The organism is Pseudomonas mandelii (genome assembly GCF_024138395.1).
Lineage (GTDB): Bacteria > Pseudomonadota > Gammaproteobacteria > Pseudomonadales > Pseudomonadaceae > Aquipseudomonas > Aquipseudomonas mandelii_E.
The window spans coordinates 170164-225333 of the sequence record NZ_JAMYDU010000007.1; the positions used below are offsets into that span (position 1 = coordinate 170164).

The window sequence follows — 55170 nt, forward strand, 5'->3', positions numbered from 1 at the left end:
GGTTTTTCCGAGCGAACGAACTGCTTCTTCTGCCCGACCTGGCCGTCATCGGCGATGGCCCGGGCGGTGATGCGCCAGCGGGTCAGAGAGTCCGGCATTTTGAAGGTAAAGCGGGTTTTGCCATTCGCATCGGTGATCAATTCAGGCTGCCACGCGGCGGTGTCGACGTCTTCGCGACGCGGCCGCTCCAGCACTTTCACGCCACGCTCGCTGCGATTGGCTTTACCCGGCGCGCCAGGGCTGCCCGGCAATGCCACGTCGTAGCTGATGAACGATAAACTGGCGCTGGTGCGCACGTTGTTGCGGCGCGGGTGATAGAAGAATTGATCGATGGTCGGGGCGACTTCCGGTTGCAGCGCGTAGACCATTTCATCGACCACGCTGACCGTCAGGTGCGCCGGAATCGGCTTGCCGGCGAACTGAGTGGTCAGGTCAACCGACACGGTATCGCCGGGCTGATATGCCTCTTTGTCGGTGGTGATTGCCACGTCGATTTGCGGCGCGATCACCTTGATGCCAGCGTTCTGGAAGCTGTATTGGCCACCCTTGGTGTAAAGAACCGAGAACGTCAGGTTCGGCGCGAAGTTGTCCTTCACCAGGATGCGCGCGCGGTATTGGGTGTCGCTGATTTTTTCCATCTTCAGCCAGTCGCTGCCCTTGGACAGCAGCGCGGTGGCCTCGACCTTGTCACGCTCAAGCGACAACAGCGCATCAATGATCGGCTCGGGGAAAGTGATCAATGCGAGGGCTTCTTCGCCGGCCTTGTACTCGGGCTTGTCGAGGACGATTCCCACGGTACCGGGCACGGCTTTGACGCCATCACCAGTGACCGAATGACCGGTCGCGCCAAGTACGCGGCCATGGTCATCCTTCAGTGTCAGGTTGTAAGTGCCCGGGCGGTCGAAGGCCAGAGTGAAGCCTTTATCTTTGGCGCCGAGTTTACCTTCGCCAGTGGTTTGATCTTCGAGTCGCACCCAGCTGTAGCTGCTCGGGTTGACCGCTTTGCTCTGCTCGCTGCCACCTTCGTTGGCATAGCTGAATGCAACCTTGCCGCCCACCGCGCTGAACCGTTGCGGCGCGCTCAAGCGGAAGCTCGCAGCACCGCGGTCGATGAGGATTTCCTTGGTGGTCTTGACCCGATACGCCGCGCCGTCACTGGCGAACACGGTGAGCATGTAGCGGCTCGGTTTCTCGGCGGCGGGCAGATCGAGGCTCGCGTTGCCCTTGGAATCGGTGGTCAGTTCGGCGCTGGTCAACTCCACCGGGAATTGCCCGAGGTATTGCAGTTCGTTATCGACCATCGACAATTGTTGGGCGCGCAAGCTCAGGCTCACCTTGGCATTGGCCACCGGCTTGCCGTCCGGGTACAGCAACACCAGACTGCCCTTCACCGGTTCGCCGGTGCGGTAATCCTGCTTGGCCAGGTTCAGGGAAATCTCGAAGTGCGGCTTGATGTATTCAGCGACACGGAAGGCACTGCTGTAGGCCTGATCCTTGTAGCTGAAACGCAGTTCATAACCGCCCGCCACCGCGTTGTCCGGCAACTGGAAACGGCCCTGGGTACCGGCCTTGGAATCGAGTTTCAGCGCCAGCGATTGCAGCGCAGTGCCAGTGGCGTCGAGTATGGTGACGTTGACGTCGGCAGCGCTCGGTGCCACGGAGTCCCGCGCATTCTTGAACTCGCGACCGACGATTTTCAGCGACACCCAATCCCCTGGCCGATACAGCGGGCGGTCGGTGAAGGCATAGAGTTTGGTGTCGTAGATTTCGCTGTCGTAATAGAAGTTCTCGGAGACGAACACCCCGCCCTCTTCGTCTTCGCCGATCACGAACGAACGCTCCGGGCTCACGTGTTTCAGACGCAGCAAACCGTCGACGTCAGTCGCGCCACTGCTCATCACGCCCAGGCCGTCGGTCCACAGCACATTGACCTTGGGCACCGAACTGCCTTCGTGTTTGCGCGCGGCCCACACCAGCAATTCATCGCCGGCAATCTTGCTCACGGCCACGGTGTTAGAGACGAAAACCATGGTGGTCGCGCGGTATTTGCCGATCAACGCTTCCACCAGATACAGGCCCGGTTTCAGGTTGCCCAACGGGATGTACACGTTGCCCGGCGAGACACTGACGAACTCGCTGGAAGAGCCGGCCAGGTTCACACCCTCAGGCGGCTGGATCGGTTTGGCTTGCCACAGCGGATAACGGAATTGACTGACCACCGGCAGGCCCGGAATCAAGGCGAATTGCGGCTGAGCGTCGTAGGGCGTTGGCGCGGCGATGGCGGTGCCCATCTTCAGCTCCGGCACTTCCTCGGTAACTTGTTTGCGCGACTCGTAGGAAAACGCCCGTTGCATCACCCGACGGGATTTGCGATACCAGTTGTCCCACAGGTACGCGAGAGTGTTCGACAGGCCTTCGCCCTTGAACTGGCCATCGCTGACCACGCGGTGCAGGTTCTTCTGGCGCTTGAGAAAATCCAGCGGCTTGTCGATGCGATACACACGAATGTCCGCGCCGCCGTAAGGCTCCATGCGAAACCGGCGATAGTCACGGCCCGGCGCTTCGAGGCGAACCATCGCCTGTTCGTCGCTGGCGAAACTGCTGTCGGCCAGCAGGAAGAAACTCTCACCGGCCACCGGTGTATAGCCGCTCGGCTCGACAGTGTCTTCGGCATTGACCGTGGTTAAAGGCGCCAGCAGCGCCAGCAGCAGTGGAATTCGAGAGCAAATGCGCAGCATGCGGGCACCGATCATTGGGAGAGGAAGTTCAATCGATAGACGCCGATGAAGTTGGGGTTGGCTGCGTCGGGTATCCATCGGGTGTCCTTCCATGTCATGAGTTGTTGCAGGCTTGCGGAGCGCATGCCGTTGTCGGTGGGGGTGGTGGTGCCGGTGTGATAGGCGATGAAACGGCCCATCCAGATCATCAGGTGCTGGTCGTCGCCCTGATCGAAAAACATCAAGTCGCCGGGCCGGGCCTGGGCCAGATCGCGACCGACCAAGTGACTGTTGAACTGAATCAGTTTGATCGCGTTGACGTAGGGCCCGACCTTGCCGCCGCCCTGCTGCCATTGCTGGGCGAGGCCGCGTTGGGCGTCGCTCAGTTGCAGTTCCGGCGGCAAGTAGCGATTGGACAGGCCATTGCTGCGCAGCCATTTGTCGTCATGGACTTTCAGCGCTTCGTTGGCGGCAAACCGCACCAGCCCGGCGCAGTCCTGCTGATACCAGCGCGGGCTCGGGCCTTGGGTCAGTTGTTCCTGGGCGATGCGCACGAACCAGGCGCGGAATACCTGGGATTGCTGCGGGTCGAGCGCCGGGGCTTCGCTGGCAAAGGTGCGAGTCCCCAGCAACAACGCCAACAGGCCGAGGCCTCGGATGAGTGCGGTCACAGGGCTTTCCACTCCAGCGGCAGCCACTGCCAATGGCCGTCGGGCTCGCTGCCTTTGGGCAAGGTCAGAGCATATTTGCCATAGCCGCCGAGGGTGCGCAGTTTCGGGATCAGGTAGGTTTGCGCGGCGTTGTAAAACACCGGCTCCATGTCTTGCGGCAGGCTGTCGAGGGTTTCCTGCTGCATCAGTTGCGCCATGGAATCCGGGCCGAAATAGATCGGCATCAGCAGGTCTTTCGGCAGCACGTCAGCCAGCGGAGGGAAGCGTTTGTCGAGGGTGCCGAGGGCTTTGTCGACCAGTTTGTCGTCGAGGGAGAACAACAGCGTCGAACCGTGGCGAGCCAGGCTTACGCGCATAAAGGCTTTGCCGGTGATCGCGTCCGGTTGCTCGGCATCCTTGGCCTTATAGGGACCGAAGTTGGAGCTGACCTGGCGCTGCCACTGATGGGTCTGACCTTCCTGTTTTTCGACCACCGGGAACGCCTGATCAGGGACTTTGCCTTCATAGGCACCCACCATCGAGCCGAACAGGTTGCCCAGGTCGCCGTCGAGTTTGGCGCTCTCATCGTCGTTCAAGCTGGCCACCAGCAGCGGCGTGTACAGCCGCGAATCGGCGTACCAGCACAAGCCCGCGGCACCGGCCATCTGTTCGGTCAGGGCTTGGGCCACGGCGTCGTCGGCACCAAGTTTCACCAGCAGCGGTTTCTGTTGCTCGGCGGCCAATGGCAAGGCCACGCAGGCGCTGGCGCCCATCGGCATGGCTTGCCAGATCGGTTTGAAGTCGAAGTCTGGCTGATTTTCCAGTTCGTCCATGGCGAGGAAGCTGTGCCAGCCCTTGTCGTCCATGTCGAAACGCAGGCCGGCGAAGTTCGGGATGAAGCGCTGGTAACCCATGGCGAGAACGCTGGAATTGACCGAGAGGCGCTGTTTTACCTCGGGCGTACGCGGTGGCAGGCCGAAGGCTTCGGGGAACAGTTTGTCGCCGTTGAGCAAGGCGGCGATGGCTTTGGTCGAAACGCTGCCGGTGTCCTCCGAGGCGCCGTTTTCCGGATCGTAGAGCTTGGCCGGATTGGACAGCACCACCAGTTTGTCGCCATGGGAGGCGAACACCAATGACTTGCTGGCGTTGTAGTTGAGCTGATAAAGCGTGACGGCATCGGTGCCGACTTTTACCTCGCTGAGTTTGCTCAGCTGCGTATCACCCAGCGCCACTTTCGCCAGCGGCTCCAGCACCTTGGCCAGCCCGCCGCGATCCATCACCAACAGGAAATCCTTGAGACGCCCATCCGCCCCGCGCCACAGCGCCACATCCGCCGGTTGATCGAAGAGTTGCTCGATCAGGCTGTCCTGCAACTTCAGGTCATGCTCGTAAATGATCCGCCGCAGACTGCCAATCAAGCCGAGACGGTCGGCGTGGGCTTCGTAATAGAAGACGAAATCTTCGGTGAGGGTTTCCTTGAGAAACGGCACCGCCAGCAGATCCTTGGGCAGTTGGCTCAGGGAATGGGTTTCGAGCAAACCGTCCGGCCGGCTCATGCCCAGTTTGTCACTCGCCAGTTGCGCAGGCGGAGCCTTGGGTTTGTTCAGGAACCACCCTAACCCGCCTGCCACCCCGGCCACCAGGCACAGCCCGATCAGCAGCGCCGGCCAACGACGAGGAGTTTTGGCAGCAGGTGCGTCGGCGGCCGGGGAAACAGTCTTATCACTCATGTTCACAAACCCAATTCATCCGTGGTGCGGGATGTTTAATAGTTGAAAGTCTTGACCAGCAGCAGGTCGCCGATCGCCCGCAAAGGCACGATGAAGGTCTCGCGTTTTTCGTCGACGGTATTTTCGTTGAGCACCAGATTGATTTGCGAGGTGATCACCTCGTTCTGGTTGCTGGTCTCATCGAAGTTATAGCCGCCGCTGCCGAAGTTGCCCCAATAGTTCACGTAAACCAGGTAGGTGCCATGCATCGGCGCGGTCATGGTGAACATTTCCGGGCCGGGGCCATCGACCCCGTCCGGGTCCAGCCCGCCGCCATTGCTCATCGCCGGGCGAGCCCAGAATGCATGCTGGCCGTCGGGGGTAATGATGTGCAGATCGAGTTCGGCCTTGGGATCGTCCCAACCCAGCACCACGCGAATTCGCGCCGGCGTGCGCAGGTTGTTGGCTTCATAGAATTGAACGCGCTTGAGCGACTTGCCCTCGGAACTGCGTACTTCGACGCTGTTGGACCCGGCGCCGAACGCATACGGCCGGACAAAACGCCCTTGGTCGTCGGTGTACAAATTCAGGGGATTGCCGTTGACCGCCAGGCTGTGGGGCGGACGAAGCGTGCCGAGAGCCTTGAGCTGGCCTTCGATCATCGTGCGATTGCGCTGCACACCCCGGTCGATGGGCGGCGTGGGATAGGCAACTCGAGGATTTTCACTGCGGTCCAGCAGGCCGTGATAACGCCAGCCGCCCACCGGTTCCGACAACTCAGCCGTGGGCTCGGCCCATGCGACTTGGACGCAGACCAGCGTGATCAGCAGTGAAAGAACACAACGCATGTAACGCCTCCTGCCATGCATAACGAAACCTGACGCCCGATCCTCGGCGCGGTGTTTGATCTGACTGAACCGTAGCAGCTGCCGAGCCTGCGAGGCTGCGTTCGGCTGCGTAGCAGTCGTAAAATCAGAACTTGCAGTCTCTCAGGCCGACCGCATCTGCCGGACTCACGACTGCTTCGCAGCCGAACGCAGCCTCGCAGGCTCGGCAGCTGCTACGTAGAGTGCGTCGCGGCTGAAATTGCTTAACTGACTGGCATTACGCCACAGGCCGGCAATATAACATCGCCAGCAGTCCATTTTGCCGATCTTTTTGTGAACAGGGCGGGGTTTTTCCGATAACCCGATCGTCGCCCCCGTCACCCTCTCACGTATTCCGGGTCTTTAATGGTTGCAGGATTTAAAGCCACCGCAACCTCTGCACACGCATCGGAAGACTGGACATGAAAATCGTCGTCATTGGCGGTACCGGGCTGATCGGCAGACACCTCTGCAAAAACCTGCAAACCCTGGGACATGAAACCCTGGCCGCATCACCCAGCACCGGCGTCAACGCCCTCACCGGCGAAGGATTGCAAGACGCCCTGCAAGGCGCCGACGTGGTGGTCGACGTGGCCAACTCGCCCTCTTTCGAAGACGCCGCCGTGCTCGAATTCTTCGAAACCAGCGGGCGTAACCTGCTTGCCGCCGAGAAAACCGCAGGCATCAAACACCATGTCGCCCTCTCGGTGGTGGGCACCGAGCGCATGCTCGACAGCGGTTACTTCCGGGCGAAAATGGCGCAGGAAACACTCATCAAAAACTCAGGCATCCCTTACACAATCCTGCGGGCCACGCAGTTCTTCGAATTCATCGGAGCCATTTCTTATTCAGGCGTGCAAGAAGGCGACACCGTGCGTTTGACCTCCGCCGAGCTACAACCGATTGCCGCGGTCGATGTCGCGACGGCGCTGGCGAAAGTGGCCGTGCAAGCGCCGAGCAACCAGACCCTGGAAGTGGCCGGCCCTGAGCGCTGGCCGCTGGTGGAATTCGTGCGCCTGTTTTTGCAACACACCAACGACCCGCGCCAGGCCCAAGCGGACGACACCGTCCCCTACTTCGGCGCACCGATCGATGACCACTCGCTCACGCCGGGAGAGCACCCCATCATTGGGCCGACGCGCTTCGAGACCTGGCTCAAGAGCAGCGTTTGACGCTCCATCTATACCAAGCGCTCGATCTTCTGATGCTGCCAGACCATTTTGTAATACAGCGTCTGCAGCATCAGCATGCCCAGATAGGCCACCGGAAACGCCATCCACACCCCTTGCAACCCAAACCGCGCATCCAGCAGATACGCCACCGGCAACTGCACGCCGACCACGCAAACGATCGAAATCGCCACCGGCACCAACACCGTGCCGCTGGCGCGCATGATGCCGCCGACAATCGCCTGAAAGCCAAACACCAACAGACTCCAGAGCATGATGTGCAACAAGTGTTCGGCCATCGCCCGCGTGGAATCATCCGTGAGGAACAACCCCAGCAACCAGTGCGACAGCAGGTAACCCAACACCACCAGGCCACCGGTCAGGCACACGTTGATCAACAGCCCTGTGCGCAAAATCGGCCCCATGCGCTCGATGCGCCCGGCGCCGATGGCCTGCGCACCGAGGATCGACGCCGTGATCGCGATCGACAACGCCGGGAACTGCACGTAATTGACGATCTGCGTCACCGCCCCGTACGCCGCCGTCGCCTGAGAACCGTGCTGGTTCACCAGTGCCAGAATCACCAGTTCCGACAACGACAGCACCACCATCTGCAACCCGGTCGGCAGCCCGATGCGCAACACCTTGCCGAGGATCTCCAGATCCAGCCGCATCGCCGCCAACATCTCCCGATCCGGCGCCAACGGATGCCCCTTGCGAATCAACCGCCACGCCAGCCACCCCATCGCCGACAAGTTACCCGCCAACCCCGCCCACGCCGCACTCTGAATCCCCATCGGCGGCAACCCCAACCACCCGAGAATCAACGCCGGCGTCAGCGCCAGCCCGACACACGTCGACACCACCAGCGCCAACAATGGCGACAGTGTATCGCTCACCCCACGCAGCAATTGCGTGAACAACACAAACACCAACAGCGACGGCAAGATCCACATCATCACCTGCGCATACGCCACCGCATCGTCCAGCACATCCACCGGCGTCCCCAAACCCTGCAACGCCGGCCGGGCAAACACACTGCCCAACACCGCCGCCACCAACCCGATCATCGCCCCCAACAGCAACGTCGAACCAGCAATCGCCTTCACCAAATGCAACTCGCGAGCGCCCCAGGCTTGCCCGATCAACACCCCAGCGCCCGCGCCGAGCCCGATGACCAGGGCGATGAAGAAGAACACCACCGGGAACATGCCCGATACCGCCGCGAGGGCTTGGGTGCCGAGCATTTGGCCGATGTAGATGCTGTTGATGGTGCCGGACATGGATTGGAGGAAGTTGGAGAGGACCATGGGGGCGAGGAATAGGAGGTAGGTTTGCCAGAGGGGGTGTTGGGAGGTGGGGGTTTGCATTGAGGTTCCGTCTCGGATGGGGGCTGGCATTTTGGAAATTCTACGCTACGGAACTGGGAATAACGTGATCCTATTTTGTGGATTTGGGGAGCAGAAGTAATGTCTGCTTTCGGCCAAAAGCGGACATTAAATAATTCACCCAAGGCCTCGGTCAGGTAAGCTCACCTCCAGTCACCATGGAGGGTATTGATGCATTCACTGACCAACGAGCAAGTACTGGCGATCGCCAAAGGAAATGTCATCAACCAGCAATTGCTGACGCTCCTGCCGACGCTGGAAGTCCCTCACTGCATGCTGACAGCGGGATGTCTGTTCCAGACCTTCTGGAATCATCAAGCAGGACAGCCTGCCGAATGGGGAATCAAGGATTACGACATCGCTTATTTCGATGAGGATCTTTCATGGGAAGCCGAGGATCGAGTGATCACACGGGTTCGCCATGCCTGTTCCCATCTCAACGTCCACGTAGAGGTACGCAATCAGGCCCGCGTTCACTTGTGGTACGAATCCAAATTCGGCGTTGCCTATCCTCAAGTGAGAAAGGTAACCGATGGCATAGATCGCTATCTGATCAACTCGACCTGCCTGGGAGTTGATGTCTCCACAGGGGAGTTGTACAGCACACACGGCCTGGACGATCTTCAGAACAACCTGCTCAGACTAAACGAACTGAACCCTCTGCCTAGCTTGTTTAACCAAAAAGCGGCTAGCTATCGGGAGCGCTGGCCATGGTTGACACTAGTCAGCTAAACGTCCGCTGCGGGTCGTTGCAGCCTCTCGCGACAAGCAGCAGTCAGCCAAAAGCGGTCCACTCGGCGTTGCGCCGTTGGGAGTGTAAAATGGTGGCCTCACCCCTCTCAAAGGACTGACCAGTGATTACTTGCCATGTCAGGTATGCCATTGACCCATACCAACTCCCGGCTTTCGAAAGCTATTCCCGCCAGTGGATCGGTGTTGTGACCCGCATGGGCGGCCAGCATCACGGCTACTTTCTACCGGCTGAAGGTGCCAACAACATTGCTTACTGCCTGTTCAGCTTTGCCAACCTCGCTGAGTACGAGCGCTATCGCAAAGAAAGCGAGCTGGACGAGGAGTGCATCAGATTGGTGGCGGAGGCTACCCAGCAAAGATTTATCTTGAGCTATGAACGCACTTTTCTGCGCCCCGTACTGGATTGAGTTAATTAACCTTTCGGACGTTGGTCGGTTGCACCCTTTTCCGCTATGGGTCGATTGCAGCACTTCGCGACAGGCAAGAATCGGCCAAAAGCAGCCAGTTGCGATCGGCTGCAAACGGTCAGCGACTTGCTGCTTGGCCATGGCAGAGTTCAATTACGTGTTGGCGACCTCCGGCCCAGCAAGTTAGAAAACTCAAATAAAATCCACACCCAAAACGTCAAAGAGAGCAGAAAATACGCAACGCTCCCACCAGTTATCAATAATCGATTTCCCGACATCGTCTTAAGCACATGATATGAGTAACGTAAATCGCTACTTGGCAACACTTGAAACAGCGGGACCAACAAAAGCATTAGCATGAACCCGACGCTCAAAACCCTTACGAGATAGCTTTTACTCTCAATAGGTTGTAATGCATACATATGAAGACGAGTCAATGACATCACAATAGCAGCAATCCATGACAAAATAATCGCCATAGAAAAACTAACCATTATTACCAATGGATACCTTGAGCCTTCACTAATGCTCCCAATATCCTTGTAACAAACTAAAATCATCTGCTGGACCAGCAACCACCCGCCCTCAGCCGTATCGGGCACAAGGGCGCTGACCATTACCAGTAAAAGGAGAAGCAACACAATCACCAGTTTTGCCTGCCCTATGCTGAAAACTGGAAAAAAAATACTTTCCCTGCTGCGTCCATAGCCGTCATCGGACATAACCTAACCTCAGTTGATACTTGTGTATTGTGATCGAGATATGCTAATGCGAGTGTAGACCAGAAAATTCCGGTAAATTAGAAACGCTTAGATCAAGGCACTATCGCGCATGTCGGGACGAAGACCTGCCGCTCGCCAAATTGTAGAGCTCATGGATCGCACCATTGCGCGTATCGAGAGTTGGCATCGAAAATAAGAGAGCAAACTTGCAAGAGCGACTCTACGAATGACCGCTTCGGGTCGTTTTCAGCCCTTCCCGACAGGCAGCAACCGGCCAAGAGCGGACATATAGAATGTCATTACCCTCCATCAATCAATGCGACCGACGTCATGCCACAATCCACGAGTAACCTGTTTGCTTATGTCAGGAAAATCAGCGACTTCCGACCAGATGTAACCGCTATCGTGCTTTTCGGTCTAAAGGTAGAAGGTGATGATCCGGTGTATCTGGAGATTCGCTTTCGGGACTACAAAGAACTCCAGATTGAAGGTGACCACTTGATGCTCGGATTGGAGGACGCACTGGAAAGCGCCGAGTTCGAGTACGGTATTTTGTCAAGTGACTGGCGAGCAATGAGCGAGGCGGAAATTCAGCGGATTCCCATTCATTGTCGGTGGAGCGCGCGTTTAGCGAGTTGTCCGCTAAGGGTCGCTTTCTGCCGGTCTCAGTCACCAAGAGTGCTGGTTAAGTCCGATGCAAACGACAGGTCAAGTCGAATAAAAATGGTGGGCAAGCCTGTGCAATATCCAGTTGAGAACAATATGAAAGTTCGAAAAGCCTTACTAACCGATGCAGAATCGGTGTCCAAACTCCTGGGCCAGTTAGGCTACCAAGCCTCGCCAAAGCTAATCCGAGATAAGCTTGAGGCTTTAGAATTTAGCGCTCGCGATACCGTGCTGCTGGCACAAGACGGTAAAAATATTATCGGCGTCATAAGTTTACACGTACTTGAACTGTTTCATCAGCCGGGTAGGCTCGGACGCATTACCTCCCTTGTCATTGAGGATGACTTCCGAGGGCAAGGAGTAGGGGCAATGCTAGTTTCCGCTGCTGACGCGTTTTTTACAGAGCAACTTTGCGTCCGGGCTGAGGTGACTAGCAGTGACCACCGAATACAGGCTTACACTTTTTATCAGCGGCAAGGTTACGCGGTCGACGAGCGTCGGTTTGTCAAACGGTATGATTCTTCCGGGGCATAGTAAGTTTAAATTCGGCGAGCACGTCACCTTGATCAAAATATAAAACTGGTGAGCAGCGTGTATTGCCCGAACGCTTACAGATCAACGACTAGGGGCGGCGTTGGATGGGAGCCGGGCGGCGGCCCTAGACTGGTAGAAACATCATCGCGTGCTCTATCTGCCCGCCCGGATGTCAGCCGCTAGAACCATTGGCTTCGTCGTCTGGTGTCATCCAGTATCCGACCATCACAGGATCTCCGGACTGGCGAGCAGATAAAAGTCGATCACCACATCCTTCAGTACAGAACCCACATCGGTCCCCTCCGCGACAGGCCGCAATCGGCCAGGAGCGGACGTTCGACTGATCAGATTAAGGTGGTTAAGCTGACGTCTTTTCCAGCGACAGGGACGAACGCATGACAGAGATCTATCAGGGAAGCTGCCTTTGCACAGCCATCAGTTATGAGCTCCTGATTACGCCAAAAGCAGTGAGTCATTGCCACTGTAATCAATGCCGCAAAGGGCACGGTGCAGCATTCGCTTCGTATGGTAGCGTGCCGCGTAGCGCACTTCGGATACTTAACGGTGCTAGCCACATCACTACGTATTCTTCTTCAGAATCGGTGCTACGAGAGTTCTGCGCGCAATGTGGTTCGACTTTGTTCTGGTCACGCACTCAAGGCGAATTTTCCGATTGGGTTTCGATAGCACTGGGCACACTCGACACCCCGTTCACACCTCAAAAGCAAAAACACGTTTATGTCGACTCTAAAGTTCATTGGTATACACCATCCAACTCATCGCCTCAGAAAGATTGACCGCAAGGGGGCGGTTGCTGCCGACAGGAAGATAGCGGCCAGAAGCGGACGTGCAGCAATGGACGTAAGAGGCTGCCTAATACGCCTTTAAATTGCCTTCACGTCAAATCACGATCTATGCATTAGCCTCTCAAATTCCTGTCGGCAAAAAGGGCTGACTATTTTCTGGGGAGCAATGCGATCATTTGATCAAAGGACGTTACCGAATATCTCCCCTCAAGCTTTTCTACGGTGGGCATTTTGGAAGGAAACCCAAATCGCACTCTGCCGGGAAGCACTTCATCCATAGATGCGTACCAGGTCAGCAAAGCCTGTTGGAGGCGCACATGTAGCTCGAACTTACTCCGTCGGCGGGTGGTGTCTGCTTTGGCTCGTTCTCGCGCGAGCAGAGGATCTATGCGGCCAACAATGTAACAGTCAGCAAAGCCAATACGTTCTTGTGCGATCGTTTCTCTTGTGGCGTCCAACTCTATTCGCCAATCGTGTTCGCTCGCCTCGCCGATCTGCCAAAGACACCATATGTAGTGGAGCTTGAGGGGGTCACTGTCACACAAAGCCCACGATGAAATGTCTTCCATGGCCAGCGCCGTTTGCCAGCGATCCACGTTTCGCTCTGCCCAAAAAGCTGCTGCTCCAAATGAATCGTTTATCCGATCCGGCTCGTTTTCAAAACGACCGTTTTCAGCAATAACATGTTGCCCTCCATGCTTAGCACACCAGGTGGTTTTCCCGCTGGCACTGATACCCTCGACAACCAAAATCACCGTTTGACTACTCCGTTAGTTGCGCATCCTTGTAGTCTCAAACATCTGGGGCTGGATACTCTTGATCATTTGCACATTATGACTGGCAGGAGCCTTAGGCGGAAATCTACCGTTGCTGACCGGCAGCTAAGGGTCGATTGCAGCCGTTCGCGACAGGCCGTTGGACGGTGCGATGACAAATGAGTAGCTATGTTTGGTCTGATGACGGAATTGATCGGGCACAGTGGGCTTTGCGCCCCTCTCAGCAGTTTACCGACTGGAGTCCATTTAGGCAGGTAGCGTCATGAAAAGTGCGTTGATCTTCATACTCGCGACTCTGATCGCTGGATGCTCGACTTCAGGAACATCGATCAAGATCGGTGAGGATGGGCATTACCCCCCGACAAGCCCGGACTCAATATCTCTACTGCTGGAAGCACCTCAAAAGAAGTATCAGATCATCGCTCTAGTTGAGGGCGTCGCTGCAACCGACGACTACTTCACAAAGGCTCGAACTGAGACCGCTGCCATTGAGGCCATGAAGGAGGAAGCCGCCCGAATCGGGGCCAACGCCATCGTTCTAACTGGAAAGAACTCTGTACCGTACGGCCAGGCTGGCTTTGCAACCACGACCGGTTCAGCAATCGCCGCCGGTAACCATTTAAACGGTTACGCCACTACTATTTCCTCGGGGCTTGGCTGGGAAAAAATCACGTTTTCTGGCACCGCTATCAGGTACATAGATAAAAGTGAGTAACGTCGTGCCTAACAAACGGTTCAAACCGTTCGCTTCTCTCACTGGGACCGCGTACGCGCCCCTTAACCTAAACGTTATGAATATCTGTATAGGGTCGAAAGCAGACACGCGACGCCACGTGTTCCGGATTTCAATGCTTCCGGCCAAAGTAATCACGCCTGCTTTACATACAGATCCTACACCAACCTCGGAAATAGCCCCTATCCCCACTGGAGCGAATAAACCTATAGTCACCCCATCGCCCACGAAGCGACCAGGTTTGGCGACCTGCAGATCGGATCAGTCCCTTTAAATCTGATTCGGAGTTTCACCTATGGATAGATACATGCCCCTCACCGGAATCGACCTGATCCCGGCCTCCCTGCTCATCGACACCCAAGCTCCACTCGACGTCCTGCACGCCATGGCTGACTACCGCATTCGCACGGTCACGCAAGTGCTGGAAAACATCGCCTTCCGCGCCGAGGTCGGTTGCGACACGGTGGTGCTGTCGGACTTTGCCAAACTGCTGGCCATTCCGTTGCGCGATGGCTGTGACTTGATGGACGTGATCGGCCGGCGCTTGCGGGCGCAGGCGGCGGAATAAATGAAAACGGGTGCCTTGCGGGCACCCGTTTTTTGTCGGAGAGCGTGCAGAGGCATAGAATCCATCGCTCACCATGCCCCTCATTTCGCAAGGACAGTGAATGCCTTCCCATAAACGCCTTGGTAGCGTGTGTCATAGCCTCGCTCACCATGCCGCCAGTTCGCTGTCCTATGTCCATCCCCATCTCAGCGTGGCGCTGCGACCGTTGGGCGTCAGGGCTGCGGCGGTTGATCTGACGAAACAAGACCCCTGCCCTCCGGAGCTGAAAAGTCATTTTTATTTGTCCAACGCGCTCAATGCCCTGAGAGCGCGATTCGAGGAAATCCTTGAGCGGGAAGGATTCACACCGTCAGAGCTTCAAGAGGCGACGGTACTGTTTAACTACGATCAGAACGGCCTCGATGACTATTGCTGCGAGTGCCACGCTAGGCTGGTGAGCCTCAATGGCCGACAGTACGTGGCAGCAGTCAATTATCTGGGAAAATCCATCGTTCCGCAGTTTGGGTGACTTCAAAAATGGGACCAAAGACCAAACAGCTGATTTGCGTGCTTGATCAGCTCGCCGTCCGCATACCACGAGTCGAAGGAAATATGGTTTTGGAAGGTCATATGAAGATTGTTAAAGGGGCATTGTTCGTCACGCTGATTGTTGCCTTGGCTATCGGGGCATTTAATTTGATATTCGTGGCAGTGTCTGGCTACTTTGGGCCGTTCTACGAGGGGGATGCGGACCAAAGTCGGAACTTTGCAATTTGGCTTTTGGGTAATGCGGGGGTTGGGTTGCTTTCGGTTGTCATGGGTGTAGTTTTGTATCGGCGATATCTGCACAGGGCCCGTGTTTGAACGACACGATGCCAAGTAGTAGATTTCGTCGTACAACCCGTTTACCTGCCGCATCTGTCGATTATCTCCCAGGCGATACAACGCTTGAACCAGGATGCGATCAGACCGTCGATCACTCGTTCAAGTCTTTCACCAGATAGCTATCTACGATTTGCGAAACGCCCGTCAACGCAGTACGCAGCAACTCCGGTTCAGTGCGATACCGCAACGGCGTGTAGCCATAGGTGTTGGCGCCGTTGAATGCGGTGATCGGCTCGTTGCGCTGCCAGATCAGTTCCTCGCCGCGTTTCATGACACCGCTCACGGCAATCGTCGGATACACCACACTGCTGAAGCCTTGAGTCAGCGCGAATCCCCAGTTCAGGATGGTCAACTCGATCTGCGCATCGGCTGGTTCGTTTTCACCCACGATCTTGAAACGGCCGGTGGCGGTCAATTGCTCCTCGAAACTTTTTTTGACCAACTCGCCCAAATTGATATTCGCCGTTTCCATGTTGTAAAGAATCGCATCAACTGTCGACATCGAAGCCAGGTCGCCTGCCTTCAGACCTATGGCAAATCCGGCCCCTCCCAAAGCAGCTTTGGACAAGTTCGATGCACCAGCTGCCATTCCTACGCCAGCGCCGACTCCTGCGCCCAATGCAGCGCCCCATGCCTGTTCACGTCCCATGTAACTCATTTCCTTGGGTTTCCATACGACCGGGAGAATTTTCACCGTATGGATCTGTGTACGATACTCGGGCTTGAATTTCTGGTTGGCGCATCCGGCAAGGAAAAGAACGGCAAATATCAGGACAGCAATCTTCTTCATAAACAACTCACGACACCAAAGGAATGTGCGGAGTTTGTCGTCACCAGCAGGAAATTCTGAAGAGGAATGAGGAGCGCTGGTCGCGAGTGCTATTGCGGCAGGCAGCAGGCAGCTACCGGCGAACGCCCGCTTTTGGCCGTTCTGATGTGGACACAATCCACCCTAAACCCTTGTTACTGTCGCAATGCGCGCCTTAGGGTTTGCCCCCCCAACGACCCATCTTGACGTCGTTGTTTGCTCGGCGCGCATCACTCTTCGTTTTAGATATGGACAGTTAACTTTTGTCGATACGTTATCTCCGAACGGTATCGTAATCGAACGGTTTGGTTCCATAGAACGAATGGATTTCTGTTGCCCAGGTTTCGTCGGCCATATTAGGCCAATTATCCTTGTCAAAACCTGGTGCATTTTCCAAGCGTTCTTTCTCTACGTTTAATACGAAACGCTTATTTACTGTATCGAGTGTCAATGCATTCCAGGGTACCGCAAACAGTTTTTCTCCCATGGTAAGAAAGCCACCAAAAGATAGAACCGCATAACTCACTCTACCGCTGCGAACATCCAACATGATTTCCTTGATATCTCCCAAGTCTTCTTCATTATGGTTATAAACATCATTTCCAATGAGTGTGTCCGCCCCCATCAGGTCGGGGCCAGGCCCCTGTTCGTCGGAGTCGGCATCTCGCAGGAGGTTGGTTTTGTATATGCCATAGGTATCGCGGTCTTCGTAGTTCATTACTATCTCCTATCAGCAATCGCCAATCAATTAGAAAATGTACCCATTGACTTGATGGCTGTATTAGTGGGAGTCACCCGCTCTCGAAAAGGTTGAATTTTTTTTCTGCATGACGACGAATGGCAAGTGGAAGCAAAAGTAGTTAATCAGCTTTTAATTAGCGCGCTAAGCATGTGTGATGTTTTGTTTTTATTTTGAACAATAATTAGATCGATATCGTAGATTCCTGGATGAAGTGATTTCCCCTTCATGGCAACTACGTCGCCGGCCTGCATATGACTTCATAAATATGAAGATTAAGTTTTGGTTCCCACTACAAACAAACTACTTTTTTTGGTGTGCCTATCCGCCTGAAAAAATACAGAAAAACCTGGTACGCAGTGAATGCCGTAACCAGGTGATATAAAGCGTGTATTGTTCTGATCCGTTTGTCTCTGTTACGAGATAAAAAGCCACCTAAATGAGATCAGAAATTTATATGTCGCAGCAGACAAAATCCGAGGACTTCACACGCTTTCGATCATCAAGCTAAAGTTGATGGAGAAAATAAGGGCTGCCGAGAAGCAGATAAACACCACACCCCCAATTCTATTGACGATCAAAAAGCCCCTGCCAAGAGAAACTTTTTGTCGTGCTGAGGTGGCGATATAGCCATAGGTGAAGTGAATCAAGCACACCAGTGCGCAAAACGTCGACGCCAACAATGTGAATTGAGGAACGAACGGTTGGTCTGCCTTTATGAATTGCGGAAAAAGAGCCATGAAGAAAACGATTGGCTTGGGATTAAGCATCGAAATGAAAAAACCCTGCCTGAATCGGGCTATTACACTGGGGGTGTATTCAGAGTGTGTTATTTCATTGAGGTTATTTTGAAGTTTCGGCTTGGATCGCAGGAGCTTTAATCCAAGGTAGATCAGGTAAGCCGCACCCATTAGTTTAACGACGTTCATCATCCAGGCAGAGCTGGAAATAATCGCTCCTACACTGCTTGCCGCAATGATAGAAATCCCCCCCATGCCGAGGGTCACTCCAAGGATTCCAGGCAAAGCATTCTTCAGTCCATAGGTGAGTGAGTTTGTTAATGTAAGTAACACCCCAGGACCCGGACTGGCGATCGTCAAGCATGATATCGTCACGTAAAAAAGATATTCTTCCACTGTTTATCTCCACGCAAAACAAAAGAAGGGCATAAGCCCTTGTGATTATTCAACTTGTTTTTGAAATTTTTAACGAACGGTACTCTTGACCTTCAAAGAACGGGCTGTCAACAAGAAGTTCGCCATGTTCCTTTGCGACTTCTAAGTGAAAGCGCGTCGGCCCCGAGTATTTGAAATGTTCGCGGGGAATTTCAAGGTCATGAGCGCGACGATAGTCATAGGTACTGGTGTCGCAGAAGAAGCGCATGACAAACGCTGCGCGCGAGCTTACGGGGCCTTCCTCAAGCATGATGCTTCGGTGAATGACATTCTTGTCGAAAATGAGCGCATCACCCACCTCGAATTCGTCCTCGACGGCAAAGTGATCCAGTAGCTTTTTAATCGCTGGGTCATTCAACGGACCATCGCGAAGGTGCACGAACTCATCGATGGTGGTCTCCTCACCTCGTTCAATACGTTCCGATAGGAGTTGGAAAATCGAAGGATCGACGTGTTCATACATGAACGCCCCCGATACGGCGTCTTTTGGCACATACGCCATACCGCCTCGTTGCCCTTTGGGGTCGATATTTACCAAAGGAGCCCAGATTGTGCAGCCATAATCTTCCGCTTGGTGATAGCCGAAACTTTGCGTACCGATATGCCAAGGGAAGCCCTTGTTTTTCATCTTTTCAAGCTCGAAGGAAAGAGCTTGGGCAAAAAACATGGTTTTACCCGTCAACGTTTTCATGACATTTTTGAAGTGATCATCTTGAATAACGCTGGCAATCATCGGATCGCCATCATACATATCAAATGCCAAACGGCTAAAGCCGCTCTGATATTTATCAGTAGGCGTGGAGATACGATCACCAATGGTGGATGTTAAATAGCCGGTTATATCTCTATTGTAAAAACCTTTGAGAAAAAGAAAGCCCTGCCTGCGAAATTTCATCACCTGATCTTCGGTGACTTGAAACCTTTCGTTGATCATTACAACTCCATGTTGACTGATGTGGTACAGGACATTTTCGTGTGCTATTAAATACGACTAATTTTCCATGCCCCAGGCGCCGCGCACTGTAAAGTGCCCGTTATGGGTACGAGATATAAAAAATTAGTAGGAAATTTTATTGCCCGAATTCTACGGTGTCTGAATAGCGGCAATTAGCATATGAGATGTCATTCCTTTCACTGATACAGCTCCCTCAATGAGAAGATCCTCTTCTCATTGAGGGAAAGCCTAATATGCTAAAAACGTTTTGTAAACATTTTCTGACTACAAGATTTACCAGAGACTCGCAAACGCAATCTGCGAATTAGCTAAAACAAGTGTTCACCGCCCCAACGGTTGTGAAAACGAAGTGATAACTGGCGTTCACTCTGAGCGCCGCACGCACGATCAGTGCTTCCCACGCCGTCCCGCCAACCAAGGTCAGGCTTGCCGCCTCAAGATGGCCAGCGAAGGAAGCTTCTTCCAGATAACGCTTTGGGCAGCAACCAGAAGCGAACGCTGCTGGTATCAGGAACTCAACAACTGGCCATTGCCCCGATTCACGCTTACCATACTCGCAACTCGTATTACCGGGGCTGCTGACCCCGCACCACCCGCCAACTGTTGGATCAAGAGTGACAAACCTCCTGTTCGTCTGCAGTCGTAACCAATGGCGCAGTCCCACGGCTGAAGCGATTTGGCACCGCCGCCCCGGATTCCATGCCCGCTCGGCGGGCACAAGCCCGAACGCACGCAAACCCATCGGCCCAGCGGATATTTGCTGGGCCGATGTCATCTTTGTCATGGAACGCAAACACTTGAATCGCCTGCAGGCCCAGTACCCTCGCCTGCTTGAACACAAACGGATTCACTCTTTGGATATTCCCGACGACTTTCACTACATGGATCCCTGAACTGGTGGGCATGCTCGAAAACGCAGTGGAGCCCTATCTCACTACCTAATCTTCGTGCGACAACCTCTGCCATCATTCAAGAACTTACAAGCCGAGTAGAAAACATGAATCGTCGTAAAAAAATAAAGCAGTTATTAAAAGCGCACGCTAAAAAGGCCAGCGCCAAATTGGCACCGCCAAGCAAGTCTAAATACATTAGTAAAGCCGACCGATTGAAACTGGCTGCTGAACCCAGTCACGACTCAATCATTTCCTCTGAGAGCTGATCCAGGTATTTTGAGGCACTCTCGGAATTCACAACCTGATCCACCACACAACGACCCAGTAGTTCTACCGAAAAGGGAGGCGACCTTATGAAACCCGTCAGAATTCGCACCCTCCAAAATACTGACGCTGAGGCGTTGCTGACATTTGAATTGGACAATCGCGAGTGGTTCGAGCGTTTCATTGACGCGCGCGAGGCTGCTTTTTACTCGCTGCAGGGCGTCACCGATCACATTGCGGCTTATTTATCTGGTTTTACCGCCGGAACCTGGCACCCCTTTGTCCTCGAAGAGGTTGACGGAAAAATAGTTGGGCGAGCGAACCTGAAAGGCATCGACATGTCCGAGCGGTCGGCAGAAGTTGGCTATCGGATTGCTCAAAGCGCTTGTGGACGGGGACTGGCAACGCTGGCGGTGGAGCATTTGATCCAGGAGGCGCAGTTACATTGGAATCTTAAACAACTGGTTGCCAACGTATACGCTGGAAATATCGGCTCGGCAAAAGTACTCGAACGGTGTGGCTTCCTGATCGAACCTATGTCCTGGCAAGAAGGGACAGAGCAAGAATATCGGTATGGTCTTTCGATTTAGATGACGGGCACCTTGTGAGTGTCCGTTATTTTTACAGTTGGCCATGGCAGTTTCTGACGACGAACCCGGCTGATACAAAGAGGTCAAAGCAGGTGATGACGTCGCCAATGATCAAAGGCTTCATTCAAGGGCGAAGTCAGTAGCTCACTTACTTTAGGGTGCGCCGGATAATTTCAGCAGGCTCGGATGTTGCCGAGGGGCAAGTGCTGACTGCTGCTCACATCCAATGCTCCCGTATCGGAGTACTAACATGACTCAGTCAATGCGGTTCTTCCTATCGATTGTCCTTGCGACACTGGCATCGGCCAGCTTCTTGAACACTGCGAGTGCGGCAAGCGCCGAGGATCTGGATGTTGACTCTCGGCAAGCGTTGCAAACTCTCTACAAGTCCACGCCATTTGCTGAAAGCATTTCGCACAACGCCAAAGCGATTCTTGTCTTCCCGAAAATCATCAAGGCGGGCCTTGTGTTTGGCGGCAGCTATGGCGAAGGCGTGTTGTTGAAGGACAAGAAAGTAGAGAATTATTACAACTCCGTAACCGGGTCTTGGGGGCTGCAAGCAGGCGCCCAGTCGTACGGCTATGCGGTTTTCCTGATGACCGACAAAGCCGTGGACTACATACGTCAAACCAAGGGTTGGGAAATCGGCGTAGGACCCACTGTTGTTATGGTTGATGAAGGGGTGGCGAAGAACATGTCCAGCACGACGATAAAGGACGATGCCTATGCGTTCATTTTCGACCAGCAGGGGTTAATGGCCGGGATCAGCATCGAAGGAACCAAGATTTCCCTGATCAAGCGCTAACACCGGTGATTTGGCGCATGGATGCGCCAGTCCATTCCTACATCAGCACGGTCAACCAGGCCGACATCAGCAGCAAAAAAGCCAGTGCAGTGTTCATGCGTTTGAACGCCTGTGGCGAACCAAAAGCCCGGGCACTGCCCACGCCGAGCAACGCCCACAGGGTCATGCACGGCACGGAGACCAACAGAAACATCAGCGACAACACCAGCAGCCGCAGGGGCTTGTCGCCGCCACCGACAAATACGCTCACCACCGCCACCGCCATCATCCAGACCTTGGGGTTGACCAATTGCAGGGTGGCGGCGCCGAACACGCTGAGACCTTCGTCGCGCGGGGTGGCTGATTCCCGGGACGGCGGCGCGCTTTGAAAGATCTGCCAGGCCAGCCAACTCAACCAGAGCACCCCGGCCCAAGCCATCGCCTGCTGCACACGCGGAAACCGCAGCAGCGTTTCGCCCACGCCGAGCCCGACTGCAAACACAATCAGCGCCGCCGCCACGCAGGCGCCAAAAATAATAGGCAGCGTGGCACCCAGGCCCCGCCGCGAACTGTGGCTCAACACCAGAATATTGGTCGGTCCCGGGGTAATCGAGGCAACGAACGCAAACAGCAGGAAAGGCAGCAACGATTCCATGGCATGGACTCCTTTATAAATTGGGAAACCATGGTCGCGAATCAGTGGGATTCAGTCTGGAAGGTTTGAGCAGCGCTTGCGGTAATCCGCGGGTGTGAGCTGGTAAGCACGGCGGAACCAGCGCCCCATATGGCTTTGATCGGCGAACCCGAGAGCACTGGCTACCTGCGCCGGCGACTCGCCCCGCGCCAGCAACTGTCGCGCCTTGGCCAGGCGCAGTTGGATCAAATAAGCATGAGGCGCCAGCCCAAAGGCTGCCTTGAAGGCCCGCGTCAGACGAAAGCGATCAACCCCACACGCTTGGGCCAGATCATCCAGGCCGATGTCTTCGTAGACATGGGCATGCAAATAGTCACGCGCAACCTGGGCCACCCACGGCAAGCGCGGATCAAAGGCCTGACGCTTGCGCCAATCAAGATGGCAAGTGAGCGCGCCCAACAAGGTGTCGATGGCGTTCTGGCGCACAATGCGCAAGTCGCCCTCATGAAGCGCGTGGAAGGCTTGAAAAATGGCGGTGGCCAGGCGCGGATCCTGGCTCAATGTGTCGGCAAAACCCGGCTGACTGTTGGCCGGCGCGTGCTCGAACAACGCGTGCAACTCCCGCTCCAGCCAGTGCGGATCGAGGTAGAGCATGGAATAGGTGAAACCCTCCTCGGTAGGCGCATGCCCATCGTGGATTTCCCCCGGTTCCAGCATGAATACCTTGCCCGGCGTACTGAGGTGGCGAACGCGCCGGCAATTGAACTGCTGCACGCCCTGCTCGGTAACCCCCACCAGAAAACTGTCATGCCAATGCGGATCGTAGGCATGCCCCTGAAAATGGGCACGAATCGATTCAATCCCGGTATCGGCGTCCTGGGACAACTCAATCCAGTTGCGTCTATCCACGGAAGGCTCCATCGGTAATGGTTCAGCGTTTATCTGTGCGGATAACTAAACTACCGCGCAATGGAAAAGGACGTTTAGAAGATTTGTGCAGGTTCCTCGGCAAATGCGCCTGGCGTGCCGTCGGTGGCGCAGCCTAACATGCGGGCTAAAGACTGCTCCAAACGCTAGATACTCATCCAACCTTACCGTTACGGAGCATTTGAAATATGTCAAACATCGTCGCATGGACGCTGTTCGCCTTGGGCGCCCTCCATATTCCATTCGGTATCATCAAGTTCAAAACAGCATTCGCCGCCGCTGTAGACTCTGGCTTCGTTGACCAATTCAGAACGCACGAAGATCGGCGTACTGCCCTCTGGTTTACCCTGCTGGGGCCGCTTTTTATGCTCGCAGGGCATACAGCGATCCACGCCGTAGCAGTGGGTGATCTCGCGCTACTTAAAATTGTTGGCATCTATGTGCTGATGATCTCGATCATTTGCGTCATTGCTGTTCCAAAATCGGGGTTCTGGGCAACGCTGCTGGTTTCGCCGCTGATCATCGCGGCAGGGTATGGCTTGTACGCCTGACGCTCAAGCCAGCAGTTCGGTGATCCACCGGGCCTGCCGGGCGATGTCTTGCACCTTCTCCTCGGGCACGGCCTGCCGCGCTTGGGCGAAGCTGGTCAGGGTCTGCTGTTTGTGGCGCAGAATGCGCTGCCACTTGACCAGGAATGCCGGGCTGCGTGCCTGCATCTGCAGTGGGCCGAAGTACAGTTCCTCGGCGGTGTACAGCACCGGCCCGGCGCGCTCGGCGACGATGATCTCGTAGTAGAAGCGATTTTCCCGCAGCAGCTCCTCGCAGAGAATGCGGTAGCCATTTTCCATTAGCCATTGGCGCAGTGGCTGCTCGCCGCCGTTGGGTTGCAGGATCAATCGCTCTTGGCCGCTCAGGTGCGCCTTGCCGCTGTCGAGGATGTCGCGGATCGTCTCGCCGCCCATGCCACAGATACTGATCGCCGTGATCCCGTCGCCCGGCTCGATCGCCGCCAGGCCATCGGCCAGGCGCACGGTGATCCGCTGTTCAAAACCGTTCTCGCGCACGGTGCGTTCGGCCGAGTGGAACGGCGTCAATGCCACCTCGCCGGCCACCGCCGCCGCGATGGCGCCACGGCGCATCAACGCCACCGGCAGGTAGCCGTGATCCGAGCCGATATCGGCCAGGCGCGCGCCTGCTGGTATATACGCCGCCACGCGCTCCAGGCGCATGGACAATGTGTGTTCGTTCAACTGCAGTTCCTTTTCACCACGAGTGTCCGAAACCTTTGGCCGGATCGGGGCGCGATTTTGTCGAGTAACGCCGTGCATTTCAAATTTCTGCGACCAGAGCGATGTGGCACGGTGATGCCGGCGGTCAGGCAGCATGGGCGAACTCGACGCCATCGCCGCCTGCTTCATCGATGGTACCTCCATGCGCGGCGGCTCCGGCACGGTCTACGGCGCCCTCCTCGGCGCGCTGGTCATCACCAGTCTGGATAACGGCATGTCCATGCTCGACGTAGACAGCTACTGGCAGATGATTGTCAAAGGCAGCATTCTGGTGTTGGCCGTGTGGGTCGATGTGAGCACGCGGATCGGACGCTATTCGGCCAGCCGATGATCGGACTCACGCACGACAAGATTGGTCGGCGAACGCTCACCCTCTGTTCAACAGAGTCAGGCGGCGCCGGGGACATTTGTTCCCATGCCCGAGGGCAGGAACGGTCGAATTTCGTCGATTTCGGCGGCGCTAAGGCGCAACGCCGAGGCTGCAATCAGCCCGTCTACTTGTGCGGGACGGCGGGCTCCGACAATAGCGCCCATCACTACCGGTTGGCGAAGTACCCAGGCGATAGCGACCGCCGCAGCGCTCACTCCGTGCCTTTCTCCAATACGCGCCATGACGTCAACCAATGCTAGGTTCGCACTCAAACGGGGCTCCTGAAAATCAGCACTTCGGGCCTTGCGCCAATCGTCTTCGGGCAATTGCGAGATGCGTTCGCGCGTCATGCTGCCGGACAGTAGCCCCGATTGCAGTGTGGAATAGGCAAGGACACCCAACCCGGCCTGCTCACAGAATGGCAGAACATCTTTCTCGATGTCCCGCATCAAGGCGGAGTACGGCGGCTGGAGCGAAACGATCTCTGTCACCGCCTGCGCCCGCTTGAGTTGAGCGACATCGAAATTCGATACGCCGATAGCGCGAATTTTTCCTTGATCGCGCGCGGCTGCCAAAGCCGAAAGCGCCATTTCAATACCTTCACAGCTTGCGTCGGCAGGAAAGGCAGGCCAGTGGATCTGATACAGATCGATCGTCTCGACTTGGAGCCTACGCAAGCTTGCGTCGATCTCGGCGAGCAAGGATTGGGGGACCAGGGAGTGCGAAATCTGCTTCGTGACCGGGTCCCAGACCAGGCTGCCTTTGGTGAACACCAAAGGACGCCGAGAGACCGGCACCCGACGCAGCAATTGCCCGACTAATTGCTCCGCATGGCCCAAGCCATAAACCGCAGCGGTATCAATCCAGTTCACGCCGCGTTCGACGGCATATTCAAGTGCACTCAGGCTGTCCTTGTCATCCTGCGCGCCCCAACTGTACTCCCAACCTGTGCCAGCGATTGCCCACGTCCCCAGGCCAATAGGCGAAATCAGGAAATCCGATGATCCAAGGCGATTCTTTTGCATAGCGACCTCTCCACAAATGATGTGAGAAGTATCCGGGAGAGATCTGATGACGATAAGATGGGTAATCGTATTTGAACTACTGAACAACATTCATGAGTATTCACCCCGATCTCTCTGAACTCGATGCCTTTGCCGCCGTCGCTCGCCATCGCAGCTTTCGCAAGGCCGCCGACGAGCGTGGCGTTTCGGCTTCCGCGTTGAGTCACGCGATGCGAGCGTTGGAGGCACGCCTGGGCATCAGACTGCTGAACCGAACCACTCGTAGCGTGACCCCGACCGAGGCCGGCCAGCAGCTATTGGCGACGCTGGTCCCGACCCTGAACCAGGTTGCCGATGTATTGGCGCAATTGACCTCGATGCAGGAAGTGCCCGCAGGCAAACTCCGCCTCAACGTGGCGCGTCCGGCGGCTCGTATCGTGTTTGCGAAAGTGCTCGCGCCCTTCGTGGCCAGGTATCCACGTATTCAGTTAGACCTGATCACCGATGATGGATTGATCGATATCGTGAACGGCGGATTTGACGCGGGAGTCCGCTTTGGTGAAAGCCTGGCCGGCGACATGATCGCAGTCCCTGTCGGCGCCCCTCAATCGTTCGTGACCGTCGCTGCGGATGCCTATCTGGCCGAAAAGGGGACCGTGCACGCCCCCCGCGACTTGCTCGAGCATGCGTGCATTGCCAGGCGTTTTCCCAGTGGCAAACTTTACGCTTGGGAGTATCAAGCAGGCGCTCAACCGATACGGTTATCCGTCACAGGCCCGCTCATTCTGGAAGACGATGCGCTGATGATCCAGGCGGCGAAAGATGGCGCTGGTATTGCCTATGTCTACGAGGAGCTGGCGCGCGACGAAATCCGCAACGGGCATCTAAGAGAAATACTTCAGGAATGGAAAGCCCCGCCAAGCCGATTTTTTCTTTATTACTCCAGCCGACGCCATGTGCCACCGGCCTTGAAAGCCCTCATCGACTTCATCAAAGCGGGTGACTTGCGAAACTGATTCAAAACCATCCCGACCGGCAGCTCTTCAGTAAGTCCCTTCGCGCATCCATCGTCTGACCTCTGCCTGGATGGCATAAGCCGGTGCCTCCACAGCATTGAAATCTTGCGTATACCGCTGGGCAAATCCTTCTACCCCCCATTCCTGATACTGCTGCACATGCTTTAACTCGTGAGCCCAGAGCGCGATGTTCTGTTCTGCGGTTTGAGCATCCCGGAAGAGGATGATGTCGATCAGCGTCACGGCACTCACATCGGGGTTTTGCAGCATGGCAGTGGCGGCGTTGAATTGGCCGTTGTCGCTCACTTTGTAGCGCGCGGTATCGAGGACGCTGGGGTCGTACCAGCGCAGCAATTGCTCGCGGATGTGCGGTGGAATGGGTCGGATATCGGCGGTGGCTGCTTCAGTGCGGGCTTGGGTCAGCCACAGCGCCAGCGCAGGTGCCGCGATCTGGTAGATACCATCAGGCATGGGGCCGAGCACCTGTCCTAGGTCTGGCAGGCAGATGCAGCTATCCAGGCACACTTGTTTCTCGCCAGCTGGGCAGGCGTTGGTTTGGGCTGGCACTTCACGCGTCAGGCAAAGAATCAACAGCGCCACCAGGCGCGTGGTGATGGGTGGCATTGGGCGCTCCAGGGACGGACGCAGGGCGAACAGTGCTTAGGGGCAGGTAGCCAGAGGCCAACCGACGCGCGCTGCACGGAGGAGGCTGGCCTTGACAACCAAGCGGTGAAATGGGGCAATAACGAAGAGGTAGGCCCGGCCTAGACGGTTGTGGCACTGGACCACGGTTGAAAAAACGAGTTGGCGACTGCCTTCTGGCTCTGCCTCTCCAGAACATAGGATCGATATCCGGAAGTCGAGGTGCTGGTCGTCCTCTCCCAACACGATTTCAGTCTGGTTGGTGCTGTAGACCTTGAAGGCTCCAATCCGGTTAGCAAGTGATGCCAAATGTTTGGCTGTCTTGAGACCAAAACAGGCAACGATAGTGTCTCGGACTTTGATGAGCCATCCGACCCAGGATGGCTGGTGGGAAAAGATGAATCGAGCTAGCACATCTGGATTGCCAGATGTGCCCGCAGGGAGCCGAATCGTAAAAGCGTCCGCCAGGTTCATCGACTTGTAAAGGTGGGTGATGCCGGACCTCGAGGGGACTGGCACGGACATAATAAGCTCAAATTCTCGGGGCATCGGGGATCTCTCCTGAGTTCTAACTACTAATTAGACGACATGCCATGTCGCGTTTCTTGTTGCGATGGGCCGCGGATAATCAATGTCCACGCCTTGATAAGGTCCAGAGCCTCGCTGAGCGAGTATGGATTAACTTAATGTTGTTGAGGCGCCAACTTCTCCTTGTCGGATACTGAGCCCGATCAAGGCCTCATAGAGCTCTTGCTGCCCAGCTGGCAAAACAGGGAGCAACGTCGCACGGCGCTTGTCGACATCGAACCAGGATTCAACCAACCATCCCACCAGATAGAGCGCCGAAAGGCATCCGCCAGCGGTAGCAACGTTCCCCTGGCATACAAGTGGCTGGTCGATGGGCTCAAGTCCCAGAGCTTGCAAGCTCGATCGTGCATCCGGGTGGGTAGTTGCTTGGCCGCTGAGCAGCCCAAGCCGTTCGAGAATGAAAGCTCCGGCGCATATGGAGCCGATTCGCTGGCGTCTGGCGTCAAGTTCAAACGACGGCAGGAAGTCTGGGGCGGCAAGTGCAGCGGGTATCCCTTCCTTGCCGCTGACGAACAATACCGCGTCGGCACTATTGGCCTCGGAAAGCGGACCGTGCACCGAAACAGGCAGGCCGTGCGCCGATCGTACGATAGAGCTGGAACCCAATATTCGGACGTGCCAGTCTTCAGTGTTGCGGCCTAAAATGTCCCACAACAGGAATAGGTCGATATCAGTGAATTGGTCGAATGCAACCAGAACGATTTTCTTCAAGGCGAGCTCCATGAAAAGTGCTGGCGTGCAAAACGCAACGGCCATCTTTGCTGGTGTTCGCAGCGTATCAATCGGTTGCGCACCATACACAGTCTGTATGGCGCTAAATATGGAGCGAAATAACGGGTGAGAAAACTAACTCGTAACCATTGGATCGCGGCTGGTTTTGAGGCCCTCGACCAAATAGGGCATGTTGGCGTTTCGGCCGAGAGCCTATCGCGCCGATTGAATGTGACCCGCGGATCGTTCTATCACCATTTCCGCAATCGCGAAGACTTTGTCCGCACCTTGCTGGCCGCTTGGGAAGAAGACTACACGGAGCGCATGCTCGCTTATGCGGCGCAGGGTCGTAGCGCGGGCGAAACCTTGAAACGCTACTTGAGTATTGCCGCTGAGAAACAACCTGGGCGGGAAGTTTCCATCCGAGCCTGGTCGCTGCACGATCCGTTGGTAGGCGAGTTTCAACAGCGTGTTGATACAAGACGACTGGACTTCGCGATACGGACGTGCCGCCGCTTGGTCCCTATGCCAGGCCAAGCAGAAGTGATTGGTCAGGTGGCCCATCTGTGCCTGATTGGTGGTCAACAGGCAGGGCTGCGGCGTGATGCCGCTCGCTTCAACAGTTTACTGCATCGAGCCTTTTCACTTTTCGAAGGGGCTCTTCCACCGTGGCGGGCCTAAGTCATGAGCTAAAGAAATACTTGCCTTTGATTTTCCTGGGATTGACGAAGACGAAGTCTGGAAAGATTTTTCCTCGGACGTACCAAACAAAAGCCAGGATAACGATACTTATAGCTAATGCGATAGTGGTTGTTGCCGGACTCGATGTAAACCCCTCAAGCGATCTTGGGAATTGAAGAAGCGCAAGGAATATGTACGCGTTGTAGGCACCGACACGATGGTTGTAGAAGCCCCATACCAAAAACAAGGGAATCAAGGTCATTGAAACACCCACAATCCATTTGACCGTTGGCCCCGTCCTGGCGCCGATATCCAATCCCAGAAAGAATGCAATCAAAGCCTGAGCGAACATTATCGTGATGAGAATATTGACCTTGCGATCGTGCTCGTCGCAACGAATTGGATCTGCATACGAGGCTATAAAGTAGGCAAGATGACTGTCTTTTACACCCCGCCCGGAGAGTTGTGAAAACACTTCCGACTTTGCAGTGCCGGCGGCGAGTAGCTCGCTAACTTTTTCCTGAACTTCTTTCTTGCTCAAAGTTGAATGTGAAATGCTTTCTCTTTGCGTTAACTTGACAGATTTCTTAGCAGGAAACACCAGGACAGCTACGGCCCCGATAAAGGCTAGCGTGCTCAAGAAAACGCCGAAGTAAAAAGCCCCACCTAGTGAGTAAGTACCTGGCTTCACTCTACCCGGCTTTGCAGGGTCGACAAGAATTTCGATCACTTTTCCTTCCCTGAATGTTGCAACTGATCTTTCGACCGACTCCAGGCTGGTCCTACAGGGCCGCTGCGATATTTCGAGCGGATAAGTGTATTGCTGTCCGTTCAACTCAAAGGTCACGTTAACCAGATGGCAATAGGTCATACCCTTACTGCGCATCTGCTCAGAAATGGAGACAGTGGTGACAGTAGCATTCAACTTCTGCCAAGTCTTCGTCTCGTCCACCTCCTTGTACGAGGAAAGAGACACGAGAAGGAAGAGCAAGGCAAAGAATAATAAAACAACGAACAGGGCCGTCCTTAGCAAGAGGGTCTTCATAAGGCTCCTTGGCCAACGTGAAATGGAGGTCAGTTGGGAAATGACACCTTGGCGGCAAGTCCACCCTGCCCGCAGTGTAATGATGCACTGAGGTTAGTCCGTAGATACTCAAATGCAACTTCCCGCGCTTCCGTTCCTGGCCGGTTTCTGCCGGTTCCCACCGGCAGCTTTGGGTCTCTGCTGCGGAAAGCTTTCGCCCGGAGATTGGCCATTTGCTGTACTTGGCGAAGGACAGCTATGGGTCGTTTTCTGCCCGTCGCGAGAGGCAGAAAACGACCCTAAGCGGTCGTTGTTGGCTGCAATCGATCTCTCGCACACAAAGCGCCAAACATCGGTTACCGCCGATGATCTGGCTAAAGCCTCAGGTCTACGGAAGGACAGCCAGTTCTGCGAAACGGCAGGGGTCGTTTACGACTTCAGCCCCAGCCGCGCCGGTGAGCATGCTCGCAACTTCCTGCAAGACTGGAAAGGCAAGCTGGTCTGTGATGATTTTGGCGGTTACAAGGCCAGCTTCGAACTCGGCGTGACCGAGATCGGTTGCATGGCACATGCCCGGCGCAAGTTCTTCGAACTGCACGCCACCAACAAGAGCATGCTCGCCGAGCAGGCGCTGCGCTATATCCAACTGCTGTACGAAATCGAAAGTGAGATCCGCGACCTGGAGCCGGATTTACGACGCCGAATACGGCAGGAAAAAGCCGTACTGGTGATGGATGCGCGGCATGCCTGGATGATCGCCCAGCGCGATCTCGTGCCTGAAGGCTCGGCTATTAGTAGAGCGCTGGATTACAGCCTGAAACGCTGGGCAGCGCTGTCGCGCTACCTCGATGACGGGGCCGTTCCCATTGACAATAATTGGTGCGAGAACCAAACCCGCCCTAGATGGTCAGCATCCACGTGCGCCCGCCGGAGATTGAAGACCGTCTGATGCCGGGGCATTGGTGTCGACTGTTCTCCCCGATTGTTCAAAAACGGAACCCAACGGGCTCCGTCTACTGCGCGCGCTCGCGCCTAGGGTTAGTTGGCATCCTCCAGCCGCACTTGCCGATTTTCCAGGAATTCCAGCACCTTCTGCCGATCATCGGTGCCGAGCTGATCCAGCGCCGCGTTGACGTCCGACAACCAGAGGTTGTGCAAGCTGCTGCGGACGCTGTTATCCAGAATCAGGCGCTTCTGGTAGAGCCAGAAATTCGACCAGTCGGGCCAGTCGGGCAAGCCGTCAGACGCCTTGTTGGGGTTGCCGGTGCGCATGAACTGGGCCAGGTACTGGGTGAACTTGTCGGACAGCGCCGTGCGCTGACTCTGAGTGGCGCTGCTGCTCATAAAGCGCATCAGGTCCTGCTGCGGCGCCAGCGGGAAGTTGCCGAACATAAAGGGGATGTCCATACCATGCACCCCGCCGAAGGCCTCCTTCCAGGGTGCCGGGGCATCGTCCCAGTCGAAGTTGTAGCGGTAGATATTGCCCTGCAGCAGGCGCAGATAGCGGCAGATATTGTCCACCGTCAGGTCTATACCCAGGCTGAGGGCGCGGTGCACCGGGCGGTAGCTCGGGTAGAGCTCCGGTTTGACCACATCGGTGATGCTCAGGTTGGCCGGGTTCTGGTTGTTGACCATATCCCACATATGCGCGTGATTCGGCTTGAAGTAGCCCAGCAGTTCACCGGCGAAATAGCTGCCCTCATCCTTGGTGGTGCCCAGAATCATCGGCACCTGGTTGTAGCCGCCGGTGATCAGGTCGGCGTAACCGGCCCAGGGGATCACCGTGCCGTCGGTAAAGTGGCCCATCACCACCGGCGACGGCGTGTGCCGCACTATGTCTGCCGCCGGCAGGCCGCGCAGAAAGGCGCGAATCCAGCTGGCACTCTGCTTCTGGCGAAACGCGGCCGCCTGCAGCTTGTCGCCGGCGTAGCCCTTCTCGATCAGCAACTGGTCGAGCATGGCGTTGGACTGCAGCTGGCCCAGTGAGGTCGGGTAGGCATTGGGCAGGCCCGACATGCAGATCATGCGGTCAACCAAGGCCTCCGCCAGCGGCGACTGCAACAGGCCCCAGGCGTTGATGCAACCGGCCGACTGCCCAGCGATGGTGACGCTATTGGGGTTGCCGCCAAACTGGCCGATATTGTCGCGCACCCACTCCAGGCCCTTGATCAGGTCCAGGGTGAGGAAGTTGCCGGAATTATCCAGGGCATCGCCATCCTGCAGGGCGCTGTTGTACAGCCAGCCCAGACTGCCGACCCGGTAGTTAACCGACACCACGATGGCGTTGGCGTTACGGGCGAAATTGGCGCCGTTATACAGCAACTCGGAAGCGGCACCCTTGAGGTTGGAGCCGCCGTGAATCCAGAACAGCACCGGCAGGTTGCTTTCCGTGCTCTTCGGCCGCCAGACGTTGAGGTACAGGCAATCCTCCGAGCCGATGGGCTGACCGAAGGTGGCGGGATTCGGCGCGCCGAAGAAGCTGCCCAATTGCGAACAGATGCTGGAGAACTGGCTGGCGTCGCGGACGCCGCTCCAGCCCGCCGGGTCGCGCGGTGCACGCCAGCGCAGATCATCCAGCGGCGGCGCCGCATAAGGAATGGCGCGCCAGGATTGGGTGTTGTTGACATCGGCCACTCCTTGCACCTGGGCGCCCATCAGGGAGTTAATGGCGCGGGTCAGCGACTGGCTGTCGGCAGCCTGCACGCCGCCGGCCAGGGCAGCCAGCAACATCAGGGTGCTGCCACGCAGGCAGCCGCGAATAAGCGCTATCGATATCCTTTTCATGCCTGTTGCCTAGGTCTGGGCCGCTGCTGATCAGCGGAGTTAGGGGCAGTGTAGTGGTCTAATGAAACCGGACACCCATTTAGGCGAGAATGCTCGCCAGATCGAGGTGTCAGATGACCAAACAACGCCGTTCCTTTTCTGCTGAATTCAAACGCGAGGCTGCCGACCTCGTGCTCAAGCAAAACTACAGCTACATCGAAGCCAGCCGTTCACTCGGCGTCGGCGAGTCGGCGCTACGCCGCTGGGTTGAGCAGGTTCAGAAGGAACGCCAAGGCGTCACCCCGCAAAGCAAAGCGCTGACCCCGGAACAGCAAAAAATTCAGGAGTTGGAAGCCCGGATCGCCCGCCTTGAACGGGAAAAATCGATATTAAAAAGGCTACCGCGCTCTTGATGTCGGAAGATCACGAGCGTACGCGCTGATCAAACAGCTTAGTGTCCATGAGCCGATTGATTGGCTGTGCAAAGTGTTTGAGATCAACCGATCAAGTTATTACGCCCACCGCCTCAAGCGCCTAATGCCTGATGTCGAACGGCTTCGGCTGCGCAGTCGGGTGAGCGAGTTGTTTTCACAAAGTCGCAGCGCTGCCGGCAGCCGTAGCATTCTCTCGTTGATGCGTGACGATGGTGAGCAACTCGGTCGGTTCAAAGTGCGCAGCTTGATGCGTGAGCTTGAGCTCGTGAGAAAACAGCCAGGTTCTCATGCCTATAAACGAGCGACAGTCGAACGGTTGGATATCCCGAACATCTTGAATCGGGAGTTCGATGTCCCGGCAGCCAACCAGGTGTGGTGCGGCGACATCACCTACATTTGGGCCCAGGGGAAATGGCACTATCTGGCGGTCGTGCTGGATCTTTGCGCGCGCCGGGTGGTGGGCCGGGCGTTGTCGGAGAAGCCGGACGCCGAGCTGGTTATCAAGGCGCTGGTATGGCTTACGAGCAACGAGGAAGGCCTCAGGGTCTGCTGTTTCACTCGGATCAAGGGTCGCAGTATGCGAGTCGTTTATTTCGCCAGCGCCAGAATTTAGTTGTGTTGCATCGACCGGTTGAATCCACAGTTGATTTCCGTCAGTCGTGACAGGCAGAAATCGGCCAGAAGCGGTCACTCGCAGACGCTTTGGGGTAATGTGTAGTATTGAACCATCGAAGCTTCCCCCCTTTCACTGAGGATCTCCAATGACAAATCAATCCGTTATTGTCGAGGTGGTTCAAGAAACCGATCCCATGCTGCTCAGATCTTTGAATGACCTTCTCCCACAGCTTTCCAAAAACGCTCAAGCGATGACAATGGAAGATTTGAAGCAGATAGTGGATTCAGAGTGCTCCGACTTATTGGTAGTGAGAGCAGCAGGTGGAGGAAGTATCTTAGGGGCATTTCTGAATATTCGGTAATCGATGGTGTTATGCGTGTTTTCACAGACCGCCTAAGGGTCAGCTGAAGTCAGCAGTTTGGGTCAGTTTTCAATCAGTGCCAACAAGATTGTGTCTAATCGTCTTTTAACTTATCTGAAGCAAAAACTGAATTGTTACGAGCTTACGCCGAGAGGTAATCGTCTACAGATTTAACGGTGCCGTAGCCGAACTCAAAAGCTGCCATCATCGCCGCATGCGCTTGAGCGGCAGGCACGTTCACACCGCGAAATGTGAGATCCAGGGTGGCGCAGGCGTCATGCAGCACAGTAACCGAATAACCCATGTCCGCCGCAGCACGTACTACAGCGTCGATGCACATGTGGCTCATCGCACCTATGACCACAATTTCCTGGACATCAGCGGCTTCCAACTGCTGCTTCAGATCAGTTTCCCTGAAGGCGTTAATGTGTTTTTTTACGATTACAGGTTCATTACCTTGTGGAGCTACATCTGGTTGAATTTCCGCACCAGTGGATCCCTTTGCAAAGATTGGAGCGCCTTCAGCGGACTCATGCCGTATGTGGAAAACAGGAAATCCCGTATCACGGGCGTGGCTGATCACCCGGATAGCATTCTCGACAGCGGTGTCGATGCCGGTCAAAGGCAGCTTGCCAGTGGGTAGGTATTCGTTTTGCAGGTCAACTACAACGAGACCTTGCTTCATGAATAATCTCCAGTCAAATTATCAACGTGATGTTGTAGAGGGCCGAGCTTTCGCGGGCAGATAAGCCAGCGTCATCTACGGCCCAATTAATCAGAACTCCAGCGAAGTGCCGTCTTCCGGAATATCGACTTGGCTTTCGATACCGTGCTTCTTGACGTAGGTGCGCAGCTCTTCACGGGTCAGGGACATGTGGTTGATTGCGTCCATGTGCACGGCAACAATTTTCGCGTCTTTCGCAGCCTTTGAGGCGCGTAGTACGTCTTCCTCGCCCATGATGATCGACCCCTTATACCCGGTCATCATTGCTTTCCCGGCGTTGAGTACAATGACTTCGGGATGATATTTCTCGATGGTCTGATCGACCTCTTTACGCCAGACAGTATCGCCAGCAAGGTAAAGGGTCTTGTAGCCTGGCGCTTGGAAGACCACTCCCATGGCTTCACCTAGTGGTTTAGCGAGTGCTGGCACGGCATACATTTCGTCTGTGCCATGTTGACCACCAGTCTTGGTGATTTTGACACCGCCGAATTCAGCTTCATCAGTCAGTACGCGCACATTCTTGAAACCTTGGGAGCGAATCAGCTGCGCATCTTCTTCATGCTGAGCGAACAGAGGGATGTCTTTAGGCAGTGCTTTCTGTGCAGCATCGTCCCAGTGGTCAAGATGCGTATGAGTGACGATGACAGCGTCGACACCAGAGATCACTTTTTCGGGCGACTCGGTCAGGTCAACCAATGGATTGCGCAGGTTGCTACGGTAGGTATTTTCAAATCCTGGGTATGCACCCTTTTTTGCCAGCATCGGGTCAATCAGAAAGGTCGTACCGCCATAGGTGATTTTTGCCGTTGCGTTACGCACTTGCTGCAAATCCACTTTATGAGATGCGTCAGGCGCTACGGGGGCGCTTGTAGCCGCGAACGCCGGTGTCGTGGCGGCAACGCTGATGGCAAGAGTAAGAGTTCTGAGTTTCATCGGATTAATCCTGTTGATTCATCAAGGACACCATTCTTGCCGAACGCTTACGTGCCTGACAGTGGCCTGAATGACATATTTCGATATAATTGGGCCAATCGATGAGCGTTCTCTGTGGATGCTGATGGTGGTCGACGTGTCCCTTTCATCCGTGAAAATGCGTCCGCGTGAGCGGTCGTCCATAATTCCTGTGTGCGATAGGTCTGAGCCATACAGGGTGAATCTGAGGCTGACAGATGCAATCCATACGTGTTGCTGTTCTAGCGTTCAACGGCGTAAGCCTGTTCCATCTCTCTGTGCCGGGAGTTGTGCTAGGTGCCGCTCAATCCGCGCCTGATGAACCTCGTTACGAGATCAATTACTGTGCTGAGGTGCCGGGAGTGGTGAGCAGTGACCAAGGCATCGGACTGGCGGTATCCCACGGCCTAGAACTGATGGAGGGATCTGATGTAATTGTCATTCCAGCGTGGGGCGATCAATCGGTCGCTGCATCTGCACAGCTTGTGAGAGCGCTACAGGTCGCCAATTCCAAAGGCAAGCTGATAGTAGGGTTATGCCTAGGCGCATTTGTGCTCGGCGATGCCGGGCTACTTGATGGGAAAGAGGCTACGACTCACTGGGTGGCCCGTGACGAGTTTGCGCGACGTTTCCCTGAGGTTCATTTTCGGCCTGAGGTGCTCTATGTAAGTGCCGGCAATATAATGACCTCTGCGGGAACCGTGGCGGCAATCGATTGTTGCCTGCATCTGGTACGCCAGCGGCTCGGTGCTGATGTGGCGAATCGCACCGCGAAGATGCTGGTGACACCGCCGCATAGGCAGGGAGGCCAAGCTCAATACGTAGAGCATCCTGTGCCGCAGCTATCTAGCGAGACTCATTTGTCTGATGTACTAGCGTGGGCCCGCATAAACCTGGCCGGTAATTTGTCGCTCGACGTCCTGGCAGACATGGCGAAAATGAGTAGGCGGACCTTTACTCGTCGGTTTAAGGAGGCCACCGGCACTACCGTGTCCAAATGGTTAAACGCTGAACGAGTTGTCAGAGCGCAGGAGCTACTAGAAACGACTGAATTACCGATTGAATGCATCGCGGGTGAAGTAGGTTTTGGAACGCCCCTATCTTTAAGACAACATTTCGCCGCTCACTTAAGTACATCCCCATCTGACTACCGAAAAATGTTTTGCCTCGGAATGAATCCAAAAACTGAGCGAAAGAGTGACAGCGTTTTGTCAAATCGCATGTTAGATCTTATTCCATAGGCGCCGAGATGAAAGGATGCCGAACCTGACACGTTGACCTTCCGGCCAAGATCATATTTTCAGCAGCTTTTCCTGCAATTCGGCTCTAGGCTACCTAAGTCGAACGGCCGCTTCTGGCCGAATTCTGCCTCTGCTGACTGGCAGCTATGGGTCGATTTCAGCCGATCGTGGAAGGTAGAAATCGGCCACAAGCAATCGGCGGACAGTGGCGAATAAGTGGTGTCCTGCTATCCTCTTTATCGTAGTCGGGTTTGCCGTCCCCCCTGTCGGGTTACCCCCGGTAGATCTCACGCTTACCGCGACAAAAAACACGACATGGCATGTCACCTAATGAGAGAGTGTGAAGATAGCGCCATGAAAGTTCGATGCCCTAACTGTGGTCATATCGCAGACAAGCTTCCGCCAAGCTTAAGTGTCCTAAGTGCGACGATTTTTCCCACGACTGGATTAGTTATGATTGGGAAAGCTTTGCTTTAACCCAGCGTCGACATATTAGATATAACCTTTTAATTATTGGCATAGCGTTAATTCTTTTACTTGCGACACTCACCTCTAAATCAACAGATGCGCGCCATTGGTTGTTCAGCTTGTTATTTATTCCAGCAGTGATCAGCTTGTTTAATTATCGAAAGCAGCTTAGAAGGAAATCGGAGTATGAAGGGCATAAGAGCAGGGATACGCGCCCTTGGTTTATCGGGGGCTGGGTCTATAAAGCGGCGACGCTCCCCCACAGTGATGAGTAATGCTTTTGCAATTCTGTCGTCAGTGCCATTGCATTCGTATATCTGGCCGGTGTTGAGCTTTGCTCACCCTGGTTACAGTGTCCGCGCAACAGGAACCAGTCGTTCATGGGTGATGGCTGCTAGCTGCCAGCAGTGAACGACCGTAAAGGGTCATTGCCAAGCTGCTGCCGCATAACATAAATGGACGACTGATTAACATACGCAGGGATGGTAGGTAGACGTTTACAGACAGTACAACCCAAGGACTATCTCAGGACTACCTGGCATGGGCGATTCTTTCTGGAACAGGTTCGGCCTCGAACTGATATTGATCACGTTCAGCGTATTTTTTTGCTATGCGATGTACCACACGCATGTGACCTATCAGCGCCGCAACAAAAAACAAATCGACGAAGCGTTTCGCCAAGCCATGGCGCAGCATGGTATTGAAAATGTGGAAATCCGACAGGATCACATAACGTTAGGGGTTCGTAGCGAAGTCGGGAAAATGCTGTTCGATGTCCACAGGATTCTTCACTGCCCGCCGGATCGCTGGTTTGTCTACATCCATGTCGAGGACACAAATCCAGTGCTTATGCCGATTTCAGAGCAGCGAGCAATGGCTTCCCTCAACAGCCAGGGGGGATTTGAATAGGCTGATGACGACGTTGGCTCCCTGTTCAGGAGGTGCCGAAAGTACACCTTGGCGAGCGGCTGCTTTAGACTGCAGCCTTTCGCGACAGACAGCAGTCGACCAACAGCACTCCTTCAAATATGCCGAGGTGCGCGTTACTGGTCGCAGTACCTCGCATCAACCGAGTTGATCGACGACTTTTATCTGCGTCAGCCCTACCCGCTCGGCCTGCTCTAAAATCTGCGCCGGCGTCGCGTCCGCAGTGGGCATGATCAGGCTGTTCTCACCATCCCCATAATGCAGCTGCAGCAGGTGCATCGCCGCCTCATGGACAGGCAGTTGAGGCTGCTCGAGTTCGAACATGTGTGTGCGGGATTCGCCGTTGAACAGGTATTCCAGGGTGTAGTTGCGCATGGTGGAATCCTCGTAGTAGTTACCAAGACTCTCGGGAAGTAAGGAGGACCTCTATGTTCACCTTGAATAAAGCGCCTCGATAGCTTGGCATTCTGCTCTGTCTGAGGTTAGCGGCGAAAGGTAGTGGCCGTTTGGCACACTCTGGGCCAAAAGCAGACTTTAACTCCGGCACGCGGGTATGATCCGAAGTAACGAGGCCCATTGGACCCATGTTAATGCCAGCATCCCAAATTCGCCCCTCACCCGCGCCGTTACTCAAGCAAGGCGAGACGGTGCTCTTGTTCGACGGCGTATGTAAGCTGTGCAATGGCTGGGCGAGGTTCTTGATCCGCCATGACCGCCACCGGCGCGTCCGGTTAGCGGCAGTACAGTCGCCCGAGGGGCAGGCGCTGCTTGCTTGGGCAGGTTTGCCCTTGCATCAATTCGACACCATGGCCGTGATCCGCGACCGACACTACTGGGTGCGTTCGGATGCTTTTTTTGAAGTCATCGCCCTGCTGCCCATCCCTTGGCATCCGTTGAAGCTTTTGCGCAGCTTCCCACGCAAGCTTCGAGATTGGGCATACGATCGCATTGCGTTGAATCGTTATTGGCTCTTCGGAAAATACGACACGTGCCTTTTGCCTGCCCCTGATCATGAGCAACGTTTTTTGAAAGCTCCACTGTGAACGCCTTGGTACGCATCAACTGGATCGATGAACCCGAAAGCTGATGACCTGCTCCTCACTGCGAAAATTCCACAGGTGTGAGCTCATGACGCGTGGACGCGGCATTTGCCCACTACGTTTCAACCATTGTTGGCATCGATAGTCACCATCACGCCAATGAAGTTCTCATAAAAAATCCTCGGCGTAACATCCGCTCCATACCCAACCAATAACACCCCGGAGCACACCATCATGAAACGCCAAATCCTTCTCAGCATCGCTTTCTCGGTTTTTGCAGTTAACGCTTTCGCCGCTTCCTCTACTCACCCGGTCGTCGCCGAAGGCGGTTCGGATCGTCTGATTGAAAGCCGTTTGGCTGAAGGTGGTTCGGATCGTCTGATCGAGAATCGCGTCGCTGAAGGTGGTTCGGATCGTCTGATCGAGAATCGCGTCGCTGAAGGTGGCTCGGATCGTCTGATCGAGAATCGCGTTGCTGAAGGTGGTTCGGATCGTCTGATCGAGAATCGCGTCGCTGAAGGTGGTTCGGATCGTCTGATTCAGAATCGTGCGGCATGAATGAGTGGCTTTACCGCAACACTCAACCAAAAAACCCGGCCTGATCAGCCGGGTTTTTTCATGCGTTTTTAGTGCCCGACTGGATCATCAAACAGATCAGCACTAGCACTCGAACATCACTATCGGGTCTTCACAGTGATGAACATTTTGAGGCGATCATGGATTTCCTGAATGGCATGACGGAAGGGATCATGTTTTTCACTGGTGACGGGGTCCTCGAAATTCCACACGATCATTTCGCCGGCGTTGGGTATCCGCGAAGCCTCTTCGGACGACTTGTCACACAGCGTAATCACGTAGTGGAACGGCTGCCCCTCAAACTCATCGATGCCTTTACTGCGTAACCCCGTGGTGTCGATGCCTACGTGATCGAGAGACTCCAGCGTTCGAGGGTCGACTTCACTGGCCACAAGCCCCGCGCTAAAGGCTTCGAAGTGTTCGGAATCAGTGTTCCGAAGAAGTGCCTCCGCCATCAGTGAGCGAACGTCATTTTTTGCGCAAACGAACAGAACCCGGAGTTTGTCAGCCATCACGTCCTCACTCTCTTTTTGATCGAATAACAATGCTTTTAATTACAGCAGCGTTTTCTGACCATTCGCCTCCTGATCGATGAAATGCACTATTTCACGTCAATGAAGGTGCGTGGTCATTCAGTGTTTAGACATCAGGCCATGAAGAACGCCCAACCTTAAGCCCGGCTCGGAAGGACTCATGTGCGAGATGCCGAATACCTTGAACGCCGCCAGCATGAGCACCAGGCCACCGGGCAAGTTACTCAGGCGATGGGGTTGCAAGCCCGCCAATTTGAGTTGTTTGACATGCCCCACTTCCAGCAGACGCAACGACAGGCGCAACAGACCGCCGTAGGTGATGCCGCTTTGACCATCATCATTCAAACCATTGGCCTTGAGCACTTTGGCCAGCATCCGTGCAGTACCTGAAGAGCCAATAGTCTGCTGCCAGCCCAGCGCGCGATAACGACGGGTAACTTTTTCAAACTGCAAAGTGGCCACGCGCTCGGCCTCCAGAAGCGCCTTCGCCGATATACAGCCGCCCTGAAAGTAATGCGCGCCAAAAGTACCGCTGCCAATGGCAATGCTCTCGGTCAAAAGGGGCTGAGTACCCTGCCCCAGAATCAACTCAGTAGAGCCGCCGCCGATATCCACGACCAGGCGCATGCTTTCTGTACTGGGTATCGCATGGGCAACACCGGCGTACACCAGTTGCGCTTCTTCATGCCCAGAGATGACATCTATACGAAAGCCCAGGTGCCGCTCCGCGCTAGCCAGAAACAGTTGGGCATTATCGGCTTCGCGCACGGCACTGGTCGCCACTGCCCGCACGCGACCGGCCTCAAAGCCGCGCAGTTTTTTGCCAAATCGAGCGAGCGCTTGCCATCCCCGATCCAGCGCCAGCTCGTCCAGCGCCCCGCCCTGAAACCCTTCCGCCAAACGGACAGGCTCTCGCAAGGTTTTCACTTCCTGGATCATGAACCCCTGATTGCGCCTGACTGACTGGCCGATCATCATGCGAAACGCATTGGACCCCAAGTCAATGGCCGCAAACAGGGAGGCGTCTCCTTTCATAGGGGGATTCCTGGCAAATTCATCAGCCCGCAGACGGAGTTCCGTCTGAGCGCTCAAGACGGTTTGCGAGGAGCTTGCCATTCGTTCGATGACATCATGATGACACCCACTAGCCTTTTCAAAAGAATGACCGTCCGTAACCCTGCCCCGGCACCCTCGAACCCTTCGCTATTCTTAACCACACACCACCGCTGGCTCGGCTGAACGCAACGGCTTGCGGCATCATTGTCAGGAGTAAGGATCCGGGTAAGGAGTACGCCACTACAACAGAGTATCGAATAATGAAAATGCTACTGATGGTCGAGTTTCCCCATGAGCCTTTCAACGCGCTTGTCAGGTCCGGGAAAATCGGCGAAACCATGAACCGCATTCTGGAAACCATTAAGCCGGAGGCGACTTATTTCACTGAGCAGGATGGAATGCGAAGTGGGATTTTTCTGATCGATATAGAGGACCCTTCCGAAATTCCCGGCTATGCGGAACCCTTCTTTCTTAACTTCCAGGCCAACTGCAAATTCCGAGTGGTCATGAGTGCGCAGAACCTGCAAGACGCGGGTCTGGAGGAACTCGGGAAAGCATGGGCGTGACACGTTCCTGGTGTTGAGCGCGCTTGTCCATTCCGGCTCTGCGCCAGCCCTTGCCGACCGTATTGTCACCAGTCGTTCGGGCTGACGCAGTTTGCGCATTCGCTCAAGCATCGGCTTCAAAAGCGCAATATCGCAGCGGCTCCGGTGCCGGTCGGCATGACGTGTTCTGGAGGTAGCATCACCACTTCCCCCCCTTGGCGAAGGACCACAAGAATCAGCTCCTCAAGCACATCCGGGGCGTGCTCGTTGCCGCTTTTATCGAGAATCAACTTGCCTTTGTTCTTGTCCAGCGTACCGGGGATTTGTCGGTTCGCTTCCACCAACAGCAGCGCAACGCGCCCTTCGAGGGCCGCGTTGGCGATATCGTCCAGACGCGCCCCCGCAAGACCCTGTCCCACCGCTATGCCATAGCGATTCAAGGCATCGACGAGCCGATCTTCGTGAATATCCTGTATCAACCTGGCGCATTGCGCTGTGAGTTCTTCGACGCTTGAAAGGGATGGATCGCTATTGATGCCCTGAGGCAAGAGCTGCTGGTTATGGCTGACAGCCCTGAACACCGCCTGATTTTCAGGCAGCGCCGCCAACAGCATCGGCAATCCCGAGGGCTGGGAATGATGTTCCTCGATGGCTTTGTCGACCGCGCGGAAAAACCGTTCCCGGTCCACGTTGATTTCGTCCTGCTTACCGCCGCCGGCAAACTCGTGCGTCATCGAATCGCCGCGCTCGCCGCTTCTGCCGTAGCCGCCCGGATGTCCTTGCTGGTTGCGTGGCGTCAGCTCACTGCCCAATGCATCGTTCTGATTGCGTGGCACTTGTGGCGCCAGTTCGATTTTTTCCAGTTGCCGGGAAGAACCTTCATACATCCAGACCTCATCGCGGGTCAGGCACAGCATCTGGTAGCGCTCCAGGGATGGCTCCAGACATAGCAGCGGCTTGAGGGCAGGATGGGAATTAACGAAGACACATTCGGGCAGCGGCTGGTGCACGCTGATGACTTTGAAATAATCCCGGGTGCCAAATGCAGCGATGCCGTCACCATTGGAGCGCCAGAATGACGGATCTTTTTCCAGGGCCAGAAACGGCTGGATCAGTGGTTCGGCATCCTGTTCCGGATACCGCTCTTGCACCAGTGATTGCAACTGTCGGACCAGATTCTTATAACGAATCGGGTCCTGATTGCGCTCCGCAGGTGTCCGATGGGTCGGCATATACAGTGAAAGACTTGGCTGTGCGTCGAATGCCAGCAGCTCAGCCAATGCTTGCCGGGTAAAGGGTTCATGAACGGTCATGGCCCGCCCTCCTTATTCTTCAGCCGTTTATTGTCGGTAGAAGATCATCGACTGAGCGGAGTTCCCGGCATGGGATAACTGGTAATCGCATTGACGGTTACCTGCAACGCTTATGAAAAAGCCCGGTAAAAACCGGGCTCTTCATGTGAAAACGCATTCGTCAGCCAGACAGACTATTGCGGCTGAAATATCTGAAGATAGGCCAACAGGTTTTCGATCTTCTGCGGATCGCTGACGCCCCAGAAAATCATCCTGGTTCCGGGGACTACTTCTTTTGGCGCTTCGATGTAGGCGGCAAGTGTTTCGCGAGTCCAGATGACGCCTGATGATTTCATCGCGGTTGAGTACTGATAGTCCGTCGTGCTTCCCGCCGGGCGCCCGAAGATGGCATTGAGTTGCGGGCCAAAAGAGCCCCGTGCCGAACTCCCTACTTGATGACAGCCGCCGCAGATACGGTTAAATAGTTTCTGACCGGCTTCAGCATCCCCCGCCGCTTCTGCTTGCAGGCTGAATAACCCGGTATAGAGCATCAAGGCGAAAGTAAGGATGGCGGCATTCTTCATGTGGAGCTCCAAATCAGGTGTTGCTGACAGCAAAAGCGGGCGACTATTTCATCATGACTGGCGGCTACACCGAAGCCTTGAAGTTAATCTATAACTCTCTTCGTCCCGTTAACGTCGTTGCAGGAGCGCCAGAATGAAACCTGTCGAACCCTTTTATCGGGACGCTGGCATGGGACCGGGCGTTGTCTGCTTTCACGCCAATGCGAGTCACTCGGTGCAGTGGCGTGGACTGCAAGATCACCTGGCCGCAAAGTTTCGGGTCCTGGCGCTCGATTCGTTTGGCGCCGGCAAGAGCCCGGCATGGCCCACCGATCGAATCGTCACCCTCAGCGATGAAGCGCGCTTCGCCGAGCCAGTGCTCGCCCGCGCCGGCGAGCCGCTCATTCTGGTGGGTCATTCTTATGGAGCGGCGGTGGCGTTGGTCGCGGCGTTGCAGAACCCCGGCCGAGTGCGCGCCATGGCGTTGTATGAGCCAACCTTGTTTGCGCTGCTCGACGCCGAATCGCCCCCACCCAATGAGGCGGACGCCATCCGTGAAGTCGTCGCAAACGCCGGGTTGGCGCTTGAGGCGGGCAACCTGGACGCCGCGGCCCAGCACTTCATTGACTACTGGATGGGTGCCGGGGCCTGGGAGCAAACCCCGGAACAACGCAAGCCTTCCATCGCCGCCTCGGTGGCCAATGTGCAGGGCTGGGCTCATGCCTTGTTGAACGAGCCGACGCCATTGCAGGCGTTCCGCTCGCTCGACCTGCCGGTGCTTTTCATGGTCGGCAAGGACTCGCCGGCATCGTCACGGGCAGTGGCGCGGCTGCTGACCGGCGCACTGCCGAACGTTGAAGTGGTAGAACTGGAGGGGCTCGGTCATATGGGGCCGGTGACGCATCCGGAAATCGTCAATCAGGTCATCGTGCAGTTTATTGAGCGCAGTTGACGTGAGCCATGCTGATCTCGACCCAAGTCCATATCAGCCGACGCTTACCCCTTGCTGCTCTTCGTCGCAGATCTCATCCGCAGCCCGTCGGTCTCACAACCCGCCTCGTAAGCGCTGCGCAGGTCGCTCTCTGTCTGGCCTTGTTTCTCAGCCAGACTACCCGCTGCCAGACGATAAAAGCCTTCGGCGCGAAATTGTCCGGCGGTCAGCATCACGGGCTGCCCCAGTTGTCGCAGCTTTTCGGCCGGATCCTCGCCGGGCTCGATAGGCTTCAGTCGTGCTTCAAAACAAAACCCGTGGTCGATGGGCAGCGGGTATGCATCTTGATAAACGTCCTGCCCCTCCAGCACATTGCGCAGCAGTATCTGGCTCGGTTCGAGCATCGGTGATGGCGGGAAGCTCTTCTGGCAGTTCAGATAAGCGACCGCACCGGCCACAAGCCCCTTTTGCGCAGCCTCGCCATACAGACCACAGGCGGTTTCGCGGTTTTTCGACGGGTCACTGTCGCTCCATGTGCCGCCCTGGACCATGCGAGCCTTCATGTAAATGGCTGCTGCATTGCCTTCGGCGATGGCCTGAGTCAGGTGCTGCTCGACCTTATCCCGGTCGTTGCTCAGCTCGGCGAAAGCAGCGCGGCCTTTTTCCTTATCAACCGTCTTGTCGCCCATTATCGACTGAAGCGCCAACGCCGATTGTTCCATGGCTGTCATAGCTGCTTCATACGCAAGGTACTGATCGGCCCCCGGCATTTGCTGGGCGCTGGCTGTTGAACAGAAGAGGCAGACACTCAGGGCAATTGCGTTTCGGGACATTGCATTTCCTATATATCCCGGGCTTCAACGCCGAGACACGTGTTGGGGGTAGTTTTGTATCGGATGATTTTCGCTAGGCTTGAATCGACTCTGAAACCAAACCGGAAGCGACGTATCTGGCGATCTTTACTGATTCCCCATGATGATAATTAGAGCGCAGACGATGTCCGTCATACCTGATCAAAATCCTCCAGTCCTACTTAAAACAATGCGTACGCTGACTACAGCGCAGGACGCTGCAGTTTGACCCACTCCTGCACCGTCGGTCGCTGCCATTGGCGTTTGGCGTATTCCACCAGAGCGGGTGGCATGGCGTCGCCGTTGAGTATCAGCCGGTTGAGCATCAAGGCCAGATCCACATCGGCGATTGACCATTGCCCGAACAGGTACTCGCGGCCGTCAGCCAGTAGCGCTTGCGCGGCACCGATCAACTTGCGCTCGGCCGACTCGGCGGTGGGCGACAAGGGCGCTGACTTGAGGCCATAAAACACCACCTGTGTGGATCGCTCCTGCCGAATGGGCAGTAGATCACTGCGCAACCATGCCTGGACTTGTCGTGCCTTCGCGCGTTGCTTCAGGTCTTGCGGGTAGACCGGCGTCTGAGGGAAAACGTCTTCCAGGTATTCAGTGATCGCCGACGATTCAGACAAGGCAAAATCGCCATGCACGAGCGTCGGTACGCGCTGGGTCAGCGAGAGACTGGCATAGTCTTCGGACTGGTTTTCGAAGGCATCGAGGTCCAGCGGGCTGAGTTCGAATTCGATGCCCTTTTCACGAAGAACCACGAAAGCCGACATGGCATAGGGGCTGGTGAATTGAGCATCAACGTACAGGCGCAGGCGGGAGTCATTCACGGGGTTCATCTCCATATGGTGAGCAGACACGCTACGAGATCCAATGCCATAAAGAAAATGCATGATTTTTATGGGAGCATTCCTGAGTGGAATACCTGTTGGCGGGCAGGCCTGAAATTGGCTGCCCCCCCGCGCGTGAAATGATCCAATTGCACTTTTCACATGCAGAAAGTCATTTGCGCACCTATCTCGCTCGCATTCTGCGCCCTAAAGTACCGCTCTACTCTGCCTCGGCCTATTTTATGAATCTCTGGTTTCGACTGTTCCTCATGCTGTTTCGTCGCCCTTGGCGCAAGCCGGTTGATGGGCTGGCCACTACCGTCATCCGCATGCGCGTCTGGCCGCTCGATCTTGACCTCAACCGGCACGTCACCAATGGCCGTTATTTCACTATGGCCGACGTGGGTCGCATGGATTTCGTCCTGCGCAGTGGTGCCTACCGCGTAGCCCTGCGCCACAAGGCGGTGCCGATTGTCGGGGATACCTGGGGCAAGTTTCGGCGGGAGCTGAAGCTGTTCGAATCGTTTGAGATTCATACCCGCATACTCGGCTGGGACGATAAGTGGAGCTTTATGGAACACCGCTTCGTGAGCAAAGGACGCGTGATTGGCGTCGTCATCATGCGGGGGCTGTTCCGCGCGGCCAAAGGCACGGTCTCACCTGCCGAGTTTGTCCGGGAGCTGGGATTGGCTGAACAGTCACCCGAGATGTCGACGTGGCTGACAGCCTGGTCGCAAAGCTGCGACGATATGAGCCGCCAGCTCCGAGAGGAAGAAGGAGCGGCGACTCAGCTCCGACCTGTCTCCGACCCCAAACAGGCGGTCAAATAGTAGCTAATATTCACTTCAATCCCCCTGCCAAGGACTGCAACCATGAGCCGGCTCGAGCTACTGACCAAATGGAATCGCATGATCGTTCGGTTGCAGATTGAACACGAAATCAGTGCCCGGGATTTCGAGAAATTCAGCTGGAAACTGGGTATCCCCTGCGTTGTGCTGTCGGCGATCGTCAGTGCCAGCGTCTTTGGCTCGATCAGTGACTCCTCGCCCGTATGGCTCCAATACGTCGCCGGCGTCCTGTCACTCTTGACCCTGGTGTTGAGTTCGGTTCAGACCTTCCTGAACTTTGATACCCGGGCTGCGGGGCACAAAGACACCGCCGAGAAACTCGGGGCGATATCTCGTGAGATTCAGGACGAAATCGCCAGCGGCAAGGACGAGGCTATCCTGGGTCCCATCGTTTTTGACATCCGCAAGCGCATTGATTCGATTCTTCTTGATGCGCCGACCTTGCCCAAGTCGACGATAAGGAGACTGGGGGATGTGCGTGTCCACACAGAACCGCCGCCAGCAGGGCAAGACACCGTCCCGGCTTGATTAAAGGCCAGACTCGGGTTCGCCGCATCGTGAAAGGAGGTGTTTGAAATGCAACTCATCACGTTGAAAATCGACAAGCCGCAAGAGACGAACTTCATTTTGGGTCAGACGCATTTCATCAAGTCCGTCGAGGACATCCATGAAGCGTTGGTCAACGCCGTGCCAGGTATCCAGTTTGGCGTGGCTTTTTGTGAAGCCTCTGGCAAATGCCTGGTGCGATGGTCCGGCACCGATACCGCCATGATCGAACTGGCGCAGAAAAATGCGCAAGCCATTGCCGCGGGCCATAGTTTCATCATTTTCCTGGGCGATGGTTTCTATCCGCTGAACGTGTTGAACACCGTCAAAATGGTTCCAGAGGTGTGCCGCATTTTTTGTGCAACGGCCAATCCCACTGAGGTGATTGTTGCTGAGACGGAACAGGGGCGCGGGATTTTGGGCGTGGTGGATGGCTTCTGTGCCAAAGACATTGAAGGTGATGAAGACATTTTGTGGCGCAAGAACTTGTTGCGGCAGATCGGCTACAAGTTGTGATTTGAACTTGTACAGACGAAAAGCCCGCACAAGGCGTAATGCCAGTCAGTTAAGGGCAGAAATCGGACCTGTAGGAGCCAGGCTTGCCGGCGAAGGCGTCTTTAAGAGCGCCTTCGCCGGCAAGTCGGATCGCCGTACCGCTGGCTCCTACGAAAAGCGGTTTACTCGCGGGTTTTTTAAACATCAGCAGGCTCACCTGCCAGAATTCTGCACAAGTTGCTCAACAAAGAACTCCACATGCCCTCTCGGATGAGTCGGCAATGGCCAGGTGTCGACATTGTGAGCCAGAGCCTGGAAGGCTTGAGCGCATTTGGAACGGGGAAAGGCTTCAAACACCGCACGCCCCTTCTGCACGGCTTTGTGCGCACATTCATCGTTGGGGATCGCGCCGACGTATTGCAGCGAGACATCCAGGAACATGTCGGTAATCTTTTCCAGCTTGGCAAACAGATTGCGGCCTTCCGACGGACTGCCCGTCATGTTGACCAACACCCGAAAACGATGCAGACCGTAATTCAGGTTAAGCAATTTGATCAACCCGTAGGCGCCGCTGATAGAGGTGGGTTCATCGCACACAACCACCATCACTTCCTGCGCCGCGCGGATGAAATTGACCACTGAGCCACCGATACCGGCCGCGGTATCGATCACTAGCACATCCAGCTTATCGCCAATATCGCTAAAGGACTGGATCAGCGCACGGTATTGCGCAGGTTCCAGATGAATCATGCTCTGTAAGCCCGAAGAGGCCGGGGCAACACGAATGCCTCCTGGCCCTGGCAACAGCGCGTCGAACAGCTCGCAACGTCCTTCGACGACATCGGCCAGCGTGTAGCGCGGGGTCAGCCCCAACAGAATATCGATATTCGCCAGGCCCAGATCGGCATCCAGCAATACGACGCGCCGGCCCATTTTTGCCAGCGCCAATGAAAGGTTAACCGCCACCGTTGTCTTGCCCACGCCACCTTTACCGCCAGTCACAGCGATAACTTGCACGCAATGCACATCATCCATTTTGTCTTCCCTTCCTTGCGCATCGTGTGCCAGTACGTCATGGCCACCGTCCAGATGCCGCAAGAATAGCTGAAAAGCGCGAAATAGCCGCGTTGTCTTCCGACGAGAGGCACTTCGCCACATGCCATCGACCGCCTTAACGAAAAACGCCGTTAATCCGGTGATGCAGAGAATGACACTGCGTTGCTGAATGCTCGCTGGCAGATCTACCAATACCGATCATTTAGATCCAGACATCATTGATGGCGGTTCTTTCTCCCTCCTGATCGCCGGTGTTCAGCACGCCACGCGGCTCAATCAGTAACATTTTTACTTCTCGCTCAGCATAAGGCTTGTGTTCGACGCCCTTGGGGACGACGTACATTTCGCCCTGCCTGACCACCACGGCGCCCTCTCGAAGATCAATGCGAAGCTCGCCTTCGAGGATGATGAAGGTTTCATCGGTGTCGGCATGGGAATGCCAGACAAAGTCGCCTTCGATTTTCACTACCTTGAACTGGTAGTCGTTCATTTCGGCAACGACCTTGGGCGCCCATTGCTCGCTGAACAAAGCAAATTTTTCGGCAAAGTTAATCGCGGTGCAGGTTGTCACGCCGGGTTGGGAATTCATTTGAGTCGCCCTCACTTGCCCAGTTATCGAGGTCTGACTTTAGGAGAGGATCAGCACTGCGTATTGCATGATTGTGCAAGTCGAGCGCCCTTAAACAAGGCCCAGCCTTTTCATCCATCGGCCGGGTGATACGCCGTAGGTCTGGACGAACTGACGCGTCATGTGGCTTTGATCGAAAAAGCCTGCGCAGACGGCGGCCTCCGCCATCGAGTGGCCCCCGAACATCAGTGCTCTTGCCAGATCGAGCCGTCGTTGCGTCATGTATCGATAGGGGCTCGTACCGTACAGCGCACGGAAATCACGGCTCAGGCTCCAGCGGTCTCGACCACTGGCTTGCGATAACTCCTCCAGGGTAATGACGCGATCCAGCGACTCATGAATCAGCGCTCGCGCGCGTTCGGCCGCTGCAAAGTCAAACGACTTGCGCCGCCCGCGTTGACCCGAGAGCACATCCAGCGCTTGCGCAAGATCGTAAATGGCATCGTCTTCTTCCAGGGGCTCGATGCAAGCGTCGAGGGTTTGCAACAGCACCTGGGTCGCGGCATAAAGCCGTGGGTCACTTGATATACCACCCGCGATGAAGGGCAAGGGCTTGCCGCCTAATACTTGCTGAATCAAAGCAGGTTCGATGTAAATCATTCGATAATGAAAACCCGCTTCGGTGCCGGCTTCACCGTCATGCACCTCGTCCGGATGCAAAACGATGGTTTTCCCGGGCAGGCTGTGACGCTTGGCATTGCGATACTGGAAGCTTTGTACACCCGACAGTGTTCGTCCGATGGCGTAGGTATCGTGGCGATGCGGGGTAAACCCGTGGCCACCAAAAAAGGCTTCAATACGCTCCATCTTCAATGGCTGAGCCGAGCGCTTTACCCAGTCTTTGTCGCCTTTGGCTTTAGTCATGTTCCTGTACCACCCGACTGATGTCAGTACGGTACCAGTCCGAGCGTCTGATGTCCTTGAGTGACTGGCTGGTGCAAGCTGAATCAGCCCCCACGGCGTCGCCGTTAAATTTGTTTTTTCCCCTCATGAACCAGTCTTCAGACCCGCAGTCTTAGCCGTGCCGTAAAAGAAGCTCACCCAACGAAGCGCTCCTACGGTGTCATTGCTCGCCCCTACCCCACTTTATTGTCGTCATCTCATCAGAGTTGTTCGTCCATGCGCCCAACCGTCCGCCGCTGTCGCTTTATCTCGCTGTGCCTGATGCCTTTGCTCCCACTGCTCGCTAGCCCCGTTCATGCCAGTGGGGAGCGGCAACTGGTGGAAGTCATCAACGATTACCGCGCCGATCCCGATCGTTGCGCGGGGCGTGCGGTCAAGCCGTTGCGGCCGCTGTCGCTGAAATCGAACCTGGCATTGCCGGTCGGCTATGGCGGCGGTTTGCGCAACGCCTTGAAAGCCAAGGGCTATCAAGCGGTGACGGTACGCACCATTCGCCTGGTCGGCGCGCAGGATGCCGATGAAGCGTTCGACATGCTTGAAAGCGATTACTGCGGGGCACTGCTGGATACCCAGTTCGCCGACATCGGCGTCACTCGCGCCCGCAGCGAATGGCAGATAGTGCTGGCGCAACCGGTGCTCGACGGACGTGTCGGCGATTCGCGCGCAGCGGGCAAGGCGTTGCTGGCCGAGGTCAATGCGGCACGGGCCAGGCCACGGCTGTGTGGACGCAAACGCTTCGCCGCCGCCCGACCATTGACCTGGAATGCCGCCCTGGGAGCCGCCGCGCAAGGCCACAGCAAGGCAATGGCCTACGGCAATTACTTCGCCCACCGCGATCCCGACGGTGATATGCCATTGGATCGGGCCAAAGCCGCCGGCTATCGAGGCCGTCAGATCGGCGAGAACATCGCCGCCGGGCAAAGTTCACCGAACAAAGCGATGGCCAGCTGGCTGGCCAGCCCCGGGCATTGCGCCAACCTGATGAACCCGATGTTTACCCAGGTGGGCGCAGCCTATGCCGCCGATTCGCGCAGCGATGAAGGTGTTTATTGGACGATGCTGTTTGGCGCGCCTTGAGTACGCTCCATCCCCCCTGAAATGCCAGTCAGTTAACCGCAAAACTCGTAGGAGCCAGGCTTGCCGGCGAAGGCGTCCTTGAGATCGCCTTCGCCGGCAAGCCTGGCTCCTACGAAAAGCGCTCGCGAAGACGGCGGCATAGCCAACATTGTTGTCGCCTGACACACCGCCATCGCGGGCAAGCCCGCTCCCACAGTTTGACTGGCGACGAATACAAATTTTGCGGACAACACAGAACATTGTGGGAGCGAGCCTGCTCGCGATGAGGTCAGCAGACTCAACATCAATGTCGCCTGACCCACCGCTTTCGCGAGCAAGCCCGCTCCCATAGGATTTGCGATCAACTGACTGACATGAGGGCTAGCCTCTCCTGTTCTTCAGACTCGGGTCATGATTCAAATGTTTGACGGTGCTGCCACGTTTTGCCGCCCTTTGAAGGCCAGCGAAAAACAGAAAAATATCGCCAGCGCGAACCCTGCCGGGAACAGCCAGATGCTTTTCCAGTCATGGCTGTCGGCCGATGCATAGTGATCGGTGACCGCCCCCGCCACCCAAAAGCCAATCAGCATGCCCAAGCCGTACGTCGCGAGCGTGATCAGCCCTTGCGCGGAGCTTCTGAATTGCTTCGAGGCTTTGGCATCGGTGTAGATCTGCCCCGAAACAAAGAAGAAGTCATAGCAGATCCCGTGCAAAGCGATGCCGGTGAACAACATGAAGGCGAGATCCCCGTTGTTGCCGTAGGCGAACAACAGGTAACGCAACGCCCACGCCAGCATCCCCACCAACAGCGCGATCTTGATGCCGAAACGCTGGATGAACAGCGGCAGAAGCAACATGAACAACACTTCCGAGACTTGCCCGATCGCCATCTTGGCGGTTGGATTGGTCACGCCGATTTCCGCCAGAAACGGGTTGGCATTCTGGTAATAAAACGCCAACGGAATGCAGATCAAAATGGAGGCGATGAAGAACACCAGGTAACTGCGGTCCTTCAACAAACCCAAGGCGTCCAGCCCCAGCATTTGCTTTAAGCCGACACTGCCCGGCTCTGGTTTGAGCGGCGTGGTGCGCGGCAGGCTGAAACTGTAGATTCCGAGCACGAATGAGGCGATAGCCGACATCAGAAACGTGTTGCGCAAGCCACCGGATGAGATCGCTTGTTGCGAATCCCAGGCAAACACAAAGCTGATCACCACGCCCGCGACAATCCAGCCGATGGTGCCCCACACTCTGATCCGTGAGAACTCCAGGGCCGGGTCGCGCATCTGCCGGAACGCCACCGAATTCACCAATGCCAGCGTCGGCATGTAGATCATCATGTAGGCCAGCACGAACGGGTAAAACGCACTGAAGTCAGGCGCTCGATAGAGTTGCAACAACAGCACCGCGCCGATCAGATGCAACACCGCAAGAATGCGCTCGGCATTGAAGTAGCGGTCGGCAATCAACCCGATCACAAAGGGCGCGATGATCGCGCCCCAGGACTGCGTCGAGAACGCCATGCCGATCTGCCCGCCACTGGCCCCCAGATTACTGGAGAGGAAGGTGCCGAGGGTCACGAACCATCCGCCCCAGATAAAGAACTGCAGGAACATCATTACGCTTAATCGCGCAGTCATCGTGGTCATATCAGTCACCGTCTTATTGTTTTTTTTGCGGAGAGAGGAACGAACAAGGTTGTATTCAGGCGTCGGGCAAACCCAGCAGTCGACGATTGAAACCTTCGTCGGACGTCACGCTGGCGAAATCGTCGAACGCCTTTTGAGTCTTGGTGATCATGTGCTGCTCAATGAACGCCGCCCCTTGCGCGGCGCCCTGCGCAGAATCCTTAAGGCAACACTCCCATTCCAGAACCGCCCAGCCGGCAAAGTCGTACTGCGTCAATTTGCTGAAAATCGATTTGAAATCGATCTGCCCATCGCCCAAAGAACGGAAGCGGCCAGGCCGATCGACCCAGCCTTGATAGCCGCCGTAGACACCCGAACGGGCATCGGGCCGGAACTCGGCGTCCTTGACGTGGAACATCCGTATGCGCTCGTGGTAGTGATCGATGAAGCCCAGATAGTCCATTTGCTGAAGCAGCAGATGACTCGGGTCATAGAGGATCGCGGCGCGCGGATGGTGATCGACGGCCTCAAGGAAACGCTCGAACGAGGCGCCGTCATGCAGGTCTTCGCCGGGATGGATCTCGTAGCAGAGGTCGACGCCGGCTTGCTCGAAACAATCGAGGATCGGCAACCAGCGTTTAGCCAGTTCGGCAAACCCTTGCTCGACCAGACCGCTCGGCCGTTGCGGCCACGGGTAGACATAGGGCCACAGCAGCGCACCGGAAAACGTTGCGTGCGCCTTCAACCCCAAGCGTTGGCTGGCGCGCGCGGCGAGCTTCAACTGATCGATCGCCCACTCGGTGCGTGCCTGAGGCTGACCGCGCAAATGCGCGGGAGCGAAGTCATCGAACAACGTATCGAACGCCGGATGCACCGCCAC

General features: G+C 55.7%; 60 protein-coding genes and 5 pseudogenes (2 of these 65 cut by a window edge). 30 read left to right on the plus strand and 35 right to left on the minus strand.

Annotated elements, in window-relative coordinates; translation table 11 throughout:
- The 4 genes in view from NHU87_RS14055 to NHU87_RS14070 are tightly spaced (at most 35 nt apart) and all read right to left on the minus strand, a layout consistent with a single transcriptional unit that may run on beyond the window.
- Positions 1-2753 carry the 5' portion of an alpha-2-macroglobulin family protein gene (locus tag NHU87_RS14055; RefSeq protein ID WP_253549573.1) on the minus strand. The gene continues 1822 nt to the left of window position 1, outside the view, so the window shows 2753 of its 4575 coding nt (coding positions 1-2753); its start codon is at positions 2751-2753; the stop codon falls past the left edge of the window.
- Positions 2750-3388, minus strand: a complete 639-nt coding sequence (locus NHU87_RS14060; protein ID WP_409373040.1) for a DUF1175 domain-containing protein — start codon at positions 3386-3388, stop codon at positions 2750-2752. Before NHU87_RS14060 ends, NHU87_RS14055 begins: the two co-directional genes overlap by 4 nt.
- The gene (locus NHU87_RS14065; RefSeq protein WP_253549332.1) at positions 3385-5097 is read right to left on the minus strand and encodes a DUF2138 domain-containing protein; all 1713 of its coding nucleotides are present in this window, start codon (positions 5095-5097) and stop codon (positions 3385-3387) included. The genes NHU87_RS14060 and NHU87_RS14065 overlap by 4 nt, the downstream gene beginning before the upstream one ends.
- A 35-nt stretch (positions 5098-5132) precedes the next feature.
- Complete coding sequence (locus NHU87_RS14070; protein ID WP_253549335.1) at positions 5133-5924, minus strand: YfaP family protein; 792 nt, start codon at positions 5922-5924, stop codon at positions 5133-5135.
- A gap of 440 nt (positions 5925-6364) precedes the next feature.
- On the opposite strand from NHU87_RS14070, the gene NHU87_RS14075 reads away from it, so the two are divergent.
- Positions 6365-7114: an SDR family oxidoreductase gene (locus tag NHU87_RS14075; RefSeq protein ID WP_253549338.1), complete on the plus strand. Its 750-nt coding sequence runs from the start codon at positions 6365-6367 to the stop codon at positions 7112-7114.
- Between the two features lie 8 nt (positions 7115-7122).
- Here the strand turns inward: NHU87_RS14075 and NHU87_RS14080 are convergent, their stop codons facing one another.
- Complete coding sequence (locus tag NHU87_RS14080) at positions 7123-8481, minus strand: MATE family efflux transporter (RefSeq protein ID WP_253549341.1); 1359 nt, start codon at positions 8479-8481, stop codon at positions 7123-7125.
- A 189-nt stretch (positions 8482-8670) separates the two neighbouring features.
- On the opposite strand from NHU87_RS14080, the gene NHU87_RS14085 reads away from it, so the two are divergent.
- Together NHU87_RS14085 and NHU87_RS14090 are read left to right on the plus strand one after the other, a co-directional pair.
- Positions 8671-9231: a nucleotidyltransferase family protein gene (locus NHU87_RS14085; RefSeq protein WP_253549345.1), complete on the plus strand. Its 561-nt coding sequence runs from the start codon at positions 8671-8673 to the stop codon at positions 9229-9231.
- Between the two features lie 122 nt (positions 9232-9353).
- On the plus strand, positions 9354-9659 hold the full coding sequence (locus NHU87_RS14090) for an NIPSNAP family protein (protein ID WP_253549348.1): 306 nt from the start codon (positions 9354-9356) through the stop codon (positions 9657-9659).
- A 149-nt stretch (positions 9660-9808) separates the two neighbouring features.
- On the opposite strand, the gene NHU87_RS14095 is transcribed toward NHU87_RS14090, so the two are convergent.
- The gene (locus NHU87_RS14095; protein WP_253549351.1) at positions 9809-10381 is read right to left on the minus strand and encodes a hypothetical protein; all 573 of its coding nucleotides are present in this window, start codon (positions 10379-10381) and stop codon (positions 9809-9811) included.
- A gap of 330 nt (positions 10382-10711) precedes the next feature.
- Between NHU87_RS14095 and NHU87_RS14100 the strand changes: the two genes are divergently transcribed.
- Both NHU87_RS14100 and NHU87_RS14105 read left to right on the plus strand, forming a co-directional pair.
- Positions 10712-11581 carry a GNAT family N-acetyltransferase gene (locus NHU87_RS14100; RefSeq protein ID WP_253549353.1) on the plus strand — a complete coding sequence of 290 codons (870 nt, stop codon included), beginning with the start codon at positions 10712-10714 and terminating at the stop codon, positions 11579-11581.
- 395 nt (positions 11582-11976) lie between these two features.
- A complete protein-coding gene (locus tag NHU87_RS14105; protein WP_253549355.1) occupies positions 11977-12378 on the plus strand; it encodes a GFA family protein in 402 nt (133 codons plus the stop codon).
- A 158-nt stretch (positions 12379-12536) separates the two neighbouring features.
- On the opposite strand, the gene NHU87_RS14110 is transcribed toward NHU87_RS14105, so the two are convergent.
- Entirely contained in the window at positions 12537-13142 is a 606-nt protein-coding gene (locus NHU87_RS14110; protein WP_253549359.1) for a hypothetical protein, read from the minus strand.
- A 283-nt stretch (positions 13143-13425) separates the two neighbouring features.
- Here NHU87_RS14110 and NHU87_RS14115 point away from each other — a divergent pair, with 283 nt between their 5' ends.
- From NHU87_RS14115 to NHU87_RS14130, 4 genes are all read left to right on the plus strand, one after another.
- Entirely contained in the window at positions 13426-13878 is a 453-nt protein-coding gene (locus NHU87_RS14115; RefSeq protein ID WP_253549362.1) for a YbjQ family protein, read from the plus strand.
- 313 nt (positions 13879-14191) lie between these two features.
- Entirely contained in the window at positions 14192-14464 is a 273-nt protein-coding gene (locus NHU87_RS14120) for a hypothetical protein (RefSeq protein ID WP_253549365.1), read from the plus strand.
- Between the two features lie 100 nt (positions 14465-14564).
- Positions 14565-14972 carry a hypothetical protein gene (locus NHU87_RS14125; RefSeq protein ID WP_253549367.1) on the plus strand — a complete coding sequence of 136 codons (408 nt, stop codon included), beginning with the start codon at positions 14565-14567 and terminating at the stop codon, positions 14970-14972.
- Positions 14973-15073: 101 nt separating this feature from the next.
- The gene (locus tag NHU87_RS14130; RefSeq protein ID WP_253549370.1) at positions 15074-15307 is read left to right on the plus strand and encodes a hypothetical protein; all 234 of its coding nucleotides are present in this window, start codon (positions 15074-15076) and stop codon (positions 15305-15307) included.
- Positions 15308-15419: 112 nt separating this feature from the next.
- Here the strand turns inward: NHU87_RS14130 and NHU87_RS14135 are convergent, their stop codons facing one another.
- The 5 genes and pseudogenes from NHU87_RS14135 to NHU87_RS28615 form a co-directional block, all read right to left on the minus strand.
- Complete coding sequence (locus tag NHU87_RS14135) at positions 15420-16118, minus strand: hypothetical protein (RefSeq protein ID WP_253549373.1); 699 nt, start codon at positions 16116-16118, stop codon at positions 15420-15422.
- Between the two features lie 292 nt (positions 16119-16410).
- Positions 16411-16854: a PRC-barrel domain-containing protein gene (locus NHU87_RS14140; protein WP_253549375.1), complete on the minus strand. Its 444-nt coding sequence runs from the start codon at positions 16852-16854 to the stop codon at positions 16411-16413.
- 506 nt (positions 16855-17360) lie between these two features.
- Positions 17361-18011 (minus strand): LysE family translocator, encoded by a 651-nt coding sequence (locus NHU87_RS14145; RefSeq protein WP_253549391.1) that lies wholly within the window; start codon positions 18009-18011, stop codon positions 17361-17363.
- A gap of 49 nt (positions 18012-18060) precedes the next feature.
- On the minus strand, positions 18061-18984 hold the full coding sequence (locus NHU87_RS14150; RefSeq protein ID WP_253549394.1) for a hypothetical protein: 924 nt from the start codon (positions 18982-18984) through the stop codon (positions 18061-18063).
- A gap of 376 nt (positions 18985-19360) precedes the next feature.
- Positions 19361-19467, minus strand: a pseudogene (locus tag NHU87_RS28615) (NADPH:quinone oxidoreductase); the annotation flags it as partial.
- Between the two features lie 152 nt (positions 19468-19619).
- On the opposite strand from NHU87_RS28615, the pseudogene NHU87_RS14155 reads away from it, so the two are divergent.
- The 4 genes and pseudogenes from NHU87_RS14155 to NHU87_RS14170 all read left to right on the plus strand — a co-directional run bounded on the left by NHU87_RS14155 (position 19620) and on the right by NHU87_RS14170 (position 21557).
- A pseudogene (locus tag NHU87_RS14155) lies at positions 19620-19947 on the plus strand (low molecular weight protein tyrosine phosphatase family protein).
- 55 nt (positions 19948-20002) lie between these two features.
- Positions 20003-20164 carry a DUF2986 domain-containing protein gene (locus NHU87_RS14160; protein WP_253549397.1) on the plus strand — a complete coding sequence of 54 codons (162 nt, stop codon included), beginning with the start codon at positions 20003-20005 and terminating at the stop codon, positions 20162-20164.
- 87 nt (positions 20165-20251) lie between these two features.
- Positions 20252-20752, plus strand: coding sequence for a GNAT family N-acetyltransferase (locus tag NHU87_RS14165; RefSeq protein WP_253549399.1), 501 nt, complete (start codon positions 20252-20254; stop codon positions 20750-20752).
- Between the two features lie 250 nt (positions 20753-21002).
- On the plus strand, positions 21003-21557 hold the full coding sequence (locus NHU87_RS14170) for a YSC84-related protein (RefSeq protein WP_253549401.1): 555 nt from the start codon (positions 21003-21005) through the stop codon (positions 21555-21557).
- Between the two features lie 37 nt (positions 21558-21594).
- Here NHU87_RS14170 and NHU87_RS14175 read toward each other — a convergent pair whose 3' ends face one another.
- Together NHU87_RS14175 and NHU87_RS14180 are read right to left on the minus strand one after the other, a co-directional pair.
- Complete coding sequence (locus tag NHU87_RS14175) at positions 21595-22191, minus strand: LysE family translocator (RefSeq protein WP_253549403.1); 597 nt, start codon at positions 22189-22191, stop codon at positions 21595-21597.
- A gap of 51 nt (positions 22192-22242) precedes the next feature.
- Complete coding sequence (locus tag NHU87_RS14180; protein ID WP_253549406.1) at positions 22243-23079, minus strand: AraC family transcriptional regulator; 837 nt, start codon at positions 23077-23079, stop codon at positions 22243-22245.
- Positions 23080-23285: 206 nt separating this feature from the next.
- On the opposite strand from NHU87_RS14180, the gene NHU87_RS14185 reads away from it, so the two are divergent.
- Positions 23286-23648, plus strand: coding sequence for a DUF6463 family protein (locus NHU87_RS14185; RefSeq protein WP_253549409.1), 363 nt, complete (start codon positions 23286-23288; stop codon positions 23646-23648).
- 3 nt (positions 23649-23651) lie between these two features.
- Here NHU87_RS14185 and NHU87_RS14190 read toward each other — a convergent pair whose 3' ends face one another.
- Positions 23652-24347, minus strand: coding sequence for a tRNA (adenine(22)-N(1))-methyltransferase (locus NHU87_RS14190; protein ID WP_301271445.1), 696 nt, complete (start codon positions 24345-24347; stop codon positions 23652-23654).
- 124 nt (positions 24348-24471) lie between these two features.
- Here NHU87_RS14190 and NHU87_RS14195 point away from each other — a divergent pair.
- Positions 24472-24717: pseudogene (locus NHU87_RS14195) on the plus strand (sugar ABC transporter permease); the annotation flags it as partial.
- Positions 24718-24773: 56 nt separating this feature from the next.
- Here NHU87_RS14195 and NHU87_RS14200 read toward each other — a convergent pair.
- Entirely contained in the window at positions 24774-25781 is a 1008-nt protein-coding gene (locus NHU87_RS14200) for an aldo/keto reductase (protein WP_253549415.1), read from the minus strand.
- A gap of 92 nt (positions 25782-25873) precedes the next feature.
- On the opposite strand from NHU87_RS14200, the gene NHU87_RS14205 reads away from it, so the two are divergent.
- The gene (locus tag NHU87_RS14205; protein WP_253549418.1) at positions 25874-26776 is read left to right on the plus strand and encodes a LysR family transcriptional regulator; all 903 of its coding nucleotides are present in this window, start codon (positions 25874-25876) and stop codon (positions 26774-26776) included.
- A 27-nt stretch (positions 26777-26803) separates the two neighbouring features.
- On the opposite strand, the gene NHU87_RS14210 is transcribed toward NHU87_RS14205, so the two are convergent.
- The 3 genes from NHU87_RS14210 to NHU87_RS14220 form a co-directional block, all read right to left on the minus strand.
- The gene (locus NHU87_RS14210) at positions 26804-27400 is read right to left on the minus strand and encodes an eCIS core domain-containing protein (protein WP_253549420.1); all 597 of its coding nucleotides are present in this window, start codon (positions 27398-27400) and stop codon (positions 26804-26806) included.
- 36 nt (positions 27401-27436) lie between these two features.
- Positions 27437-27967, minus strand: a complete 531-nt coding sequence (locus tag NHU87_RS14215; protein ID WP_367399030.1) for a DUF2867 domain-containing protein — start codon at positions 27965-27967, stop codon at positions 27437-27439.
- A gap of 129 nt (positions 27968-28096) precedes the next feature.
- Positions 28097-28717 carry a DJ-1/PfpI family protein gene (locus tag NHU87_RS14220; RefSeq protein ID WP_253549423.1) on the minus strand — a complete coding sequence of 207 codons (621 nt, stop codon included), beginning with the start codon at positions 28715-28717 and terminating at the stop codon, positions 28097-28099.
- A 126-nt stretch (positions 28718-28843) separates the two neighbouring features.
- Between NHU87_RS14220 and NHU87_RS14225 the strand changes: the two genes are divergently transcribed.
- Positions 28844-29398: a TetR/AcrR family transcriptional regulator gene (locus tag NHU87_RS14225; protein WP_253549426.1), complete on the plus strand. Its 555-nt coding sequence runs from the start codon at positions 28844-28846 to the stop codon at positions 29396-29398.
- Between the two features lies 1 nt (position 29399).
- Here the strand turns inward: NHU87_RS14225 and NHU87_RS14230 are convergent, their stop codons facing one another.
- The gene (locus NHU87_RS14230) at positions 29400-30443 is read right to left on the minus strand and encodes a DUF3592 domain-containing protein (RefSeq protein WP_253549429.1); all 1044 of its coding nucleotides are present in this window, start codon (positions 30441-30443) and stop codon (positions 29400-29402) included.
- Between the two features lie 385 nt (positions 30444-30828).
- On the opposite strand from NHU87_RS14230, the pseudogene NHU87_RS28620 reads away from it, so the two are divergent.
- Positions 30829-31323 (plus strand): annotated as a pseudogene (locus NHU87_RS28620) (IS66 family transposase); the annotation flags it as partial.
- Positions 31324-31460: 137 nt separating this feature from the next.
- Here the strand turns inward: NHU87_RS28620 and NHU87_RS14240 are convergent.
- The gene (locus NHU87_RS14240; protein WP_253549432.1) at positions 31461-33206 is read right to left on the minus strand and encodes a carboxylesterase/lipase family protein; all 1746 of its coding nucleotides are present in this window, start codon (positions 33204-33206) and stop codon (positions 31461-31463) included.
- A gap of 113 nt (positions 33207-33319) precedes the next feature.
- Between NHU87_RS14240 and NHU87_RS14245 the strand changes: the two are divergent.
- Together NHU87_RS14245 and NHU87_RS14250 are read left to right on the plus strand one after the other, a co-directional pair.
- Positions 33320-34222: pseudogene (locus NHU87_RS14245) on the plus strand (IS3 family transposase); the annotation flags it as partial.
- Between the two features lie 158 nt (positions 34223-34380).
- On the plus strand, positions 34381-34596 hold the full coding sequence (locus NHU87_RS14250; RefSeq protein ID WP_253549435.1) for a hypothetical protein: 216 nt from the start codon (positions 34381-34383) through the stop codon (positions 34594-34596).
- Between the two features lie 142 nt (positions 34597-34738).
- Here the strand turns inward: NHU87_RS14250 and NHU87_RS14255 are convergent, their stop codons facing one another.
- Both NHU87_RS14255 and NHU87_RS14260 read right to left on the minus strand, forming a co-directional pair.
- On the minus strand, positions 34739-35281 hold the full coding sequence (locus NHU87_RS14255) for a cysteine hydrolase family protein (protein ID WP_253549438.1): 543 nt from the start codon (positions 35279-35281) through the stop codon (positions 34739-34741).
- A 90-nt stretch (positions 35282-35371) separates the two neighbouring features.
- Positions 35372-36253, minus strand: coding sequence for an MBL fold metallo-hydrolase (locus NHU87_RS14260; RefSeq protein WP_253549441.1), 882 nt, complete (start codon positions 36251-36253; stop codon positions 35372-35374).
- Between the two features lie 236 nt (positions 36254-36489).
- On the opposite strand from NHU87_RS14260, the gene NHU87_RS14265 reads away from it, so the two are divergent.
- Positions 36490-37512 (plus strand): GlxA family transcriptional regulator, encoded by a 1023-nt coding sequence (locus NHU87_RS14265; RefSeq protein ID WP_253549444.1) that lies wholly within the window; start codon positions 36490-36492, stop codon positions 37510-37512.
- Positions 37513-38520: 1008 nt separating this feature from the next.
- Positions 38521-38889 (plus strand): hypothetical protein, encoded by a 369-nt coding sequence (locus tag NHU87_RS14270; RefSeq protein WP_253549447.1) that lies wholly within the window; start codon positions 38521-38523, stop codon positions 38887-38889.
- Positions 38890-39045: 156 nt separating this feature from the next.
- Here NHU87_RS14270 and NHU87_RS14275 read toward each other — a convergent pair whose 3' ends face one another.
- Positions 39046-39282: a hypothetical protein gene (locus NHU87_RS14275; RefSeq protein WP_253549450.1), complete on the minus strand. Its 237-nt coding sequence runs from the start codon at positions 39280-39282 to the stop codon at positions 39046-39048.
- Between the two features lie 215 nt (positions 39283-39497).
- On the opposite strand from NHU87_RS14275, the gene NHU87_RS14280 reads away from it, so the two are divergent.
- Positions 39498-39950: a thiol-disulfide oxidoreductase DCC family protein gene (locus NHU87_RS14280; protein WP_253549453.1), complete on the plus strand. Its 453-nt coding sequence runs from the start codon at positions 39498-39500 to the stop codon at positions 39948-39950.
- A 231-nt stretch (positions 39951-40181) separates the two neighbouring features.
- The gene (locus tag NHU87_RS14285; RefSeq protein WP_253549455.1) at positions 40182-40505 is read left to right on the plus strand and encodes a hypothetical protein; all 324 of its coding nucleotides are present in this window, start codon (positions 40182-40184) and stop codon (positions 40503-40505) included.
- A gap of 119 nt (positions 40506-40624) precedes the next feature.
- Here the strand turns inward: NHU87_RS14285 and NHU87_RS14290 are convergent, their stop codons facing one another.
- Together NHU87_RS14290 and NHU87_RS14295 are read right to left on the minus strand one after the other, a co-directional pair.
- On the minus strand, positions 40625-41035 hold the full coding sequence (locus NHU87_RS14290) for an arsenate reductase ArsC (RefSeq protein WP_253549458.1): 411 nt from the start codon (positions 41033-41035) through the stop codon (positions 40625-40627).
- Between the two features lie 120 nt (positions 41036-41155).
- Positions 41156-42091, minus strand: coding sequence for a Ppx/GppA phosphatase family protein (locus tag NHU87_RS14295; protein ID WP_253549583.1), 936 nt, complete (start codon positions 42089-42091; stop codon positions 41156-41158).
- A gap of 281 nt (positions 42092-42372) precedes the next feature.
- Between NHU87_RS14295 and NHU87_RS14300 the strand changes: the two genes are divergently transcribed.
- Positions 42373-42678, plus strand: a complete 306-nt coding sequence (locus NHU87_RS14300; protein ID WP_253549461.1) for a panthothenate synthetase — start codon at positions 42373-42375, stop codon at positions 42676-42678.
- A gap of 116 nt (positions 42679-42794) precedes the next feature.
- On the opposite strand, the gene NHU87_RS14305 is transcribed toward NHU87_RS14300, so the two are convergent.
- Positions 42795-43970: a baeRF3 domain-containing protein gene (locus NHU87_RS14305; protein ID WP_253549464.1), complete on the minus strand. Its 1176-nt coding sequence runs from the start codon at positions 43968-43970 to the stop codon at positions 42795-42797.
- A gap of 173 nt (positions 43971-44143) precedes the next feature.
- Complete coding sequence (locus NHU87_RS14310; RefSeq protein WP_253549467.1) at positions 44144-44533, minus strand: c-type cytochrome; 390 nt, start codon at positions 44531-44533, stop codon at positions 44144-44146.
- 133 nt (positions 44534-44666) lie between these two features.
- Here NHU87_RS14310 and NHU87_RS14315 point away from each other — a divergent pair, with 133 nt between their 5' ends.
- Complete coding sequence (locus NHU87_RS14315) at positions 44667-45464, plus strand: alpha/beta fold hydrolase (RefSeq protein ID WP_253549471.1); 798 nt, start codon at positions 44667-44669, stop codon at positions 45462-45464.
- Positions 45465-45508: 44 nt separating this feature from the next.
- On the opposite strand, the gene NHU87_RS14320 is transcribed toward NHU87_RS14315, so the two are convergent.
- Together NHU87_RS14320 and yfcF are read right to left on the minus strand one after the other, a co-directional pair.
- Positions 45509-46174, minus strand: coding sequence for a hypothetical protein (locus NHU87_RS14320; RefSeq protein ID WP_253549474.1), 666 nt, complete (start codon positions 46172-46174; stop codon positions 45509-45511).
- Between the two features lie 323 nt (positions 46175-46497).
- Entirely contained in the window at positions 46498-47130 is a 633-nt protein-coding gene (yfcF, locus tag NHU87_RS14325) for a glutathione transferase (protein WP_253549477.1), read from the minus strand.
- Positions 47131-47372: 242 nt separating this feature from the next.
- Between yfcF and NHU87_RS14330 the strand changes: the two genes are divergently transcribed.
- The 3 genes from NHU87_RS14330 to NHU87_RS14340 are packed head-to-tail and all read left to right on the plus strand — an operon-like array spanning position 47373 to position 49040.
- Complete coding sequence (locus NHU87_RS14330; protein WP_253549586.1) at positions 47373-47960, plus strand: thioesterase family protein; 588 nt, start codon at positions 47373-47375, stop codon at positions 47958-47960.
- Between the two features lie 42 nt (positions 47961-48002).
- Positions 48003-48506 (plus strand): SLATT domain-containing protein, encoded by a 504-nt coding sequence (locus NHU87_RS14335; protein WP_253549480.1) that lies wholly within the window; start codon positions 48003-48005, stop codon positions 48504-48506.
- 48 nt (positions 48507-48554) lie between these two features.
- Entirely contained in the window at positions 48555-49040 is a 486-nt protein-coding gene (locus NHU87_RS14340; RefSeq protein WP_253549600.1) for an adenosine-specific kinase, read from the plus strand.
- Positions 49041-49232: 192 nt separating this feature from the next.
- Here the strand turns inward: NHU87_RS14340 and NHU87_RS14345 are convergent, their stop codons facing one another.
- From NHU87_RS14345 to NHU87_RS14355, 3 genes are all read right to left on the minus strand, one after another.
- Positions 49233-50054: a MinD/ParA family protein gene (locus NHU87_RS14345; protein WP_253549483.1), complete on the minus strand. Its 822-nt coding sequence runs from the start codon at positions 50052-50054 to the stop codon at positions 49233-49235.
- A gap of 223 nt (positions 50055-50277) precedes the next feature.
- On the minus strand, positions 50278-50664 hold the full coding sequence (locus NHU87_RS14350; protein WP_253549486.1) for a cupin domain-containing protein: 387 nt from the start codon (positions 50662-50664) through the stop codon (positions 50278-50280).
- Positions 50665-50754: 90 nt separating this feature from the next.
- Positions 50755-51567, minus strand: a complete 813-nt coding sequence (locus NHU87_RS14355) for an AraC family transcriptional regulator (protein WP_253549489.1) — start codon at positions 51565-51567, stop codon at positions 50755-50757.
- A 255-nt stretch (positions 51568-51822) separates the two neighbouring features.
- On the opposite strand from NHU87_RS14355, the gene NHU87_RS14360 reads away from it, so the two are divergent.
- Positions 51823-52683 carry a CAP domain-containing protein gene (locus NHU87_RS14360; RefSeq protein ID WP_253549492.1) on the plus strand — a complete coding sequence of 287 codons (861 nt, stop codon included), beginning with the start codon at positions 51823-51825 and terminating at the stop codon, positions 52681-52683.
- A gap of 395 nt (positions 52684-53078) precedes the next feature.
- On the opposite strand, the gene NHU87_RS14365 is transcribed toward NHU87_RS14360, so the two are convergent.
- Both NHU87_RS14365 and NHU87_RS14370 read right to left on the minus strand, forming a co-directional pair.
- Positions 53079-54311 carry a nucleoside permease gene (locus NHU87_RS14365; protein ID WP_253549495.1) on the minus strand — a complete coding sequence of 411 codons (1233 nt, stop codon included), beginning with the start codon at positions 54309-54311 and terminating at the stop codon, positions 53079-53081.
- A gap of 55 nt (positions 54312-54366) precedes the next feature.
- A protein-coding gene (locus NHU87_RS14370) for a sugar phosphate isomerase/epimerase family protein (RefSeq protein ID WP_253549498.1) crosses the window boundary here: on the minus strand, positions 54367-55170 show its 3' portion. Its footprint extends 300 nt past the window's final position; the window shows 804 of its 1104 coding nt (coding positions 301-1104); the start codon falls outside the window, past its right edge; its stop codon occupies positions 54367-54369.

Excerpts from the sequence above, each read along its gene's own strand:
- NHU87_RS14065 (WP_253549332.1), bottom strand. The coding sequence starts at position 5,097 with ATGAGTGATAAGACTGTTTCCCCGGCCGCCGACGCACCTGCTGCCAAA.
- NHU87_RS14070 (WP_253549335.1), bottom strand. The coding sequence starts at position 5,924 with ATGCGTTGTGTTCTTTCACTGCTGATCACGCTGGTCTGCGTCCAAGTC.
- NHU87_RS14075 (WP_253549338.1), top strand. The coding sequence starts at position 6,365 with ATGAAAATCGTCGTCATTGGCGGTACCGGGCTGATCGGCAGACACCTC.
- NHU87_RS14080 (WP_253549341.1), bottom strand. The coding sequence starts at position 8,481 with ATGCAAACCCCCACCTCCCAACACCCCCTCTGGCAAACCTACCTCCTA.
- NHU87_RS14085 (WP_253549345.1), top strand. The coding sequence starts at position 8,671 with ATGCATTCACTGACCAACGAGCAAGTACTGGCGATCGCCAAAGGAAAT.
- NHU87_RS14095 (WP_253549351.1), bottom strand. The coding sequence starts at position 10,381 with ATGTCCGATGACGGCTATGGACGCAGCAGGGAAAGTATTTTTTTTCCA.
- NHU87_RS14100 (WP_253549353.1), top strand. The coding sequence starts at position 10,712 with ATGCCACAATCCACGAGTAACCTGTTTGCTTATGTCAGGAAAATCAGC.
- NHU87_RS14105 (WP_253549355.1), top strand. The coding sequence starts at position 11,977 with ATGACAGAGATCTATCAGGGAAGCTGCCTTTGCACAGCCATCAGTTAT.
- NHU87_RS14115 (WP_253549362.1), top strand. The coding sequence starts at position 13,426 with ATGAAAAGTGCGTTGATCTTCATACTCGCGACTCTGATCGCTGGATGC.
- NHU87_RS14120 (WP_253549365.1), top strand. The coding sequence starts at position 14,192 with ATGGATAGATACATGCCCCTCACCGGAATCGACCTGATCCCGGCCTCC.
- NHU87_RS14125 (WP_253549367.1), top strand. The coding sequence starts at position 14,565 with ATGCCTTCCCATAAACGCCTTGGTAGCGTGTGTCATAGCCTCGCTCAC.
- NHU87_RS14130 (WP_253549370.1), top strand. The coding sequence starts at position 15,074 with ATGAAGATTGTTAAAGGGGCATTGTTCGTCACGCTGATTGTTGCCTTG.
- NHU87_RS14135 (WP_253549373.1), bottom strand. The coding sequence starts at position 16,118 with ATGAAGAAGATTGCTGTCCTGATATTTGCCGTTCTTTTCCTTGCCGGA.
- NHU87_RS14140 (WP_253549375.1), bottom strand. The coding sequence starts at position 16,854 with ATGAACTACGAAGACCGCGATACCTATGGCATATACAAAACCAACCTC.
- NHU87_RS14150 (WP_253549394.1), bottom strand. The coding sequence starts at position 18,984 with ATGATCAACGAAAGGTTTCAAGTCACCGAAGATCAGGTGATGAAATTT.
- NHU87_RS14160 (WP_253549397.1), top strand. The coding sequence starts at position 20,003 with ATGAATCGTCGTAAAAAAATAAAGCAGTTATTAAAAGCGCACGCTAAA.
- NHU87_RS14165 (WP_253549399.1), top strand. The coding sequence starts at position 20,252 with ATGAAACCCGTCAGAATTCGCACCCTCCAAAATACTGACGCTGAGGCG.
- NHU87_RS14170 (WP_253549401.1), top strand. The coding sequence starts at position 21,003 with ATGACTCAGTCAATGCGGTTCTTCCTATCGATTGTCCTTGCGACACTG.
- NHU87_RS14175 (WP_253549403.1), bottom strand. The coding sequence starts at position 22,191 with ATGGAATCGTTGCTGCCTTTCCTGCTGTTTGCGTTCGTTGCCTCGATT.
- NHU87_RS14185 (WP_253549409.1), top strand. The coding sequence starts at position 23,286 with ATGTCAAACATCGTCGCATGGACGCTGTTCGCCTTGGGCGCCCTCCAT.
- NHU87_RS14200 (WP_253549415.1), bottom strand. The coding sequence starts at position 25,781 with ATGCAAAAGAATCGCCTTGGATCATCGGATTTCCTGATTTCGCCTATT.
- NHU87_RS14205 (WP_253549418.1), top strand. The coding sequence starts at position 25,874 with ATGAGTATTCACCCCGATCTCTCTGAACTCGATGCCTTTGCCGCCGTC.
- NHU87_RS14210 (WP_253549420.1), bottom strand. The coding sequence starts at position 27,400 with ATGCCACCCATCACCACGCGCCTGGTGGCGCTGTTGATTCTTTGCCTG.
- NHU87_RS14215 (WP_367399030.1), bottom strand. The coding sequence starts at position 27,967 with ATGCCCCGAGAATTTGAGCTTATTATGTCCGTGCCAGTCCCCTCGAGG.
- NHU87_RS14230 (WP_253549429.1), bottom strand. The coding sequence starts at position 30,443 with ATGAAGACCCTCTTGCTAAGGACGGCCCTGTTCGTTGTTTTATTATTC.
- NHU87_RS14240 (WP_253549432.1), bottom strand. The coding sequence starts at position 33,206 with ATGAAAAGGATATCGATAGCGCTTATTCGCGGCTGCCTGCGTGGCAGC.
- NHU87_RS14250 (WP_253549435.1), top strand. The coding sequence starts at position 34,381 with ATGACAAATCAATCCGTTATTGTCGAGGTGGTTCAAGAAACCGATCCC.
- NHU87_RS14255 (WP_253549438.1), bottom strand. The coding sequence starts at position 35,281 with ATGAAGCAAGGTCTCGTTGTAGTTGACCTGCAAAACGAATACCTACCC.
- NHU87_RS14260 (WP_253549441.1), bottom strand. The coding sequence starts at position 36,253 with ATGAAACTCAGAACTCTTACTCTTGCCATCAGCGTTGCCGCCACGACA.
- NHU87_RS14265 (WP_253549444.1), top strand. The coding sequence starts at position 36,490 with ATGCAATCCATACGTGTTGCTGTTCTAGCGTTCAACGGCGTAAGCCTG.
- NHU87_RS14270 (WP_253549447.1), top strand. The coding sequence starts at position 38,521 with ATGGGCGATTCTTTCTGGAACAGGTTCGGCCTCGAACTGATATTGATC.
- NHU87_RS14275 (WP_253549450.1), bottom strand. The coding sequence starts at position 39,282 with ATGCGCAACTACACCCTGGAATACCTGTTCAACGGCGAATCCCGCACA.
- NHU87_RS14280 (WP_253549453.1), top strand. The coding sequence starts at position 39,498 with ATGCCAGCATCCCAAATTCGCCCCTCACCCGCGCCGTTACTCAAGCAA.
- NHU87_RS14285 (WP_253549455.1), top strand. The coding sequence starts at position 40,182 with ATGAAACGCCAAATCCTTCTCAGCATCGCTTTCTCGGTTTTTGCAGTT.
- NHU87_RS14290 (WP_253549458.1), bottom strand. The coding sequence starts at position 41,035 with ATGGCTGACAAACTCCGGGTTCTGTTCGTTTGCGCAAAAAATGACGTT.
- NHU87_RS14295 (WP_253549583.1), bottom strand. The coding sequence starts at position 42,091 with ATGAAAGGAGACGCCTCCCTGTTTGCGGCCATTGACTTGGGGTCCAAT.
- NHU87_RS14300 (WP_253549461.1), top strand. The coding sequence starts at position 42,373 with ATGAAAATGCTACTGATGGTCGAGTTTCCCCATGAGCCTTTCAACGCG.
- NHU87_RS14305 (WP_253549464.1), bottom strand. The coding sequence starts at position 43,970 with ATGACCGTTCATGAACCCTTTACCCGGCAAGCATTGGCTGAGCTGCTG.
- NHU87_RS14310 (WP_253549467.1), bottom strand. The coding sequence starts at position 44,533 with ATGAAGAATGCCGCCATCCTTACTTTCGCCTTGATGCTCTATACCGGG.
- NHU87_RS14315 (WP_253549471.1), top strand. The coding sequence starts at position 44,667 with ATGAAACCTGTCGAACCCTTTTATCGGGACGCTGGCATGGGACCGGGC.
- NHU87_RS14320 (WP_253549474.1), bottom strand. The coding sequence starts at position 46,174 with ATGACAGCCATGGAACAATCGGCGTTGGCGCTTCAGTCGATAATGGGC.
- NHU87_RS14330 (WP_253549586.1), top strand. The coding sequence starts at position 47,373 with ATGAATCTCTGGTTTCGACTGTTCCTCATGCTGTTTCGTCGCCCTTGG.
- NHU87_RS14335 (WP_253549480.1), top strand. The coding sequence starts at position 48,003 with ATGAGCCGGCTCGAGCTACTGACCAAATGGAATCGCATGATCGTTCGG.
- NHU87_RS14340 (WP_253549600.1), top strand. The coding sequence starts at position 48,555 with ATGCAACTCATCACGTTGAAAATCGACAAGCCGCAAGAGACGAACTTC.
- NHU87_RS14345 (WP_253549483.1), bottom strand. The coding sequence starts at position 50,054 with ATGGATGATGTGCATTGCGTGCAAGTTATCGCTGTGACTGGCGGTAAA.
- NHU87_RS14350 (WP_253549486.1), bottom strand. The coding sequence starts at position 50,664 with ATGAATTCCCAACCCGGCGTGACAACCTGCACCGCGATTAACTTTGCC.
- NHU87_RS14355 (WP_253549489.1), bottom strand. The coding sequence starts at position 51,567 with ATGACTAAAGCCAAAGGCGACAAAGACTGGGTAAAGCGCTCGGCTCAG.
- NHU87_RS14360 (WP_253549492.1), top strand. The coding sequence starts at position 51,823 with ATGCGCCCAACCGTCCGCCGCTGTCGCTTTATCTCGCTGTGCCTGATG.
- NHU87_RS14365 (WP_253549495.1), bottom strand. The coding sequence starts at position 54,311 with ATGACCACGATGACTGCGCGATTAAGCGTAATGATGTTCCTGCAGTTC.